This is a genomic window from Rhodococcus sp. Z13_19A (genome assembly GCF_058133575.1).
In genome coordinates this window covers 279755-337425 of sequence record NZ_JBYUNN010000001.1, presented here as the reverse complement: position 1 = coordinate 337425, position 57671 = coordinate 279755, and the positions used below count along the sequence as shown (strand labels likewise).

Sequence of the window (57671 nt, the reverse complement as noted above, 5' to 3'; positions counted from 1 at the left end):
CAAGCCGGCGATCGAGGTGGACTTCGAGATCGGCGAGTCCGTCACCGTGATGGACGGCCCGTTCGCGACGCTGCCTGCCACGATCAGCGAGGTCAACGCCGAGCAGCAGAAGCTGAAGGTGCTGGTCTCGATCTTCGGGCGCGAGACCCCGGTCGAGCTGTCGTTCACCCAGGTTTCCAAGATCTGATCCGGGACTAGTCTCGGAGAGGGGTGCGCGCAGCGCGACTGCTCGGCTGCGCCACCACATCACCAAGTCCACACCAGTGGCGACCGGCGAACCCGGCTGCCCCGCAACGCAGGAAGTACAGGATGCCCCCCAAGAAGAAGAAGCTCGCCGGGCTCATCAAGCTCCAGATCCAGGCCGGCGCTGCCACTCCCGCTCCGCCGGTCGGCCCCGCGCTGGGTCAGCACGGCGTCAACATCATGGAGTTCTGCAAGGCGTACAACGCCGCCACGGAGGCCCAGCGTGGCAACGTGGTGCCCGTGGAGATCTCCGTCTACGAGGACCGCTCCTTCAGCTTCAAGCTGAAGACCCCGCCGGCGGCCCGACTGCTGCTCAAGGCGGCCGGTGTGCCCAAGGGCTCGGGCGAGCCGCACAAGACCAAGGTCGCCAAGGTCACCATGGCGCAGGTCCAGGAGATCGCCCAGACGAAGATGGAAGACCTCAACGCCGGCGACCTCGATGCCGCCACCAAGATCATCGCCGGCACCGCCCGGTCGATGGGCATCACCGTCGAGGGCTGAGCGAGCCACTCCGGCTCCCCGAACGGGTGGGAGGGCCAGCGCCGGCCCGCAACCACCACTGACCACAGAAGAAGGACAGCACCATGAAGCGCAGCAAGGCCTACCTCCAGGCCGCCGAGAAGGTCGACGCCGACAACCTCTACACGCCGCTCCAGGCTGCAGGGCTTGCCAAGGAGACCTCCAGCAAGAAGATGGACGCCACCGTCGAGGTGGCCCTGCGACTGGGCATCGACCCCCGCAAGGCCGACCAGATGGTGCGTGGCACGGTCAACCTGCCGCACGGCACCGGCAAGACCGCCCGCGTCATCGTGTTCGCCGCCGGCGAGAAGGCCGCCGAGGCTGAGGCCGCCGGTGCCGACGCCGTGGGCGCCGAGGACCTCATCGAGCGGATCCAGGGCGGGTGGCTGGACTTCGACGCCGCCATCGCCACTCCCGACCAGATGGCCAAGGTTGGTCGCATCGCCCGCGTGCTCGGTCCGCGTGGGCTCATGCCCAACCCGAAGACCGGCACCGTGACCAACGACGTCACCAAGGCAGTCGCCGACATCAAGGGCGGCAAGGTCAACTTCCGCGTCGACAAGCAGGCCAACCTGCACCTGGTCATCGGCAAGGCGTCCTTCCCGGTCGAGCAGCTGGTGGAGAACTACGCCGCGGCCCTCGACGAGATCCTGCGGGCCAAGCCGGCCGCGGCCAAGGGTCGCTACCTCAAGAAGGTCACCGTCAGCACGACCACCGGACCGGGCATCCCGGTGGACCCGGCGCTGACGCGCAACCTCCTCGCCGACGACACCGCGGCGACCGCCACCGCCTGATTCAGGCGGCGCGGGAGCGCACAGCAGCACCAGGAGGGGCAGGCCGACGGCCTGCCCCTCCTGTGCGTCTCGGGCAGGTGTGCGCGGGGTGGTCGTTCGCCCCGGAAACGTCAGGTAGGATTCACCCAGTTCCACCGAAGACCGCAGGTCACCGCGCTCACCAGGAGTGCGGCGAAGGTTCCGGAGTGCACCGGACGGCCCGCGCAGGAGGACGAGGTGCGACAGCTTCGGCTGTCGAGTTACGCCCCGTGCGCCCTGCGCCCGGGGCGTTTGTCATGTCTGCGCCGGTTTCCCGGCGACCTGCGGACCTGAGATCCACAGAGAGGAGGCAAGGCATGGCAAAGTCCGAGAAGGTCACCGCGGTCGCGGAGATCGCCGAGAACTTCCGCGGCAGCAGCGCTGCCGTGATCACCGAGTACCGCGGTCTGTCGGTCGGCCAGCTCACCAAGCTGCGGCAGGCGCTGGGCGAGGGCTCCACCTACTCCGTCGCCAAGAACACCCTGGTTCGTCGTGCAGCCGCCGAGGCTGGTGTCGAGGGTCTCGACGACCTGTTCGTCGGCCCGACCGCCATCGCGTTCGTCACCGGCGAGCCCGTTGACGCAGCCAAGGCACTGAAGACCTTCGCCAAGGAGAACAAGGCGCTGGTCATCAAGGGCGGCTACATGGACGGCCGCGCGCTGTCGACCGACGAGGTCGACCGCATCGCGGACCTGGAGTCCCGCGAGGTGCTGCTGGCCAAGCTGGCCGGCGCGATGAAGGGCAACATGAGCAAGGCCGCGAGCGTGTTCAACGCCCCGGTCTCGCAGATGGCCCGCCTGGCTGCCGCCCTGCAGGACAAGAAGTCCGCCGAGACCGGTGCCGACGCACCGGCCGACGCCTGACGGCTCGCACCACCCGCTCTGCACACACCGCACGATCCCCAGCAGAACTGACTAGGAAGGACCGCCACCATGGCGAAGCTCAGCAACGACGAGCTGCTCGACGTTTTCAAGGAAATGACCCTCCTGGAGCTCTCCGACTTCGTGAAGAAGTTCGAGGAGACCTTCGAGGTCACCGCCGCTGCCCCCGTGGCCGTGGCCGCCGCCGGTGGCGCTGCCCCCGTCGAGGCCGCTGAGGAGCAGGACGAGTTCGACGTCGTCCTCGAGGGCGCTGGCGAGAAGAAGATCCAGGTCATCAAGGTCGTCCGTGAGGTCGTCTCCGGCCTGGGCCTGAAGGAGGCCAAGGACCTCGTGGAGAGCGCCCCCAAGGCCATCCTGGAGAAGGTCAGCAAGGAGGCCGCCGAGGCGGCCAAGGAGAAGCTCGAGGGCGCGGGCGCATCCGTCTCCGTCAAGTGATTCTCCGCCCCTCGCCCGCGTCCTGCTGACGCGGAGAGGGGCACCCGGGCGAGAGCCCGACCTGCCGGCGAGAGCGGCCTCCACCTGTGGAGGCCGCTCTCGCCGCTTCTGTCAGCGGGCAACGAGGAACCACTTGTGAACCCGTCAGTAACTACTGTGCCGTCCCGTCGTTGGGCTTGGTGACTCGGGCAACTTGCCCCGGGATCAGTGGTGCCCCGCGGGGGTTGACCTTGGAGGTGCGATGGGCGTCGAGGTGTCCGTCGAGGGACTGACGAAGTCCTTCGGCAGTCAGAAGATCTGGCAGGACGTCACGCTCACGCTGCCTGCGGGCGAGGTGAGTGCGCTGCTGGGACCCTCGGGTACCGGCAAGTCCGTGTTCCTCAAGTCGATCATTGGTCTGCTGCGCCCGGAGACGGGCAGCATCGTCATCGACGGCACCGACATCCTGCAGTGCAAGGAGAAGGAGCTCTACGACATCCGCAAGATGTTCGGGGTGCTCTTCCAGGACGGTGCGCTGTTCGGGTCGATGACGATCTTCGACAACGTGGCGTTCCCGCTGCGCGAGCACACCAAGAAGAACGAGTCCGACATCCGCAACGTCGTGATGGAGAAGCTCGAGCTGGTCGGCCTCAGTGGCGCCGAGGAGAAGCTGCCCGGCGAGATCTCCGGCGGCATGAAGAAGCGCGCCGGCCTGGCCCGCGCCCTCGTGCTGGACCCCGAGATCATCCTCTGCGACGAGCCCGACTCCGGTCTCGACCCGGTGCGCACCGCCTACCTGAGCCAGACCCTGATCGACATCAACGCCCAGATCGACGCCACGATCCTCATCGTCACGCACAACATCAACGTGGCCCGCACCGTCCCGGACAACCTCGGGATGCTCTTCCGCCGCCACCTGGTCATGTTCGGTCCGCGCGAGGTGCTGCTGACCAGCGAGGAGCCGGTCGTCGAGCAGTTCCTCAACGGTCGCCGCATCGGCCCCATCGGCATGAGCGAGGAGAAGGACGAGTCGCAGATGGCCGAGGAGCAGGCCATGGCCGACGCCGGTCACCACGACGGCTCGGGCGAGGACGTGCGCGGCATCGTCCCGCAGATCGAGGCCACTCCCGGCAGCCCGGACCGGCAGGCGGTGCACCGCCGCCGCGAGCGCGTGATGGGGATGCTGCACACCCTGCCCGAGCAGGCCCAGCGCGGGATCCTGGACTCGTTCTCCGACGAGGACCGTGCGGTGTACGAGCGCCGCCAGGCCGGCAACGGCCAGGGCTACTCCCAGGACCAGTACTCCCAGAACCAGGGGTACAGCCAGGACCAGGGCTACAACCAGGACCAGTACCCGCAGGACCAGGGCTACAGCCAGGACTACCAGGGTGATGGCGCGGAGGGTGCGGACGAGCGCAACGGCGGCCGGCACAGCGCCGGCTCTGCCGACCCGGACTCCACCGTCCGTCTTCCCGCCGCGACCGGGGGCGCCTCCGACGGGTCCGCCCGCCGCTCGTACCAGCGGGATGACGAGTGACGTCGCAGACCTCCAAGCCACTGCCGGGGACCAACGCGCTGCGGCAGATCGGGCAGGTCGCCGAGCTCACCGCAGCCATCGCGCGCGGGCTCTTCCGGCGGCCGTTCCAGTTCCGCGAGTTCATCCAGCAGTCGTGGTTCATCGCCAGCGTCACCATCTTGCCCACCGCGCTGGTGGCGATTCCGTTCGGCGCGGTCATCGCGCTGCAGCTCGGCTCGCTGACCCGCCAGCTCGGTGCGCAGTCGTTCACCGGCGCCGCCAGCGTGCTGGCGATCATCCAGCAGGCGAGTCCGATCGTCACTGCGCTGCTGGTGGCCGGTGCCGGCGGATCGGCGATCTGCGCCGACCTCGGCTCACGGACCATCCGCGAGGAGATCGACGCGATGAAGGTGCTCGGAGTCGATCCGATCGCCCGGTTGGTGGTTCCTCGCGTGCTGGCTGCGATGCTGGTCGCGGTGCTGCTCAACGGCATGGTCAGCGTGGTCGGCGTCGTCGGCGGCTACTTCTTCAACGTCGTCATGCAAGGCGGCACGCCGGGGGCGTACCTCTCGTCCTTCTCAGCGCTGGCGCAGCTGCCCGACCTCTACATCAGTGAGATCAAGGCGCTGCTGTTCGGACTGATCGCCGCCGTCATCGCGGCCTACAAGGGGCTCAGCCCCTCCGGCGGGCCCAAGGGCGTCGGCGACGCGGTCAACCAGTCGGTCGTCATCACCTTCCTGCTGTTGTTCTTCGTCAACTTCGTGCTGACGACGATCTACCTGCAGGTAGTTCCGGCAAAGGGGTCCTAGGCACCGTGACCGCACCAACCAACTTCACCTACCGCGTCAAGCGGGCGGTCGATCGACCGCGGGGCGCGCTGGAGGACCTGGGCGACCAGTTCTCCTTCTACGTGCGTGCGCTCCTGTGGATCCCGCAGACGCTGCGCAAGTACTCCAAGGAGGTGCTGCGCCTGCTGGCCGAGGTCAGCTTCGGCAGCGGCGCGCTCGCGGTGATCGGCGGCACGGTGGGCGTGATCGCCGCGCTGTCGGTCTTCACCGGGACGGTGGTCGGTCTGCAGGGCTTCGCCGCGCTCAACCAGATCGGCAGCGCGGTCTTCACCGGCTTCATCTCCGCCTACTTCAACACCCGGGAGATCGCCCCGCTGGTGGCTGGTCTCGCGCTGTCGGCCACGGTCGGCTGCGGCTTCACCGCGCAGCTGGGCGCCATGAAGATCTCCGAGGAGATCGACGCCCTCGAGGTCATGGCCGTGCCCAGCCTGCCGTTCCTGGTCACCAGCCGGATCATCGCCGGGTTCGTGGCGGTCGTGCCGCTCTACGTCATCGGCCTGCTGATGTCCTACCTGGCGTCCCGGACGGTCACGACGTTGTTCTACGGACAGTCGACGGGTAGCTACGACCACTACTTCAACTTGTTCCTGCCACCGATAGACGTGCTCTGGTCGTTCGGAAAAGTGCTGGTCTTCGCGGTCGTCATCATCCTGGTGCACTGCTACTACGGCTACAACGCCAGCGGCGGTCCCGCCGGCGTGGGTGTGGCCGTGGGCCGGGCGGTGCGCACGGCGATCGTGGCCATCTCGGTCCTGGACTTCTTCCTGAGCCTGGCCATCTGGGGCACCACCACGTCGGTGAGGATCGCGGGATGAGGACCGGTACGTCCTGGGGACGTCAGCTGCTGGGCCTGCTGTTCGTGCTGCTCATCGTGGGTGGGCTGGTGCTCACGGTGCTCATCTACCAGAAGAAGTTCGTCTCCGTGGTGCGCGTGACCATGACCGCCGACAGCGTGGGCAACCAGCTGCTGCCCGAGGCCGACGTCAAGCTCAACGGGCTGATCGTGGGCGAGGTCCGGGAGATCACCACCGCTGACGGCCGCGCCGAGCTGACCCTGGCGCTGCAGCCGGACAAGGCTGAGCTCATCCCCAACAACGTCACGGCGCGCTTCCTGCCCAAGACGCTGTTCGGGGACAAGTACGTGTCCCTGGTGATGCCCGCAGCCCAGGCCGAGCCGATCAGCGGTGGTGACGTGATCCGCCAGGACACCACCCAGGAGACCGTGGAGATCCAGCGCGTGCTGGACGGCCTGCTCCCCGTGCTGCGGGCCGTGCCGCCGGCTGAGCTCAACTCCACGCTGGGCGCAGTGGCCCAGGCGCTCGACGGTCGTGGCCAGCAGCTCGGCCAGAACCTGTCGCAGCTGAACACCCTGGTCACCTCGCTCAACCGGGAGCTGCCGGCCCTGCAGGCCGACATCAGCGGACTCGCCGACTTCGCCGACACCTACACCGCTGCGGCGCCGGACCTGCTGCAGGCGCTGGCCAACCTGACCACCACCACCAACACGGTGGTGGACCAGCGCAACAACCTCGACCTGCTGTACTCCACGGTCACGGCCACCTCGGCCAACCTCACCGGCTTCCTCAACGCCAACGGCGCGAACATCATCCGGCTGAGCAACGACTCCGTGGAGACCTTGGAGCTGCTGGCGCGCTTCTCGCCCCAGTACCCCTGCGTGTTCGACCAGTTCGCCCGGCTGGTGCCCAACATCGACGGCACCCTGGGCAAGGGGAGTGCCCGGCCGGGGCTGAACCTGAAGCTGGAGATCACCAAGAGTCGAGGCAAGTACGTGCCCGGACGAGACGAGCCCAACATCACCGACGACCGCGGCCCGGCCTGCTACCCGGTCGTGGATCCGGCCGTGGGCAACTTCCCGCAGTACCCCGGCGGTCCGGTCCAGGACGGCGCCTACAAGCCACCGTCCAGCAACGCCGACTTCCAGGCGTCCTCGCTGCCGACGGACACCGCCGGGCTGGGTGTGGCCGGCTCGGTGTCGGAGCAGGAGCTGCTCGCCACGATCTTCGCCCAGGCCAACGGAACGGATCCCGCCGAGGTGCCCGGGTGGAGCGCGCTCGTCGGTGCACCGGCGCTCCGGGGCAACGAGGTGACGATCAAGTGAAGAGTCTCGTGCCACCCCTGCTCAAGCTGGGGGCGTTCATCCTGATCACCCTGCTGGCCACTGGTCTGCTCGCTGCCACCATCTCCAACAGCGGCTCCGGCGGCGGACCGGCGGTCAAGGCCGTCTTCACCGACGTGACCGGGCTCAACGTCGGTGACGACGTGCGCATCTCCGGCGTGAAGGTCGGTCGCGTCAGCAAGATCAAGATCAAGGACAAGCGGCTCGCCGAGGTCAACATGGACCTGGAGAAGAACCGCACCATCCCCGCCGACGCCACGGCCACGCTGCGCTACCGCAACATCGTCGGCCAGCGCTACATCGCTGTGGGCCAGGGCGACAGCGCCAGCAGCGGCAGCATGGCCGACGGCGGGGTGATCCCGGTCGAGCAGACCGAGCCCGCGGTGGACCTCACGGTGCTGTTCGGCGGCTTCAAGCCGCTGTTCCAGGCCCTCGAGCCGGCCCAGGTCAACCAGCTCTCCTACGAGATCATCCAGGTCCTGCAGGGGGAGGGCGGCACGGTGAACAGCCTGGTGGCCAACACCGCCACGCTCACCAACAGCATCGCCGACAAGGACCGCGTCATCGGCGAGCTGATCGGCAACCTGAACACCGTGCTGGACACGGTCAACCAGCGCTCGGACAAGGTGAGCTCGCTGGTGGTCTCGCTGCAGCAGCTGGTCTCCGGGCTCTCCCAGGACCGCGAGGCCATCACGTCCTCGATCTCCTCGCTGTCCCAGCTGGCTGACGCCACCACCGCGCTGCTCAGGCCGGCGCGGTCGCCGCTGCAGAGCAGCATCGCTGCCCTCGGCGACGTCTCGGCCAACCTCAACCGCAACGAGGCCCGGGTGAACACCTTCCTGGTCAACCTGCCGACCAAGCTCGACGGCGTGAACCGCACCGCCAGCTACGGGTCCTGGTTCAACCAGTACCTGTGCAGCGCCGACATCTCCTTCGGTCTGGGCGGCAGCGTCCCGCCGCTGGCTCTGCCCACGGGCATCGCGAGCACGCAGCTGCCGATCTACACGAACACCGCTCCGCGGTGCTACAAGCAGGGGCAGTGATGGCTGGACAACGCAAGCGCAACCCCGCGGTGAGCGGGGTCATCGCCCTGGTGGTGATGGCCCTGATCCTGGCTGCGGTGATCTTCCGCGACAACCTCCCCATCGTGGGTGGCGGCACCGTCTACACCGCAGACTTCAGCGAGGCGGCGGGTCTGAAGACCGGTGACGAGGTGCGGGTGGCCGGTGTGCGGTCGGGCTCGGTCAAGGACATCAAGCTCGACGGTGACCACGTGGTGGTCAGCTTCCAGGTCAAGGACGCCTGGCTGGGCAACGAGACCACCGCGGCCATCAAGATCAAGACCATCCTGGGCCAGAAGTACCTGGCGCTGGACCCGCTGGGCGCTGAGAACGCGGACCCCAACGCGTCCATCCCCCGGGACCGCACGGTCGCGCCCTACGACGTGGTCGAGGCGTTCTCCGGCCTGGGCAACACCCTCGGCGACATCGACACCAACCAGCTGGCGCAGAGCTTCCAGGCGCTCACCCAGGCGTTCGAGGGCACCCCGGAGAACATCCGCTCGGCCCTGGACGGAGTCACCCGGCTGTCCCAGACGGTGTCCAGCCGGGACAAGGAGCTGACCACCCTGCTGGGTGCCACCAAGCAGACCAGCCAGATCCTGGCCGACCGCAACGCCCAGTTCGCCGCCCTGCTCAACGACGGCAGCACGCTGCTGGCCGCGCTGAACGAGCGTCGGGACGCCATCTCGGCCCTGCTGACCAACACCCAGTCGCTGTCGCAGCAGCTGGTCGGCCTGGTCAACGACAACCGGGCGCAGCTCGGGCCGGTGCTCGGCCAGCTGCAGGGGGTGGTCAACATCCTCACCGCCAACCTCGGCAACCTCGACACTGGCCTCGCGCTGCTCGCTCCGTACTACCGGCTGTTCGGCAACGCCCTCGGCAACGGCCGCTGGTTCGACTCGATCGTGCCGAACCTGCTGCTGCCGGAGATCACTCAGCTCGCCGGCGGACAGAGCGCTCCGCCCTCGGTCAACACCGGCACCATTCCTTCCACCGAGTCAGGGGGTAACTGACGTGCGTGGTCGTGGACTGGTCCGGCCCGTCGTGCTGGGTCTCGTCGTCGTGCTGGTGGTCGCCACCGCTGTCTGGTGGGCGTTCCTGCGTCCGGCCTCCACCAAGGTGACTGCCTACTTCGGCACCACGGTGGGCATCTACCCGGGCAGCGAGGTGCGGGTGCTCGGCGTGAAGATGGGCAAGGTGGACTCGGTCGAGCCGGAGGGCGACCAGGTGAAGGTCGTGCTCAGCCTCGACCCGGACGTGCCACTGCCCGCCAACGCCAGGGCGGCTGCCGTGGCGCCGACGGTCGTCGCCGACCGATACATCCAGATGCTGCCCACCTACACCAGCGGGCCCAAGCTGGCCGACAACGACGTCATCCCCCGGGACCGCACGGCCACTCCGGTGGAGCTGGACGAGCTTTCGGCCAGCCTGGAGAAGACGGCCACTGCGCTCGGGCCCAACGGGGCCAACGCCGACGGCGCCCTCACCAACCTGCTCAACACCGGTGCGGCGAACCTGGAGGGCAACGGTGAGGCGCTGGGTGCGACGTTCGACCAGCTCTCCCAGGCGGTGAGCACGCTGGCCAACTCCCGTGGCGACCTGTTCTCCACGGTCACCAACCTGCAGACGTTCGTGACCACGCTGGCCGCCAACGACGCCCAGGTGCAGCAGTTCGCGCAGCAGCTGGCCTCCTTCTCCGGCTTCCTCGCCAACGAGCGCACCGACCTGGGCCTGGCGCTGCAGCAGCTGTCGCTGGCACTGGGCGACGTGGCCACCTTCGTGCGGGACAACCGGCAGTCGTTGAGCAGCAACCTCGACGGGCTGTCGGCGATCACCGGGGTGCTGGCCAAGCAGCGGGGAGCGCTGGCGGAGGTGCTCGACACCGCGCCGATCGCCGCCACCAACCTGATCAGTGCCTACAACGCGGGATCGGGCACGCTGGACACCCGGCTGAACTTCAACGAGCTGTCCAACCCCGGCCTGCTGATCTGCAACCTGATCCAGCCGGGCCGGCTCGCGCCCGGCAACCCGATCTACGACTCGCTGGGGGGCAACGTCGGGCCCATCACCGACTACTGCAAGACGATCGCCGACGGGCAGGGCGGGAAGCTGGTCATTCCGACGCCGCACTTCCTGGAGGTCGACGGAGCCGCAGGGCCGCCCGCCGCGCCGGCGCTACCGCTCGTGGGAGGGCAGTGATGCGCATCAGCACGAAGGCACGCACCAGCGCCGCAGCCGCGGTCTCGGCGGTGCTGCTCAGCACCGGCTGTGGGTTCAGCGGCCTGTACGGCGTGCCCCTGCCCGGTGGCGCGGACCTCGGCGCCAACCCCTACGAGGTGACGGTCGACTTCACCGACGTCCTCGACCTGGTGCCGCAGTCCAACGTCAAGGTCAACGACGTCAACGTGGGCCGCGTGGACAGCATCGACCTGGCCCCGGACGGGGTGACGGCCCAGGTCAAGCTCAAGCTCAACGGAGACGTCGACCTGCCGGCCAACGCCATCGGCTCGATCGACCAGACCAGCCTGCTGGGGGAGAAGTACGTGACCCTCTCGCCCCCGCAGGGCGAGCAGGCCACGGGCAAGCTCGGCAACGGTGCCACCATCCCGCTCGCGAGCACCACGCGTGGAACTGAGCTGGAGGAGGTGTTCGGCGCGCTGTCCCTGCTGCTCAACGGCGGCGGCGTCGCCCAGCTGCAGACCATCACGCGCGAGCTCAACTCCGCCCTCAGCGGACGCGAGGGGGAGGTGCGCTCGCTGCTGGAGCAGACCAACATCCTCATCGGCGGCCTCAACACCCAGCGCGGGGAGATCAACCGGGCGCTGGACGGCCTGAACACCCTCTCCAAGACGGTGGACAGCCAGCGGGTCAACCTGACCACCGCGCTGGACCAGCTGCCCGCCGGAGTGCAGACGCTGGACGAGCAGCGGCCGCAGCTGACGCTGCTCCTGCGTCAGCTGGACCAGCTGGGCGTGGTGGCGACCAACGTCGTGAACCGGAGCAGGGACAGCCTGGTGGCCGACCTCAACGCGCTCTCCCCGACGCTGCGGTCCCTGGCCGACTCCGGGGACAACCTGGCCAAGTCCCTGGAGATCCTGCTGACCTTCCCGTTCACCGACGCCGCGATCGACACGGTCGCGGGCAACTTCGTCAACCTCAACCTCACCGCGGACCTCAACCTCGGCACGATCATCAGCAACGGCGTGCTCGACCCGACCCTGCTGGGTCTGCCGGCGCTGCCCCTGCCCCAAGCCACCGTCGCCCAGGGGGCACCATGAGAAGCAAGCTGGTGAGGTGGCAGCTCGTCGCCTTCCTGGTCATCACCATCCTCGGCATCACCTTCACCGGGGTGCGCTACGTGGGGCTGGACAAGTACCTGTGGTCCTCGGGCTACTCCGTCCAGATGGAGCTGCAGAACTCCGGCGGGATCTTCGAGAACGCCGAGGTCACCTATCGTGGCGTGGCCATCGGGACGGTCGGGCCGCTCACGCTCACCGACCGCGGTGTGTCGGTGGAGCTGCTGATCAACGACAACACCCCGGACATCCCCACCGACCTCAAGGCCGTGGTGGCCAACCGGTCCGCGGTGGGCGAGCAGTACGTCGACCTGCAGCCCAACACCAACGAGGGGCCATTCCTCAGCTCGGGCTCAGTGATCCCGATGGATCGCACCGCGGTCCCGGTCACCACCGAGAAGCTGCTCAGCAGCGTGGACCAGCTGGTGCGGTCGGTGCCGGTGGAGTCCCTGCGCACGGTCGTCTCCGAGCTGGGCACCGCCTTCAACGGCCTCGGCCCGTCGCTGCAGCGCCTGCTCGACCAGGGCAACCTGCTCACCACCACCGCGATCGACAACCAGCCGCAGACGCTGCGGCTGATCAGCGACGCCCAGACCGTGCTGGACACCCAGCGCTCCGAGGGCTCCTCCATCATCGGCTTCAGCCGGGACCTGCAGCTGGTCACCCAGCAGCTGCAGGCCAGCGACCCCGACCTGCGCCGGCTGATCACCACCGGGCAGTCCGCGGGCAGCGAGGTGGGGGCCCTGCTGGACAGCAGCTCCGCGTCGCTGGCCAACACGGTGGCCAACCTCGGCACGGTCACCACCGTGACCTCGGCCCGCACCGATGGCCTCCGAGCGCTCAACCAGCTGCTGCCCGCCGTGGCGGCCGCCGGGTTCACCAGCGCACCGGGCGACGGCTTCGCCCACTTCGGCCTGGTGCTCAACGTGAACGACCCGTTCCCGTGCACCGCCGGCTACGAGGGCACGTACCAGGAGCTGGAGCGGCAGCGCGCGGCCAACCCCGCGTTCAACGACTACTACGACAAGGCCCCGCTGAACACCAACGCCTACTGCGCAGAGCCCAACGGCAGCCCCATCTCGGTCCGTGGCACCCAGCACGCGGTCGCCCAGCCCGGCAGCCCGGTGCTGCCGCCGGTGCAGTCCGGTGGTGCCGGCTACAACAGCGGCGCGCTGAGCCAGGACTCCGGGGTGCTGGTGAACCAGCTCTCCGGCCTGCTCAACCGGTTGATCTTCGGGTCGTGAGATCCTCTCGGGGTGGCGCCGGACTGCTCACCCTGGCGCTGTCCGCAGCGCACTGATCGAAGAACGGAGCATGTCGGAGAAGTCCGGCACTATGTATGGCAATGGATGAATCACGCCTCGACGCTGACGGCGTCGACGACAGCAACCACGGCCGCCGCCAGGACGGCGGGGCCCCCACCGACGACACGGGAGCCGCACAGGGGGAGCCAGCTGCTCCTGACCTGAGCAAGAAGTCCGGCGACGTGACCGGCACCGCCGCCCGCAGTGCCGGCACCGCCACGGAGGCCGAGGACGGTGCGGGCGACGACGGCCGGGGCACCGGGGATCGCCAGCCCGGACGAACCAAGGTCGCCACGGCAGCAGCCGCGGTCGTGGTCGCGGCTGCCCTGCTGGGCGGAGCGATCTGGTACACCGTGGACAGCTTCAGCGAGTCCGGCCCCACGTCGGTGACCGCCGACCGCGACGCCGCCGTGGAAGCCGCCCGCAGCGTCGGGGCCACCATGACCACGGTGAACGGCGGAGACCCGCAGGGCACCCTGCAGGCGTGGCGCAACGCCATCACCGGGGAGCTGGCCGAGCAGTACGCCCAGCAGGAGGCGCAGCTCACCCAGCGGATCGCGCAGACCAAGGGCTCCGTCACCTCGACGGTCACCAACGCCGCGCTCACCGAGCTCGACTCCGGCGCCGGCACGGCCAGCGCGCTGGTCTTCGTGGACACCACCTTCACCAGTGCCACGCCAGCTCCCGCCCCGAGCCCGACCCCAGCGCCGGCCCCCGGCGGCTCGACCGATCCCAGCGCCGCACCTGCGCCCAGCAGCCCGGCCGCCGCGCCCGGTGGCTCGGAGCAGGCCGGCGGAACGGGCCAGAAGCAGCGTCTGGCGCTGACCCTGGCCATGGTCCGCACCGCAGATGGCTGGAAGGTCTCCAACCTGCAGCCCAACGAGCCGACGCAGGCCGGACAGTGACCGGCACCCGCCGCCACCACCGTCCGAGCAGCTGCGAGAGGAGCACGTACCGATGCCACCGGTGAACCGCAAGGGCCCGGGACCCCGTCCCACCCCCCGGCGCCGCCCGGCGGTGGCTGGCACCCGTGCCCGTCCCACCACGCAGGACCCGCAGCCGCACGCTTCGGCGACGGCAGCTCCCAGCTCCGCGGACACTGGCCGGCCGGACCCCAGCAGCACCACCACGGAGAGCCCAGCGGCCTCGGCAGGCTCCGCGCAGCCGGCCAGTGCTCGCCCGCGGCAGCGGCGGAACCGACCGTCCCGCACCTCGCTGAGCAACCCGCGGTGGATCGCGGTGTCCGCCCTGGTGGCGCTCATGCTGGTCGCGGCGGTCGTGCTCGCCGTCACCTCGGTGATCCACAACAGCTCCGGCGACGGTGGTGACACCGCCAACACCGCGCTGGTGGACCAGCCGGCCACCCAGGAGGTCAACGCTGCGGCGGCCAACGTGCTGAAGACCGCCTACACCTACAGCCACACCACGCTGGACGCCGACTTCGACGCCGCGGTGAAGCTGATGACGCCGGAGATGGCCAACCAGTACAACTCCAACCGGGACAACATCCGCAAGGTGGCCACCCAGGCCAAGACCACCACCAGCGCGACCGTGGTCTCCAACGGGGTCCGGCTGCTCAGCGGCGACCGCGCCGAGGTGATCGCCTTCGTGGTGATCAACGCCGACAACAACGGTCAGGCCCTGCAGGCCAGCGGCTACCGATTCACGGCAAACCTGTTGCGGGACAACGGGCAGTGGTTGCTGTCCGGGCTCACCGAGGCCTGATCACGTCGCGTCGCCCGGGCCCGCCCCGGTCCCGGGTCGTCGCCGGGACCCGACACGCCGCGCGTGGCACCCTTGACGCACCGGCAGGTGGCGTCCACGCTTGTGCCTGCGCGCGCAGCTTGACTGCGTGGGATCGAGGCTGCCCGACTCGACAACGGCCGAAACAGGGGCTAAACTCCAACGTTGCGCTGGTCTCCTGCTGTCCGCACCCCAAAATCAGCTACACCCGGGGTCGAGAGCAGGCCGCCCGCAACAGAGTCTGGACGAGGGATCTGCCCATGGTAGAGCCGTCGTTCAGTGTCGACAAAGCAGCGGCCGTCCGAGCAGCGACGGCCCGCATGAGGTGCTGGAAGGATGCATCTTGGCAGTCTCCCGCCAGACCAAGACCACTCCCGAGAAGACCGGTCCTGCTGACCAGTCAAAGCTTGTAGGCATCCCTGGTGCCCCCAAGAGGGTTTCGTTCGCAAAGATCAAAGAGCCCTTGGAGGTGCCAGACCTACTCGACCTGCAGACCGACTCCTTTGAGTGGCTGATCGGTTCGCCGGTGTGGCGCGAGCGGGCGCTCTCCCGGGGCGACAACGCCGAGTCCGGTGGCCTCGAGGACATCCTCACGGAGCTGTCCCCGATCGAGGACTTCTCCGGCTCGATGTCGCTGTCCTTCTCCGACCCGCGCTTCGACGAGGTCAAGGCCTCCGTCGAGGAGTGCAAGGACAAGGACATGACGTACGCGGCGCCCCTGTTCGTCACCGCGGAGTTCATCAACAACAACACCGGCGAGATCAAGAGCCAGACGGTGTTCATGGGTGACTTCCCGATGATGACCGACAAGGGCACGTTCGTCATCAACGGCACCGAGCGTGTCGTCGTCTCCCAGCTGGTGCGCTCCCCGGGCGTCTACTTCGACCACGCGGTCGACAAGGCCACCGACAAGGACGTGCACAGCGTCAAGGTGATCCCCGGCCGCGGTGCGTGGCTGGAGTTCGACGTCGACAAGCGCGACACCGTGGGTGTGCGCATCGACCGCAAGCGCCGCCAGCCGGTCACCGTGCTGCTGAAGGCGCTGGGCTGGACCACCGAGCAGATCACCGAGCGCTTCGGCTTCAGCGAGATCCTGATGGCGACGCTGGAGAAGGACAACACCGCGGGCACCGACGAGGCCCTGCTGGACATCTACCGCAAGCTGCGTCCGGGCGAGCCCCCCACGCGGGAGAGCGCGCAGACCCTGCTGGAGAACCTGTTCTTCAAGGACAAGCGCTACGACCTGGCCAAGGTCGGCCGCTACAAGATCAACAAGAAGCTCGGCCTCAACGCGGGCCAGCCGGTCACCAGCAGCACGCTGACCGAGGAAGACGTCGTCGCCACCATCGAGTACCTGGTGCGTCTGCACGCGGGCGAGACCACGATGACCGCCCCCGGCGGCGTCGAGGTCCCGGTCGAGGTGGATGACATCGACCACTTCGGCAACCGGCGCCTGCGCACCGTCGGCGAGCTCATCCAGAACCAGATCCGCGTGGGTCTGTCCCGGATGGAGCGCGTGGTGCGCGAGCGGATGACGACCCAGGACGTCGAGGCGATCACGCCCCAGACCCTGATCAACATCCGTCCCGTCGTGGCGGCCATCAAGGAGTTCTTCGGAACCTCCCAGCTGAGCCAGTTCATGGACCAGACCAACCCCCTGTCCGGACTGACGCACAAGCGTCGCCTGTCCGCGCTGGGCCCGGGTGGTCTGTCTCGTGAGCGCGCCGGCTTCGAGGTCCGCGACGTGCACCCCAGCCACTACGGCCGCATGTGCCCGATCGAGACCCCTGAGGGCCCGAACATCGGCCTGATCGGCTCGCTGTCGTCCTACGCGCGGGTGAACCCCTTCGGGTTCATCGAGACGCCGTACCGCAAGGTCGTCGACGGACACGTCACCGACCAGCTGGACTACCTCACCGCTGACGAGGAGGACCGCTTCGTCGTGGCGCAGGCCAACTCGACGCTCGACGCCGAGGGCAACCTCGCCGACGAGCGCGTGCTGGTCCGCCGCAAGGGTGGCGAGGTCGACTACATCGACCCGCACGGCGTCGACTACATCGACGTCTCCCCGCGCCAGATGGTGTCGGTCGCCACGGCGATGATCCCGTTCCTGGAGCACGACGACGCCAACCGCGCGCTGATGGGCGCCAACATGCAGCGCCAGGCGGTCCCGCTGGTGCGCAGCGAGGCACCGCTGGTCGGCACCGGCATGGAGCTGCGGGCCGCGGTGGACGCCGGTGACGTCATCGTCACCAGCAAGTCCGGCGTCATCGAGGAGGTCTCGGCCGACTACGTCACCGTGATGGCCGACGACGGCACCCGCCAGACCTACCGCATGCGCAAGTTCGCCCGCTCCAACCAGGGCACCTGCACCAACCAGCGCCCCATCGTGGACGAGGGTCAGCGGGTGGAGTCCGGCCAGGTCCTGGCCGACGGTCCCTGCACCGAGAACGGCGAGATGGCCCTGGGCAAGAACCTGCTCGTGGCGATCATGCCGTGGGAGGGTCACAACTACGAGGACGCGATCATCCTCAGCCAGCGGCTGATCCAGGACGACACCCTCACCTCGATCCACATCGAGGAGCACGAGATCGACGCCCGCGACACCAAGCTTGGTGCCGAGGAGATCACCCGGGACATCCCGAACGTCTCCGAGGAGGTGCTGGCCGACCTCGACGACCGCGGCATCATCCGCATCGGCGCCGAGGTCCAGCCTGGTGACGTGCTGGTCGGCAAGGTCACGCCCAAGGGCGAGACCGAGCTCACCCCGGAGGAGCGGCTGCTGCGCGCGATCTTCGGCGAGAAGGCCCGCGAGGTGCGCGACACCAGCCTCAAGGTGCCCCACGGCGAGACCGGCAAGGTCATCGGCATCCGGGTGTTCTCCCGCGACGACGACGACGACCTGCCCCCCGGCGTGAACGAGCTGGTCCGCGTCTACGTGGCCCAGAAGCGCAAGATCCAGGACGGCGACAAGCTCGCCGGCCGGCACGGCAACAAGGGCGTCATCGGCAAGATCCTGCCCGCCGAGGACATGCCCTTCCTGCCCGACGGCACGCCGATCGACATCATCCTGAACACCCACGGTGTTCCGCGACGGATGAACCTGGGCCAGATCCTGGAGGTCCACCTCGGGTGGATCGCCAAGACCGGCTGGCAGATCAACGGCGACCCGGACTGGGCCAGCAAGCTGCCCGAGGAGCTCTACTCCGCGGAGCCGGGCACCCGCACGGCCACCCCGGTGTTCGACGGTGCCCGGGAGAACGAGATCACCGGGCTGCTCGGGTCCACGCTGCCCAACCGGGACGGCGAGATGATGGTCAAGGGCGACGGCAAGGCCACCCTGTTCGACGGTCGCTCCGGTGAGCCGTACCCGTACCCGGTGGCAGTCGGCTACATGTACATCATCAAGCTGCACCACCTGGTGGACGACAAGATCCACGCCCGCTCCACCGGCCCGTACTCGATGATCACGCAGCAGCCGCTGGGTGGTAAGGCGCAGTTCGGTGGCCAGCGCTTCGGTGAGATGGAGTGCTGGGCGATGCAGGCCTACGGCGCGGCGTACACGCTGCAGGAGCTGCTCACGATCAAGTCGGACGACGTCCTTGGTCGTGTGAAGGTCTACGAGGCCATCGTCAAGGGCGAGAACATCCCCGAGCCGGGCATCCCGGAGTCGTTCAAGGTGCTCCTCAAGGAGCTGCAGTCGCTGTGCCTCAACGTCGAGGTGCTCTCCAGTGACGGCGCGGCGATCGAGATGGGCGGGGGTGACGACGAGGACCTGGAGCGTGCTGCTGCCAACCTCGGCATCAACCTCTCCCGCAACGAGTCGGTGACCGTCGAAGACGTCGTGAACTGAGGCGGCGAACCGCCTCAGCAGGTTTGGCTCACCCGGTGAGCCGACCACTTTCCTCCGGTGCAGCCCCACGCGGGCTGCACCGGAGGAGGGACAAGTCCACACCCCTAGGCCGCTCGCACCATGAGCGCCACTACCCCCAAGGGAGAAGGAAGCGACGTGCTCGACGTCAACTTCTTCGATGAGCTACGCATCGGACTGGCCACGGCAGACGACATCCGCCACTGGTCCTTCGGCGAGGTCAAGAAGCCCGAGACCATCAACTACCGCACGCTCAAGCCTGAGAAGGACGGCTTGTTCTGCGAGAAGATCTTCGGTCCCACCCGGGACTGGGAGTGCTACTGCGGCAAGTACAAGCGTGTCCGCTTCAAGGGCATCATCTGTGAGCGCTGCGGCGTCGAGGTGACGCGTGCCAAGGTGCGCCGCGAGCGGATGGGCCACATCGAGCTCGCCGCCCCGGTCACCCACATCTGGTACTTCAAGGGCGTTCCGTCCCGGTTGGGCTACCTGCTCGACCTGGCCCCCAAGGACCTCGAGAAGATCATCTACTTCGCCGCCTACGTCATCGTCGGCGTCGACACCGAGCTGCGCCACAACGAGCTCTCCACCCTCGAGGCCGAGATGGTCAGCGAGCGCAAGACCGTGGAGAACCAGCGTGACGCCGACCTGGAGGCCCGGGCCCAGAAGCTCGAGGCCGACCTGGCCGAGCTCGAGGCCGAGGGCGCCAAGAGCGACGTCCGCCGCAAGGTCAAGGACAGCGGCGAGCGCGAGATGCGCCAGATCCGCGACCGCGCCGGTCGTGAGCTGGACCGTCTCGACGAGATCTGGACCACCTTCACCAAGCTGTCGGTCAAGCAGCTCGTCATCGACGAGATGCTGCACCGCGAGCTGGTCGACCGCTACGGCGAGTACTTCACCTCGGCCATGGGTGCGGAGTCCATCCAGAAGCTGATGGAGGTCTTCGACATCGACGCGGAGGCCGAGCTGCTGCGCGAGACCATCCGCAGCGGCAAGGGCCAGAAGAAGCTGCGCGCGCTCAAGCGACTCAAGGTCGTCGCGGCGTTCCAGCAGACCCGCAACAACCCGCAGGGCATGGTCCTGGACTGTGTCCCGGTGATCCCGCCGGACCTGCGTCCCATGGTCCAGCTCGACGGTGGCCGGTTCGCGACCTCCGACCTGAACGACCTGTACCGCCGCGTGATCAACCGCAACAACCGCCTCAAGCGACTGATCGACCTCGGCGCGCCCGAGATCATCGTCAACAACGAGAAGCGGATGCTGCAGGAGTCCGTCGACGCCCTGTTCGACAACGGTCGTCGCGGTCGTCCGGTCACTGGTCCGGGCAACCGGCCCCTGAAGTCCCTGAGCGACCTGCTCAAGGGCAAGCAGGGTCGGTTCCGCCAGAACCTGCTGGGCAAGCGCGTGGACTACTCCGGCCGTTCGGTGATCGTCGTCGGTCCGCAGCTGAAGCTGCACCAGTGCGGTCTGCCCAAGCTGATGGCGCTGGAGCTCTTCAAGCCCTTCGTGATGAAGCGGCTGGTGGACCTCAACCACGCGCAGAACATCAAGTCGGCCAAGCGGATGGTCGAGCGTCGTCGCGCCCAGGTGTGGGACGTGCTCGAGGAGGTCATCTCCGAGCACCCCGTGCTGCTCAACCGCGCGCCGACCCTGCACCGTCTGGGCATCCAGGCCTTCGAGCCCCAGCTGGTCGAGGGCAAGGCCATCCAGCTGCACCCGCTGGTGTGCGAGGCGTTCAACGCCGACTTCGACGGTGACCAGATGGCGGTGCACCTGCCGCTGAGTGCCGAGGCCCAGGCCGAGGCGCGCATCCTGATGCTGTCGTCGAACAACATCCTCTCGCCGGCATCGGGTCGCCCGCTGGCCATGCCGCGTCTGGACATGGTCACCGGCCTCTACCACCTCACCCGGATCGTCGACGGTGCTCCGGGTGAGCGCCTCGCCGGCGCCGACGTGGCCGAGGGCGGCGTGTTCTCCACGCCGGCCGAGGCGATCATGGCGATGGACCGTGGCGTGCTGTCGGTGCAGGCGATGACCCGCATCCGGGTCAGCGACCTGCGCCCGTCCAAGGCCGACGAGCCGCGGATGCTGGAGGAGGGCTGGAAGCCGGGTGAGCCGTGGGTGGCGGAGACGTCGCTCGGTCGGGTGATCTTCAACCAGCTCCTGCCGGCGGACTACCCGTTCGTCAACGAGGCGATGCCGAAGAAGCGTCAGGCGGCGATCGTCAACGACCTCGCCGAGCGCTACCCGATGGTGGTCGTGGCCCAGACGCTGGACAAGCTGAAGGACTGCGGCTTCTACTGGGCCACCCGCTCGGGTGTCACCGTGGCCATCTCCGACGTCCTGGTGCCGCCGAACAAGCAGCAGATCCTGGACGGCTACGAGCTGCAGGCCGACGAGATCGAGAAGAAGTTCGCCCGGGGCAAGATCGCCGCTCCCGAGCGGCAGAGCGACCTCGAGAAGATCTGGACCGCAGCCAAGGAGGAGGTGGCCGCCGCGATGGAGGCCAACTTCCCCGACGACAACCCGATCCCGATGATCGTGAAGTCGGGTGCGGCCGGAAACATGAACCAGGTCGTGCAGCTCGCCGGCATGCGAGGGATGGTGGCCAACACCAAGGGCGAGAACATCGTCCGTCCCATCAAGGCGAACTTCCGCGAGGGTCTGTCCGTGCTGGAGTACTTCATCTCCACCCACGGCGCCCGCAAGGGTCTGGCCGACACCGCGCTGCGCACCGCCGACTCCGGGTACCTCACCCGCCGTCTGGTGGACGTGTCGCAGGACGTCATCGTCCGCGAGGTCGACTGCGCCACCGAGCGCGGCATCATGATGACCATCGCGGAGCGCCAGCCCGACGGCACCCTGGTGCGCGACGCCCACGTGGAGACCAGCACCTACGCACGGACGCTGGCCTCCGACGCGGTGGACGTCGACGGCAACGTCGTCGTGCCCGCGGGCTCGGACCTGGGCGACCCCGCACTGGAGACGCTGCTCAACGGCGGTGTCACCGAGGTGCGGGTGCGCAGCGTGCTCACCTGCGAGTCGGCCACCGGCGTGTGCGCGACCTGCTACGGCCGCTCCATGGCCACCGGCAAGCTGGTGGACGTGGGCGAGGCCGTCGGCATCGTCGCGGCACAGTCCATCGGTGAGCCCGGCACGCAGCTGACCATGCGCACCTTCCACACCGGTGGCGTCGGCGGTGACGACATCACCGGTGGTCTGCCGCGTGTGCAGGAGCTGTTCGAGGCGCGGGTGCCCAAGGGCAAGACCCCGATCGCCGACGTCAGCGGGCGCATCCGGCTGGAGGACAACGACCGCTTCTACAAGATCACCATCGTTCCCGACGACGGGGGCGAGGAGGTCGTGTACGAGAAGCTGTCCAAGCGTTCGCGCCTGAAGACCATCGCGGTCGACGGCACCGAGCGCGTGCTCCAGGACGGTGACCACGTGGAGGTGGGCGACCAGCTCCTCGAGGGCGCGTCCGACCCGCACGAGGTGCTGCGCGTGATGGGCCCCCGCGAGGTGCAGATGCACCTGGTGGACGAGGTCCAGAAGGTCTACCGCAGCCAGGGTGTGTCGATCCACGACAAGCACATCGAGGTGATCGTGCGGCAGATGCTGCGTCGCGTGACCATCATCGACTCCGGTGCCACCGAGTTCCTGCCCGGTTCACTCACCGAGCGCAGCGAGTTCGAGGCGTCCAACCGGCGCGTCGTGGCCGAGGGCAACGAGCCGGCCGCCGGCCGTCCGGTGCTCATGGGCATCACCAAGGCGTCGCTGGCCACCGAGTCGTGGCTGTCGGCGGCCTCCTTCCAGGAGACCACCCGCGTGCTCACCGATGCCGCCATCAACGGCAAGCGGGACAAGCTGGTGGGCCTGAAGGAGAACGTGATCATCGGAAAGCTGATCCCGGCGGGTACCGGCATCAACCGGTACCGCAACATCCAGGTGCAGCCGACCGAGGAGGCCCGCGCGGCCGCCTACGCCATGCCGTCCTTCGACGACGGGTACTACTCGCCCGACGCCTTCGGAACCGGCACGGGCGCTGCGGTCCCGCTGGACGACTACGGGTTCGGCGGCAGCGACTACCGCTGACCTCCGAGCTGGTGCCACCCCGTGGGCCCCAGGCACTCTGCCTGGGGCCCACGGTGGCGCCGACAGGGAGCGCGGAGCGGGGTCATTTTGACCTCACCGCAACTGAAAAGGTATCGTTGGCGGTCGTGCCCGGCCTCGGTCGGGATTGCAGTGTGCCCGTCCATTCCGGGAGACCGTGAGCACGAGGTCTCCGCGCAGGATGTTGCTGTTGGGGAGTCCGACACGCCCGACCGCGGGGACAAGGCTGCACGAGCACCAACGACGTCACGTACAGAGAAGCCACGATCGCACCGATCGCATCAATACGAGAAAGCCGGTCTATGCCCACCATCCAGCAGCTGGTCCGCAAGGGTCGCCAGGACAAGGTCGCCAAGCTCAAGACGGCGGCGTTGAAGGGGAGTCCCCAGCGTCGTGGCGTGTGCACTCGCGTGTACACCACCACCCCGAAGAAGCCGAACTCCGCTCTGCGCAAGGTGGCTCGTGTCCGGCTGACCAGCCAGGTCGAGGTCACCGCGTACATCCCCGGTGAGGGCCACAACCTGCAGGAGCACTCCATGGTGCTCGTGCGAGGCGGTCGCGTGAAGGACCTCCCTGGTGTGCGTTACAAGATCATTCGCGGCTCCCTTGACACCCAGGGCGTCAAGGGTCGCAAGCAGGGCCGCAGCAAGTACGGCGCGAAGAAGGAGAAGAGCTAATGCCTCGCAAGGGCCCCGCACCGAAGCGCCCGCTGGTCAACGACCCGGTCTACGGATCCCCGGTCGTCACCCAGCTGGTCAACAAGATCCTGCTCGACGGCAAGAAGTCGATCGCGGAGTCGATCGTCTACGGTGCGCTGGAGGGCTGCCGCGAGAAGACCGGCACCGACCCCGTGCTGACCCTGAAGAAGGCGCTGGAGAACGTGAAGCCGGCCCTCGAGGTGAAGAGCCGCCGCGTCGGTGGCGCCACCTACCAGGTCCCGATCGAGGTCAAGCCCGGCCGTGCGAACACCCTCGCGCTGCGCTGGCTCGTCACCTTCTCTCGCGCCCGTCGCGAGAAGACCATGGTGGAGCGCCTCGCCAACGAGCTGCTCGACGCCAGCAACGGCCTCGGTGCGGCGGTCAAGCGTCGCGAGGACACCCACAAGATGGCCGAGTCGAACAAGGCCTTCGCGCACTACCGCTGGTGAGCCGGTCCGGGGCCCAGGCCCCGGGCAGCTCCACCACCTTCTCGACCAGAACGTGCTGCACAAGAAGATCGACCACCACCAGGGTCTGTGTGTGATCACCTCACCGCTGACCCACCGATGAACGTAAGCGGGGACCACACTCGTGGCACAGGAAGTGCTGACCGACCTCAACAAGGTCCGCAACATCGGCATCATGGCGCACATCGATGCCGGTAAGACCACCACTACCGAGCGCATCCTCTTCTACACCGGTGTGAACTACAAGATCGGTGAGACCCACGACGGTGCCTCGACGACTGACTGGATGGAGCAGGAGCAGGAGCGCGGCATCACGATCACCTCTGCCGCGGTGACCTGCTTCTGGAACAACAACCAGATCAACATCATCGACACCCCGGGTCACGTCGACTTCACCGTGGAGGTGGAGCGCTCCCTGCGCGTGCTGGACGGCGCGGTGGCGGTCTTCGACGGCAAGGAGGGCGTCGAGCCCCAGTCGGAGCAGGTCTGGCGCCAGGCCGACAAGTACGACGTCCCGCGCATCTGCTTCGTCAACAAGATGGACAAGCTCGGCGCGGACTTCTACTACACGGTCGACACCATCAAGGACCGCCTGGGCGCCAAGCCGCTGGTCATCCAGCTGCCGATCGGTGCCGAGGACCAGTTCGAGGGCATCGTCGACCTGGTCGAGATGAACGCCAAGGTCTGGACCGGCGAGACGAAGCTGGGCGAGAAGTACGAGGTCAAGGAGATCCCGGCGGACCTCGCCGAGCGCGCCGAGCAGTACCGCCAGGAGCTGCTCGAGACCGTCGCGGAGTCCGACGAGGCCCTGCTGGAGAAGTTCTTCGGTGGCGAGGACCTCACGGTCGAGGAGGTCAAGGGGGCGATTCGCAAGCTCACCGTGGCCAGCGAGCTGTACCCGGTGCTGTGTGGCTCGGCGTTCAAGAACAAGGGCGTGCAGCCCATGCTCGACGCCGTGGTCGACTACCTGCCGTCCCCGCTGGACGTCGAGTCGGTGCAGGGCCACGCGCCCGGCAACGAGGAGGAGCTCCTCGTCCGCAAGCCGGCCGCTGACGAGCCGTTCGCGGCTCTGGCGTTCAAGATCGCGGTGCACCCCTTCTTCGGCAAGCTGACCTACGTCCGGGTGTACTCCGGGCGGGTCGACTCCGGTGCCCAGGTGGTCAACTCCACCAAGGGCAAGAAGGAGCGTCTGGGCAAGATCTTCCAGATGCACTCCAACAAGGAGAACCCGGTCCCCAACGCGAGCGTCGGTCACATCTACGCCGTGATCGGTCTGAAGGACACCACGACCGGTGACACGCTGTGCGACCCGCAGCACCAGGTCATCCTCGAGTCGATGACGTTCCCGGACCCGGTCATCGAGGTGGCGATCGAGCCGAAGACGAAGTCCGACCAGGAGAAGCTGGGCATCGCGATCCAGAAGCTCGCCGAGGAGGACCCGACCTTCAAGGTGCACCTGGACCAGGACTCCGGCCAGACCGTGATCGGCGGCATGGGCGAGCTCCACCTGGACATCCTGGTGGACCGCATGCGTCGCGAGTTCAAGGTCGAGGCCAACGTCGGCAAGCCGCAGGTGGCGTACCGCGAGACCATCCGCAAGACGGTCGAGAAGTACGACTACACGCACAAGAAGCAGACCGGTGGCTCCGGCCAGTTCGCCAAGGTGATCATCAAGCTCGAGCCGTTCACCTCGGAGGACGGCGCGCTCTACGAGTTCGAGAACAAGGTCACCGGTGGCCGCGTCCCCCGCGAGTACATCCCGTCGGTCGACGCCGGTGCGCAGGACGCCATGCAGTACGGCATCCTGGCCGGCTACCCGCTGGTCAACATCAAGCTGACCCTGCTCGACGGTGCCTACCACGAGGTCGACTCCTCCGAGATGGCCTTCAAGGTCGCCGGTTCCATGGCGCTCAAGGAGGCTGCTCGTCAGGCCGGCCCGGTCATCCTCGAGCCGCTGATGGCGGTCGAGGTGATCACGCCCGAGGACTACATGGGCGACGTGATCGGCGACCTCAACTCCCGCCGTGGCCAGATCCAGGCCATGGAGGAACGAAGTGGTGCGCGCATCGTCAAGGCGCTCGTGCCGCTGTCGGAGATGTTCGGCTACGTCGGTGACCTCCGGTCCCGCACGCAGGGCCGGGCAAACTACTCGATGGTGTTCGACTCCTACGCCGAGGTCCCGGCCAACGTGGCCAAGGAGATCATCGCCAAGGCGACGGGGGAGTAACCCATCGGGGACGATAGTCTGCAAGCAGTGATTGCTACTGCGCGCAGGCGCTAGCACGAGCACGACGAACACCAGCACTACACGATTCAGACAACCAGACCTGCTGTGCCACAAGGCGCAGCGCGCAAGTCCAGGAGGACATTCAGTGGCGAAGGCGAAGTTCGAGCGGACGAAGCCGCACGTGAACATCGGCACCATCGGTCACGTCGACCACGGCAAGACCACGCTGACGGCTGCCATCACCAAGGTGTTGCACGACAAGTTCCCCGACCTGAACGAGGCCTCGGCCTTCGATCAGATCGACAAGGCGCCGGAAGAGCGTCAGCGCGGCATCACGATCAACATCTCCCACGTGGAGTACCAGACCGAGAAGCGTCACTACGCGCACGTCGACGCCCCCGGTCACGCTGACTACATCAAGAACATGATCACCGGTGCGGCCCAGATGGACGGCGCGATCCTGGTGGTTGCGGCGACCGACGGCCCCATGCCCCAGACGCGTGAGCACGTGCTGCTCGCCCGTCAGGTCGGCGTCCCCTACATCCTGGTGGCGCTGAACAAGTCGGACATGGTCGACGACGAGGAGATCCTCGAGCTCGTCGAGATGGAGGTCCGTGAGCTGCTCAGCGACCAGGAGTTCGACGGCGACAACGCCCCGATCGTCCGCGTCTCTGCGCTCAAGGCCCTCGAGGGCGACCCGGAGTGGTCCGAGAAGATCGTCGAGCTCATGGACGCCGTGGACGAGAGCGTGCCGGACCCCGTCCGCGACACCGAGCGTCCGTTCCTGATGCCCGTCGAGGACGTCTTCACCATCACCGGCCGCGGCACCGTGGTCACCGGCCGCATCGAGCGTGGCGAGCTGAAGGTGAACGAGGAGGTCGAGCTGGTGGGCATCCGCGAGAAGTCCACCAAGACCACCGTTACCGGCATCGAGATGTTCCGCAAGCTGCTCGACAGCGGCCAGGCGGGCGACAACGTCGGCCTGCTGGTCCGCGGCATCAAGCGCGAGGACGTCGAGCGCGGCATGGTCGTGGTCAAGCCCGGCACCACCACTCCGCACACGGAGTTCGAGGGCAACGTCTACATCCTGTCGAAGGACGAGGGCGGGCGGCACACGCCGTTCTTCAACAACTACCGCCCCCAGTTCTACTTCCGGACCACGGACGTCACGGGCGTCGTCACGCTGCCCGAGGGCACCGAGATGGTCATGCCCGGCGACAACACCGAGATGAGCGTCAAGCTCATCCAGCCGATCGCCATGGACGAGGGTCTGCGGTTCGCCATCCGTGAGGGTGGTCGTACCGTCGGCGCCGGCCGAGTCACCAAGATTACCAAGTAACACCAAGCGGCTGGTCTCCAGCTGCAGCGCCGAGGGGCGCCTCCGTCATCGACGGGGGCGCCCCTTTGCGTGTTTCGGTCACAGGTCTGCAACTGTGTGGCTGATCGTGGCTTTGCGGGTGCGACGCCCGCCGAACGCCTCTACTCTCGGGACGGCGATGCAGTCGTGATCTGACCAGACCGTGCGGGACCTGTTGTTCGGCGCCAGCGGCATTCGCTCCACGGACCAGGGTGTAACGGGGCGACCGACCCAGTCGATAGACATCCGTCCGTCCATGCACGACAAATAGGCCCTCCGACGTTCAGTGGCGCAAGTGCCCACAAGAGGTCGGATGACCTACTTTGCAGATAGTACTCAAGGCGTCGCTCCTTGTACAGGGGGGGAGGGCCGCGTGATGACCCATGACGTCAGGCTAGGGGGCACTGAATGGGTGGGGAGCTTCCCGCGCATGACACGACCATCGAGACGATCGGCCCGTCCGTCCTGCCGCTGTCATCGGCGCAGCGAGGCATCTGGCTCATGCAGCAGATGGATCCCGCCACTCCGGTGGTCATCGCCCAGTACGTCGAGATCTATGGGCAGCTAGATCCGCAGCTGCTGCTGGCGGCCCACGCCCGTGCCGCCCTGGAGCAGCAGTCGATGGTGGTTCGGGTGAGCCTGGTCGACGGGGTGCCGCACCAGCACGTGCAGCCCATCGACGGGGACGTTTTTCCCTGCGTGGTGCTGGACCTGCGCGCCGAGGACGACCCCGTGGCGGCGGCGCACCGCTGGATGCGCGCCGACCAGGAGCAGCCGGTGCAGCTGGTGGGGGCGCCGCTGGTGCAGGTGGCGGTGCTGCGCGTGGGCGAGCGACACCACCTCTGGTACACCCGGGTGCACCACCTCGCCTTCGACGGGTTCGCCTCGATGCGGATGCTGACCCGCATCGCGGAGGTCTACACCGAGCTGGCCGCACGGGTGCAGGGCAGGCAGGAGCCCCCGACCGACCTGTCCACGCTGCTGGGGATCGACCAGGCCTACCAGGGCTCCGCGCGGCAGCAGCGCGACCGCGAGTACTGGCGCTCACAGACCGAGGGCCTGGGCGACCCGCTCACCCTGTCCCGCCGCCGCGCACCGGCCAGCGCCCGCCGGCGCAACGTCATCGGTCCGGTGCCGGCCCCGACCACCGAGGGCCTGCGCCGACACGCGCGGAACCTGGGCGTGTCGGTGTCGCCGGTGCTGGTGGCCGCGGTCGCGCTCTACCTGGGCCGGATGAGCGGCCGCGACGACGTGGTGCTCAGCCTGCCGGTGTCTGGCCGCACCACTGCGGTGCTGCGGCGGGGTGGCGGCATGGTGTCGAACATCGTCCCGGTGCGGGTGCGCCTGGACGAGGAGCAGACGCTCGAGGAGCTGTTCAGCTCGGTGCAGCAGAGCCTGGGTGGAGCGCTGCGCCACCAGCGGCACCGGGCGGAGGACATCCTCCGGGACGCCGGGGTGCAGGGCAGCGAGCGCGGGTACTTCGGACCGATGGTCAACCTGATGCTGTTCCAGCGGGAGCTGGTGCTGGGCACGGCACAGGGCCGGCTGCACATCCTCTCCACCGGGCCGGTGGAGGACCTCAACGTCAACGTCTACCCCGCGGCGGACAAGACCAGCCTCAACCTGGACCTGGAGGCCAACCCGGACCGGTACACGGAGGCGGAGCTGCAGCGCCACCGCGACCGGTTCCTGGGCCTGCTGGCCGACCTGGTGGGCGGCGACAGCGGGCGCACCCTGCGGTCGGTGGGGCTGCTCCGCGCCGGCGAGCGACGCACCCTGGCGGCCCGCAACGACACCACCAGCGGGGTGGGCGCTGACGACCTGCTGGCCCCGGTGCGCGCCCAGGTGGCCCGTGCCCCCGAGCGCACCGCGCTGCTGCTGGCCGACGGCGCCACCATGTCCTACGGCGAGCTCGACCGACGGTCCACCCAGCTGGCCCGCCACCTGATCGGGCTCGGGGTGGGCCCGGAGGCGCGAGTAGGTGTGGCGATGCGTCGGTCCGCCGAGCTCGTGGTGGCCATCCACGCGGTCCTCAAGGCCGGCGGTGCCTACGTGCCCCTGGACCCGGACCACCCGGCGGAGCGCACCGCGCACGTGCTGCGCTCGGCCGGGCCGGTCTGCGTGCTCACCCGGGCCGCTGACGCGGCAGCGCTGCCACCGGGCACCACCGCGGTGGAGGTGGACCGGCTGGCCCTGGACGACCTGCCGACGCGGGCGATCGAGGACGCCGACCGGAGCGCACCGCTGCGCAGGGAGAACACCGCCTACGTCATCTACACCTCCGGATCCACCGGGCTGCCCAAGGGGGTGGCCGTCTCGCACCGGGCCATCACCAACCAGCTGTGCTGGTTCGCCCAGGAGCACCGCCTCGGCCCGGAGGACGTGGTGCTGCTCAAGACGCCGGCAGGTTTCGACGTCTCGCTGTGGGAGCTGTTCGTCCCGCTCTACACCGGAGGACGGCTGGTGGTGGCCGCGCCGGACGGGCACCGCGACCCCGAGTACCTGGCGCGCACCATCGAGCGGCACGGGGTGACGGCCACGTCCTTCGTGCCGACCATGCTGGCTGCCTTCCTGGACCACGCCGGTGCAGCGGACACCACGTCGCTCACCCGGGTGTTTGCCGCCGGCGAGGCTCTCTCGCCCGCGCTCGCCCGACGGTTCACCCAGCGCAGCGGTGCCCGGTTGCACAACCTCTACGGGCCGACCGAGGCAGCGGTGCACGCCACGCACACCGTGGTCGATCCCGCGCGCAGCTGGGCCGACGGTGAGGCGGTGCCGATCGGCAGGCCCGTCGCCAACACCCGCTGCCACGTCCTGGACACCAGCCTGCGTCCGGTGCCGGACGAGGTGGCCGGGGAGCTCTACCTGGCCGGTGACCAGCTGGCGCACGGCTACCTGGGCCGGCCCGACCTGTCCGCCGAGCGCTTCGTGGCCGACCCGTTCGGCCCTGCCGGCAGCCGGATGTACCGCACCGGCGACCTGGTCCGCTGGAGCGCCGAGGGCGAGCTCGTGTACCTGGGCCGCACCGACGACCAGGTGAAGCTGCGGGGCTACCGCATCGAGCTCGGCGAGGTGGAGTCGGTGCTCGCCGCTGACCCGGGCGTGGGGCAGGCCGTGGTCGCCGTCCGCGAGACCCCGCTGGGTCCGCGGCTGGTGGGCTACGTCGTGGGCCGCGGCAGCGTGCAGCCCGACGTGGGGCACCTGCTGTCGGCGGCCCGCGCCGTGCTGCCGGAGTACATGGTCCCGGAAGAGCTGGTGGTGCTCGACGAGCTCCCGGTCAACCCCAACGGCAAGGTGGACCGCCGCGCGCTGCCCGATCCCTCCGCCCCCCGCAGCGACGCGGGCTACCGCCCCCCGGTCGGACCGGTGCAGACCACGCTGGCCGAGCTGTTCGCCACGGTGCTCGGTGTGCCGCGGGTGGGCGTGGACGACAGCTTCTTCAGCCTCGGTGGCGACAGCATCGTGGCCATGCAGCTCTCCGCCCGGGCCCGCGAGGCCGGGCTGGCGGTGAGCGCCCGTGAGGTCTTCTCGCTGCGCACGGTGGCTCGCCTCGCCGAGGTCGCCCAGCTCGTGGAGCCCGCGGCCACCGAGCTCGCGGAGCTGCCGGGCGGCGCCGCCGGCGAGGTCGCGCTGACGCCGCTGGCGCTGCGCACCCTGGGAGCTGGACCGGTGGAGGCGCTGCGCAGCTACAGCCAGGCCGTCACCGTGACCCTGCCCGACCACGTCGACGAGCCGCTGCTGCGCACCGTGCTGGCGGAGGTGCTCCGCCAGCACGACGCGCTGCGGGCCCGGCTGGTGCTGGGGGCGACCCCGCACCTGGTGGTGCCCGAGCCGACCGGTCCGGTCACGCCTGTGCTGCTGCGGACGGCGCCGACGGACGCCGACTTCACCGGGTCGGCGTGGGCGGACCGGCACGCCCACGAGCTCGCCGCCGCCGCCGACCGGCTCGACCCGGTGGCCGGGGCGATGGTGGCGGCGGTGTGGTTCCCGGGGGTGGACGGCCTGGGGGGCCGGCTGCTGCTGGTGGCCCACCACCTGGTCGTCGACGGGGTGTCCTGGCGGGTGCTCGTGGCCGACCTCGCGGCCGCCGCAGCTGCGGTGGCTGCGGGACAGCCGCCCACCGTGCCCACGGAGCGGACCTCTCTCCGCCGCTGGGGCGCCGCGCTGGTGGAGCAGGCGGGCTCTGACCGGGTCCGCGACGCGGTGGACGGCTGGGTCCACACGCTGCAGCCGGGCGGCCCGGGACTGGGCTCCCGGGCGCTGGATCCCGTGCTGGACACCGTCGCCACGGCCGGGCGCAGCACGGTCCAGCTGTCCGCGCAGACCACCGCGACCCTGCTCGCCGTGCTGCCCCAGGCCTACGGGGCCGGGGTGGAGGTGGCGCTGCTGAGCGCGCTCGGGCAGGCCGTCGCGCAGCTGCAGCGCGGGCGCGGAGCGGACGTCGCTCCGGTGGCGGTCACCCTGGAGGGCCACGGCCGCGAGGAGTGGCTTGCCCCAGGCGCCGACCTGAGCCGCACCGTCGGCTGGTTCACCTCCACCTACCCCCTGCGGCTGGACCTCACCGGGGTGGACCTGGACGAGGCACTCGCCGGGGGACCCGCGGCCGGCGGCGCGGTGAAGGCGGTGAAGGAGCAGCTGCTCGCGGTGCCCGACCACGGCATCGGCTTCGGCCTGTCCGCCCAGCACGACCCGGTGGCCGCCGGACGCCTGGCGGGGCTGCCCACCCCGGAGGTGATCGTCAACTACCTGGGGCGGACGGACTGGGCCGAGCGCGGAGACGGCGGCTGGCAGCCCGACCCCGAGCTCGATGGCATGAGCGCCGTGCGCGGCGACGCCATGCCGCTCGCCGCGGTGCTGGAGGTCAACGCCCTCACCCGCAGCACCCCCGAGGGGGCGCGCATCGTGGCCACCCTCGACCACGCTCGCGGCGTGCTGCCGGACGAGGACGCCCGCATGGTGGCCCGGCTCTGGGAGCAGGCGCTGGACGCACTCGCCGAGCACCTGCGCACCGATGGCGCCGGCGGGCTCACCCCGTCGGACACCCCGCTGGTGGACGTGACCCAGGCGGAGCTGGAGGAGTGGGAGCAGCGACTGCCCGGGCTGCAGGACGTCTGGCCGCTCGCCCCGCTACAGCGTGGGCTGCACTTCCACGCCGCGCTGGCCGGCACCGACTCCGACGGCTACACCGCGCAGATCCTGCTGCGCCTGCGCGGCGACGTCGACCCGGCTAGGTTGCACGCTGCCGGACAGTCCCTCCTCGACCGGCACGCCGCGCTGCGGGGCGGGTTCGTCAGCCGCTCCGACGGCACCGTGGTGCAGCTGGTGGCCGGCACCGTCACGCTGCCGTGGTCAGAGCACGACGTCACGGGGGTGGCAGACCCGGCGGCAGAGCTCGACCGGCTGCTCGCCACCGAGCGGCGGCGCCCCTTCGACGTCACCACCCCGCCGCTGCTGCGGATGACTGCGGTGCGCGCCGGTGCCACCGACTGGACGCTGGCGCTGACCGCCCACCACCTGGTCATCGACGGGTGGTCCATCCCGCTGGTGCTCGAGGAGCTGCTGGCCGGCTACACCGGCACCGCGGCCACCGAGCCGGCGCCCTCCTACCGCGACCACCTGGCCCGGCTGGCCGAGCAGGACCGCGCCCCTTCGCTGCAGCAGTGGGTGCAGGTGCTCACCGGCGTCGGCGACCCCACCCTGCTCGCTCCCTCAGCTGATCCGCGCGCCGGTGCCGAGGCGCCGGTGGACCACGACGTGATGCTGCCCGCTGCGCTCCGCGCGCGGCTCGGTGAGCTCGCCGGCTCTGCCGGCGTCACCCTGAACACGGTGGTCCAGACGGCCTGGGCGCTGCTGCTGTCCCGGCTCACCGGACGCCAGGACGTGGTGTTCGGCTCCACCGTGGCCGGCCGACCGCCTGAGCTGCCCGGCGTGGAGAAGATGGTGGGGCTGTTCATCAACACGCTGCCCGTCCGCGCCCAGCTGCAGCCCGCGGAGACCGTCGAGGCGCTGCTGCGCCGGCTGCAGGAGGAGGGTGCCGCCCTGCTCGACCACCAGGCGGTCGGGCTGGCGGAGATCCAGCAGGCGGCCGGCACCCCGGCGCTGTTCGACACCCTCACCGTGCTGGAGTCCTACCCGGTGGACCGGGACGGGCTGACCGCCCGCACCGCCGGCAGCGGCCTGGCTGTCGAGGACGTGCAGGTGCACGACGCCACCCACTACCCGGTGGCCCTGGTGACGCTGCTGGACCCCGAGCTGCACTTCCGGTTGAAGGTGGCGCCGTCGGTGTTCGACGACGCCAAGGTGGACCAGCTGGTCGCTCGCTTCCTGCAGGTGCTGACCACGATGACGGAGCACCCGCAGCGCCGGGTGGGCGAGGTGGAGGTGCTCACCGACGCCGAGCTGGCCCACCTGGTGGACGTGCGCGGAGCGGAGCCGCTGCCGCCCAGGACCCTGGCGGAGATCTTCGCCGCGGCCGCCGCCCGCGACCCTGGTGCCGTGGCTGTGGTGGACGGCGACCGGTCGGTGGACTACCGCGAGCTGGACGAGCGCTCCACCCACCTGGCCCGCGCGCTGGTGGCCCGCGGCGTCGGGCCGGAGGTCTTCGTCGCGCTCGGCCTGCCGCGGTCGCTGGAGCTGGTGGTGGCGATCTGGGCGGTGGCCAAGGCCGGCGGTGCCTACGTGCCGGTGGACCCGGGCTACCCGGCCGGGCGCATCGAGCACATGCTCGGCGACAGCGGAGCGGTGCTCGGGCTGACCCTGGCCGAGCACCGCAGCCGGCTGCCCGAGCTGGTCACCTGGTGGGAGGTGGACGAGCTCAGCCGTGCCGGCGCCGAGCAGCCGTCGGCACCAGCCGCGCCGCCCGGCCCGGTGCGGCCGGGCAACGCCGCCTACGTCATCTACACCTCCGGCACCACCGGCAGGCCCAAGGGCGTGGTGGTCACCCACGAGGGACTGGCCAGCCTCTGCCAGAGCGAGCGGGAGGCCTTCGACCTCACCCCCGCCGCGCGAGCGCTGCACGTGGCCTCGCCGTCCTTCGACGCCTCGGTGCTGGAGCTGCTGCTCGCCCTCGGGGCGGGCGCCACCCTGGTGATCGCCCCTCCCGACGTCTACGCCGGCGCCGAGCTGGCTGACTTCATCCGCACCTCCGGGGTGACCCACGGCTTCCTCACCCCGGCCGTGCTCCGCTCCATGGACCCGGCGGCCGTGGGCGAGAGCCTGGCCCACGTGGTGGTCGGCGGAGAGACGGTGCCCGCCGAGCTGGTGGCGTCATGGGCGCCCGGGCTTCACCTGCACAACGCCTACGGCCCCACCGAGACGACCGTGCTGGCCACCGCCTCCGCGCCGATGCGGGCAGGCGCGCCGGTGACCATCGGAGCACCGCTGCGCGGGGTGCACCTGCTGGTGCTCGACCAGCGCCTGCGGCCCGTGCCGGTGGGGGTGGAGGGCCACCTCTACGTCGCTGGTCCCGGAGTCACCCGCGGCTACCACGCCGCGCCGGGGCTGACCGCCCGTCGGTACGTGGCCAACCCGTACGGACCTGCCGGCAGCCGGATGTACGACACCGGCGACCTGGTGCGCTGGACGCCGGGCACGGGTGGGCTGGAGCTCAGCCACGTCGGCCGCAGCGACTCCCAGGTGAAGATCCGCGGCCAGCGCATCGAGCCGGGCGAGGTCGACGGCGTCCTGAGCACCCACCCCGCCGTGCGCTTCGCGGTCACGGTCGGGCACCGGCTCGGCTCGGGCAGCACGGCACTGGTGTCCTACGTCCTGCCCGTCAACGGCGACGGCGTGGACTCTGCGGCGCTCTCCGCGCACGTGGCCGCGCTGCTGCCCAGCGCGATGGTGCCCGCGGCCTTCGTGGAGATCGACCAGGTGCCGGTGACGCCGGTGGGCAAGCTCGACCGGAGCGCGCTGCCGGCGCCCGACCTGGCCGGTGCCAACGGCGAGCACGTGCCGCCCCGCACCGCCCAGGAGCAGCTGGTGGCGTCGGTGTTCGCCGAGGTCGTCGGGCTCGAGCAGGTGGGCGCCACGGACTCCTTCTTCGACCTCGGGGGTGACTCGCTCACCGCCACCAAGGTGGTGGCCCGGCTGGGCTCCGCGTGCGGGGTGCACGTGGGGGTGCGCGCGTTGTTCGAGCACCCCACCGTGGCGGCGCTGGCCCAGTTCCTGCCCGCGGCGACGGCCGAGGGCGCCAGCACGCCCGGGGTGGGCGCGGCGCTGGCGGCAGCTCCCCGCCCGGCCCACGTCCCGCTGGCCCCGGCCCAGCAGCGGCTCTGGGTGGTCAACCAGTACGACCCCGACTCCGCGGTCTACAACGTGCCGATGGGGCTGCGCCTGCGCGGCACGCTGGACACCGAGGCACTCGCACGGGCGTGGGCAGACGTGCTCGAGCGCCACGAGTCGCTGCGCACGGTGTACCCCGACGGTGAGCTGGCGCCCGAGCAGCAGGTGCTGTCCACCGCGGCGGCCAGCGCAGACGTCGACCTCGCTCCGGCGCCCGTCGAGGCCACGGACCTGACGGCGCGGGTGGCGGAGCTCACCCGGCGCGGCTTCGACGTCACCACCGACGCCCCGGTGCGCGCCCGGCTGTTCACCACCAACCCAGCCGAGCACCTGCTCGTGGTGGTGGTGCACCACATCGCCGCGGACGGGGCGTCCCTGGGCCCGCTGGCCCGCGACCTCGGCGCTGCCTACGACGCGCGGGTGCAGGGCCGCGCGCCCACGTGGTCGCCGCTGCCCGTGCAGTACGCCGACTACGCCCTGTGGCAGCGCGGCCTGCTCGGGGAGCCCGCCGAACCGACTGCCACCGCCACCGCGCAGCTGGCCTTCTGGCGGGAGCGCCTGGCCGGCCTGCCCGGCCTGCTCGAGCTGCCCACCGACCGCCCACGGCCGGCGGTGCCGGACCCCCGGGGTGCCACCGTCCGGCTGGGTGTCGACCGCGAGCTGGCCGCCAGCCTGGTCGCCCGGGCGCACGAGCAGGGCGCCACGGTGTTCATGGTGGTGCACGCGGCGCTGTCCGTGCTGCTGTCCCGGCTCTCGGGCAGCGGTGACGTCGCCGTCGGCACCCCGGTCGCCGGCCGCGGGGACCCCGCGCTCGAGGACCTGGTGGGCATGCTCGTGAACACCCTGGTGCTGCGCACCGACCTGCGGGCACCGACCACGTTCACCGAGCTGCTCGCCCAGGTCCGCGCGGGTGACCTGGACGCCTTCGAGCACGCCGAGGTGCCCTTCGACTGGGTGGTCGACGAGGTGGGCGCCACTCGTTCCCCGGCGTGGAACCCGCTGTTCCAGGTGCTGCTGTCGCACCAGCACTTCACCACCACCGAGGTGGAGCTGGCGGGGCTGCGCACCGAGACCGTGGACCTCTCCGGCCACGACGCCAAGCTCGACCTCGCGATCGAGGTCGCTGATCGGATCGATGACGACGCCGCACTGGCGGGTCTGGACCTGGCGATCACCTACGCCACCGCGTTGTTCGACGAGGAGACCATGCGCACCTTCGGCCACCGCCTTGTCCACCTGCTGGAGCAGGTCAGCGAGAACCCGGAGGTACCGCTGGCCGAGCTCACCGTGGACACCCCGGCAGCGGACACCCCGGCAGCCGTCCCGGCTCCGGCGGTGCAGCCGGAGGTCCCCGCTGCGGTTCCTCCCGCGCCGCGGGACGAGCCCGGCGACCTCGCTGCCCTGCTGTCCGTCGCCGCCGAGCGCCACCCGGGCGGACCGGCCTGCGTGCTGGGCGAGCGGGCGGTGGACCTGGGCACCCTGCACGAGCGCTACCGCCAGCTGGTGGAGATGATGGCGGGCGCGGCGATGGGCAGCGAGGCGCTGCTCACCCTGACCCTCAACGCGCTGATCACCGAGCTGGCGCCGACCCAGCTGGGCACTCTGCTGCCGCGCATGCCCCAGCTTCTCGCGGAGGTCCGGGCCGCGGCCGAGTCGGCCGCCGGCGAGGGGCCCGTGGTGGTGGCCGGGGCACCGGGTGCGAGCAGCCGGGACCGCGGCGAGCCGGACGGGGCCGGGTCCACCCTGGCGGGGCTCTTCGAGCAGCAGGTGCGCGCGCGCCCGGACTCACCCGCGCTGACCTGCGACGGTGCCACCCTCACCTTCGCCGAGCTGGACGTCCGCGCCAACCGGCTGGCCCGCATGCTGGTCCGGCTCGGTGTGGGTCCGGACGTGCTGGTCGGCGTGGTCACGCCCCGCTCCGTCGAGGTGGTCGTGGCCATGCTGGCGGTGGTCAAGGCCGGTGGCGGCTACGTCCCCATCGACCACAGCCAGCCTGACGTCCGCAACGCCCACGTGGTGGAGACGGCGGCGCCGCTGTGCCTGCTCACCCCGGGCACCGCGGTGGGCTTCGCCGCGGGACGCCCGGTGATCGACCTGACCGGGCTTGACCTGCACGAGCTGTCTGGTGAGCCGCTGACCGACGCCGAGCGCCGGGCGCCGCACCCCGACAGCCTGGCCTACGTCACCTTCACCTCCGGCTCCACCGGGCGGCCCAAGGGTGCGGCGATCAGCCACCGGGCCATTGCCAGCCGACTGCGCTGGATGGACTGCGCCTACCGGCTCGCCGAGCACGTGGTGGTGCACAAGGCGCCGTTCGCCTTCGACATGTCGGTGCTGGAGATCTGGGGGCCGCTCACCGGTGGCGGTCGGCTGGTGCTCGCCCGGCCGGACGGGCACCTCGATCCGGCCTACCTGCACTCGCTGCTCGACACCGAGCGAGTCACCCTGGCCATCTTCGTGCCCGCGCTGCTGGCCGCGTTCGTCGAGCACGCCGAGGACGGAGCGGGCGTGCCGCCGTCGCTGCGGACGGTCATCTGCGGTGGTGAGGCACTGCCGACCGGGCTCGTCGCCCGGGTGGCCGGGCTGTCAGCGGCGCAGGTGCACAACGAGTACGGCCCCACCGAGGCCGCGGTCGGGGTGACCCACCACCAGACCCGGAACGGGGCGGACCACGACTCGGCCGTGCCGATCGGGGTGCCGGTCAGCCACACCGAGGTCCACGTCCTGGACGAGCGGCTGCGGCCGGTCCCGCAGGGCAGCACCGGCGAGCTGTACCTGGCCGGTGTCCAGCTGGCCCGGGGCTATGCCGGCCGGGCGGACCTGACCGCCGACCGCTTCGTGGCCAACCCCTTCGCCGGGGACGGGCAGCGGATGTACCGCACCGGCGACCTGGTCCGCGCCAACCGGCAGGGCGAGCTGGTCTTCGTGGGCCGCAGCGACTTCCAGGTGAAGCTCCGGGGTGTGCGGATCGAGCTGGGGGACGTCGAGGCCGCGCTGGCCGCGCACCCCGCGGTGGGAGCCGCGGTGGCGGCGGTGTGGGACGGGCCGGCAGGGGAGCGGCTGGTCGGCTACGTCACCCGCGCCAGCAGCCAGCAACCGGACGTCGCCGAGGTGGCCGGCTTCCTCCGGGAGCGGCTGCCGGAGTACATGGTCCCGCACACGCTCGTCGTGCTCGACGCCCTGCCGCTGAACGCCACCGGCAAGGTGGACCGCCGCGCCCTGCCGGAGCCGGCCCTGGAGGCCGACGATCGTCCGCAGGTCGCGCCGCGGACCCCCGCCGAGCGCGCCGTGGCCGAGGTGCTCGCCCGCCTGCTGGGTACGGAGCAGGTCGGGGTCACCGACAACCTCTTCGACCTGGGCGGCAACTCCCTGCTCGCCACCCGGCTGGTCAGCCGGGTGAACGCCGCCCTGGGGTGCTCGATCCGGGTGCGCGACGTCTTCGAGCGGCCCACGGTGGAGGCGATCGCTCGCCTGGCCGAGGACTCCGGAGCGAGCGACCGGCCACCCCTCGTGGCCCAGCCACGCAGCGAGCGACCGCCGCTGTCGCTGGCCCAGCAGCGCATCTGGTTCCTCAACCGGTTCGACCCGGAGTCGTCCCTCTACAACATGCCGGTCGTGGTGCGGCTGGTGGGCGAGCTGGTTCCGGAGGCGCTGGGCCAGGCGCTGGCCGACGTCGTGGCCAGGCACGAGTCCCTGCGCACGGTGTTTCCGGAGGACGACGCTGGTCCCTACCAGCGGGTGGTGCCAGCCCAGGAGGTGGCGCTGCAGCTGGACACCGCCGAGGTGGTCGACCCGGCGGACGTGGCCGAGCGCGTGGCCGAGCTGGCCGGAGCTGCCTTCGACGTGCGCACCGACGTGCCGCTGCGGGCCCGGCTGCTGCGCCTCGCCAGTGCTGGACCGGCCACTGCTGGACCGGCCACTGCTGGACCGGCCACTGCTGGACCGGCCACTGCTGGACCGGCCACTGCTGGACCGGTCGAGCACCTGCTGGTGCTGGTGGTGCACCACATCGCCGCGGACGGGTTCAGCCTCGCCCCGCTGGCCCGCGACCTCGGCGCCGCCTATGCCGCGCGCAGCCAGGGCACTGATCCACAGTGGACCCCGCTGGCCGTGCAGCACGCCGACTTCGCGCAGTGGCAGCGGACGGTGCTGGGCACCGACGGCGACCCGGGCTCGCTGCTCAACCAGCAGCTGACCTACTGGCGCAGCGCCCTGGGCGAGCTGCCCGAGGTGCTGGACCTGCCGCTGGACCGACCCCGTCCGGCGGTGCGGTCCATGCGCGGAGACCACCGCACGGCGCGGCTGGACGCGGACCTGCATGCAGCCGTCGAGCGGCTCGCGCACGAGCAGGGGGCCAGCCCGTTCATGGTGGTGCACGCTGCGCTGTCGGTGCTGCTGGCCAAGCTCTGCGGCACCACCGACGTACCGGTGGGCACCGCGGTCGCCGGCCGGGGCGAGGCGGCGCTGGACGACCTCGTGGGGATGTTCGTCAACACGGTGGTGCTGCGCGCCCAGGTCGACCAGCAGGAGAGCTTCCGCAGCCTGCTGCACCGGGTCCGGGACACCGACCTGCAGGCGTTCGAGCACACCGACGTGCCCTTCGAGCGGCTCGTGGACGAGCTGCAGCCGGCCCGCTCCACCGCCCACTCCCCACTGTTCCAGGTGATGCTGGGGTACCAGAACAACGCCGCTGCCCGGCTCGAGCTGCCCGGCGTGCGGGTCGAGGTGGACCCGGTGGACCTGGGCGGCGCCAAGTTCGACCTGGCGCTGGACCTCGCCGAGACCTGGGACGCCGACGGTCGTCCGGCCGGCATCGACGTGGACCTCGGCTACGCCACCGACGTGTTCGAGCCGGACACCGCCGAGCGGCTCCTGGCCCAGCTGCACCGGGTCCTGGCCGCGGTGGTCGCGGCGCCGGAGCGCACGGTCGGCAGCGTCGACCTGCTCAGTGCCGCGGAGCGGGCCGAGCTGCTCGGGGTGCGGGGCGCCGCGGTGGTCCCACCCGGATCGGCGCAGGATGCTCTCGCGCCGACCCTGCCCGAGCTGCTGGCGCGGGCCGCCGCCCAGGACCCGTCCCGGGTCGCCGTGGTGGACGGCGCGCGGTCCATCACCTACGGCGAGATCGACGAGCGGTCCAACCAGCTGGCGCGGGCGCTGGTGGCACGCGGAGTCGGCCCGGAGACCGTCGTCGCGCTCGGCATCACCCGCTCGATCGAGTCGGTGCTGGGCATCTGGGCGGTGAGCAAGTCCGGGGGTGCCTACCTGCCGGTGGACCCCGGCTACCCCGCCGGCCGGATCGAGCACATGCTCACCGACTCCGGGGCTCCGCTCGGGATCACCTGCGCCGCGGACGCCTCGGCGTTCACCGGGCTGACCGCGGACTGCTCCTGGCTGGCGCTGGACTCCGGCGAGCTGGCCGCGGAGGCCGCCGCGCTGCCAGGGCACGCACTCTCCGCAGCCGAGCGGCGGGCGCCGTTGCGGCCGGAGAACACCGCCTACGTCATCTACACCTCGGGGACCACCGGCCAGCCCAAGGGCGTGGTGGTGCCGCACACCGGCCTGGCGCCCTTCGCCGAGGAGATGCGCGTCCGGTTCGCCACCACCGGCAGCTCGCGGACGCTGCACTTCGCCTCACCGTCCTTCGACGCCTCCGTGCTCGAGCTGCTGATGGCGTTCGGGGCGGGGGCGACGATGGTCATCGCCGCGCCGACCGTCTACGGCGGCGCCGACCTGGCACGGGTGCTGCGGGAGCACCGGGTCAGCCACGCCTTCGCCACCCCGGCCGCGGTGGCCTCGCTCGACCCGGAGCAGGTGGGCGAGGCCCTGGAGTGCCTGATGGTCGGCGGGGAGGCCTGCTCGCCGGAGCTGCTGGCTCGGTGGGCACCCGGTCGCCGCTTCGTCAACGCCTACGGGCCGACCGAGACGACGATCGTGACCACGCTGTCCGAGCAGCTGCAGGCGGGTGACCGCATCACCATCGGCGGGCCGGTCCGCGGCACCACGGCGCTGGTGCTCGACGACCAGCTGCAGCCCGCCGCGGTGGGCGCCACGGGTGAGCTCTACCTCGCGGGCCTGGGCGTCACCCGCGGCTACCACGACCGGCGGGGCATGACCGCGTCGCGCTTCGTCGCCAACCCGCACGGCGGGCCGGGCGAGCGGATGTACCGCACCGGCGACGTGGTGCGCTGGGTGCGCGGCACGCACGGCCTGGAGATCGACTACCTGGGCCGCAAGGACCAGCAGGTGAAGGTGCGGGGCTTCCGCATCGAGCTGGGCGAGGTGGAGAGCGCGCTGCTGCGTCACCCCGACGTGGAGGCGGCCACTGCCGGCACGGTCACCGCGCCGTCGGGGGAGCCGATCCTGGTGGCCTGGGTGACGGCGCGGGAGGCGGCCACGCTCGAGCCGCGCGACGTCGCGGCGCAGGCCGGCGCCCTGCTGCCCGCCCACATGGTGCCCTCCGCCGTGGTGCCGGTGGAGGCGATGCCGCTGACCCCCTCGGGCAAGATCGACCGACGGGCGCTGCCCGCGCCGCGGTGGTTCACCAACGAGGTCTCCTACCGTGCTCCCCGGACGCTGGCCGAGCGGACGGTCGCCACCGAGCTGGCCGAGGTGGTCGGGGCCGAGCGAGCCGGGCTGGACGACGACTTCTTCGCGATGGGCGGCAACTCGCTGCTGGCAACGCGGGTGATCAGTCGGCTCAACGCCCGTCTCGGGGTGAACGCCGGGGTCCGCGCGCTGTTCGAGTCACCCACGGTGGAGGGCCTCGCCGCCCGGATGGACGAGATCGCCGGTGCGGGCGGGGCGCGTCCGGCGCTGCTCGCCCGAACCCGGCCGCCGGTGGTGCCGCTGTCGCTGGCCCAGCAGCGCCTGTGGTTCCTCAACCGGCTCGACCCCGAGGCCGCCGCCTACAACATCCCGCTCGCGCTGCGCCTGCGTGGGCGCCTGGACGAGGCCGCGGTGCAGGCCGCGGTGCGTGACGTGGTGGAGCGGCACGAGTCGCTGCGCACGGTGTACCCGGTGGTCGGCGACGAGCCCAGCCAGCGCGTGCTGGCGCCGCAGGAGGTGTCGGTCGAGCTGCCCGTGGAACCGGTCAGCCCGGAGCAGCTGGGCGAGCGGGTGCGCGATCTTGCCGGCCGCGGCTTCGACGTGCGCAGCGACCCGCCGAGCCGGTTCGCGCTGCTGCGGCCGGCCGAGGACGAGCACGTGCTGGTGATGGTGGTGCACCACATCAGCGCCGACGGGGCCTCGATGGCACCGCTGGCCCGGGACTTCACGGTGGCCTACGCGGCGCGGGCGCAGGGCGAGGCACCGGGCTGGGCGCCACTGCCGCTGCAGTACGCCGACTTCGCCCTGTGGCAGCGCGAGGTGCTGGGCGACCCGCGGGAGGAGGACTCCCTCGCCGCCGAGCAGCTGGCCTACTGGCGTGCGGCGCTGGACGGGTTGCCCGAGGTGCTGGAGCTGCCGCTGGACCGCCCCCGCCCGGCCCGGCGCTCCGGCGCCGGCGCGATGGTGGACTTCCAGGTGCCCGCCGAGACGGTGAGCGCGCTGGAGGAGCTGGCCCGGCTGCACCAGGTCACGCCGTTCATGGTGGTGCACGCGGCCCTCGCCGTGCTGCTGTCCCAGCTCACCGGCGAGCGCGACGTCGCCGTCACCACACCGGTCGCCGGCCGCGGCGACGCGGCGCTGGACGAGCTGGTGGGCATGTTCGTCAACACCATCGTGCTGCGCGCCGACGTGGACCCCGACCAGCCCTTCACCGAGCTGCTGGCTCGCCTGCGCGAGGACGACCTGGCCGCGTTCGGCAACGCAGAGGTGCCCTTCGAGCTGGTGGTCAACGAGCTCTCGCCCACCCGCTCCAGCTCGTTCGCCCCGTTCGCGCAGGTGATGCTCAGCTTCCAGAACCTCGACCGGCCGGTGGTCGAGCTCGCCGGGCTCACCATCGAGGTGCTGGCGACCGACGAGGTGGAGGCCCAGGCCGACCTCGGCTTCACCCTGATCGGCACACCGGGCGGAGCGGGCGACTCCGCGGGGATGGCCGGGCACCTGGACTACCCGACGGACATCTTCGACCGGGACACCATCGTTCCGCTGGGGGAGCGCCTGGTCCGGGTGCTCAGCGAGGTCGTCGCGGAGCCCACGCGGGCCGTCGGCGACATCGACATCCGCACCGCCGAGGAGCGCGCCGCGACGCAGGCTCGCGGCGGGTCACGCCCCGGCGCAGCTCCCGTGACCGCAGCGCCCGTTCCCGCAGCGCCCTCCCTGGCGGCCGCCCCGGTGGGGGACTCGCTGCTGGCCCGCTCGCTGCCCGAGCTGCTCGACGTCGCCGCACAGGTCGACCCGGAGGGCGTGGTGCTCTCCCACGAGGGCGCGGACATCACCCACCGCCAGCTGCACCAGCGCTCGGCCGAGCTCGCCGAGAGCTTCGCGGTGATGGGGCTCGGCGCCGATGCTGCCGTCACCGCCGCACTGACCCAGCTGGCCCCGGGGCGCCTGGGCGGAGCGGACGGTCTCGCCTTCGCCCAGCAGCTGGCCCAGCAGCTGGCCGGGGTGGTCAGCGCCGCCGACGTCTGCGGTGACCAGGACGGCCCTGACGCCCCTGACGCCCCGATGGCCGCCTTCAGCGCTGCCGCTGCGGCGAGCCCGGACGCGGTGGCGCTGGTGCACGAGGGCATCGAGGTCACCTACCGCGAGCTGGCCGAGCGCGCCAACCGACTGGCTCGGCACCTCATCAGCGCCGGGGTGGGGCCGGAGGACCGCGTGGCGGTGGCGCTGCCCCGCTCGGTCGAGGCGATGGTGGCCATCCACGCCGTCCTCACGACCGGGGCCGCCTACGTCCCGGTGGACGTGGAGCACCCGGAGGAGCGCATCCGGCTGGTGCTCGACTCTGCGCGACCGGTGTGCCTGCTGACCACCACCGAGGCGCGCACCCAGCTGCCCGCGGACCTCGACGAGCTGGACCCCGCCCACGGCGTGCTGAAGCTCGACGAGCTCGACGTGTCGGGGCTCTCCGGCGACCCGGTGGGCGACGCCGAGCGCACCGCACCGCTGCGCGGCGACAACGTCGCCTACGTCATCTTCACCTCCGGCTCCACCGGCCGGCCCAAGGGCGTGGCCTGCACCTACGCAGGCCTGGCCAACCACATGCACTGGACCATCGAGCAGTACCGGCTGGACGCGAGCTCCCGGGTGCTGCAGAAGGCCCCGTACACCTTCGACGTCTCGATGTGGGAGTGCCTGGCTCCGCTGATGGTGGGCGGCGCCGTGGTCCTGGCGCGCCACGGCGGGCACCGCGAGCCCGACTACCTCGCTCGGCTCATCACCGAGCAGCAGGTGACCGTGCTCGAGTTCGTCCCGTCCATGCTGGAGGTGCTGCTCACCGCGGACTTCGGCGACGTCTTCGCCTCCGCGGTCGAGGTGGTGGCCGGCGGCGAGGTGCTCACCCTGGCGCAGGTCCGCCGGTTCCGGGAGGTCAGCACCGCCCGGCTGTGCAACACCTACGGGCCCACCGAGTTCACCGTCGGCGCCACCTACTCACCGCTGGAGCACCCCATCAGGTCGGTGGTGCCCATCGGCTCGCCGATCCGGCAGACCGACGCCTACGTGCTCGACCGCCGCCTGCGCCCGGTGGCCACCGGGGTGGGCGGTGAGCTCTACCTCGCCGGCGCCCAGCTGGCCCGTGGCTACCTCGGGCGGCCTGACCTGACCGCCGACCGCTTCGTCAGCGACCCCTTCGGTCCCGCGGGCAGCCGGATGTACCGCACCGGCGACGTCGTGCGGTGGAACAAGCACGGCGAGCTGGAGTTCATCGGCCGCACCGACGACCAGGTCAAGCTTCGTGGTCTGCGCATCGAGCTCGGCGAGGTCGAGGCTGTGCTGGCCGGGCACCCCACGGTGGCCGGCTCGGCCGCCGCGGTGCGCATGGCCGGCTCCACCGAGCTGCTGGTCGGCTACGTGGTGGCCGTCCCCGGCCACCAGCCGGACCCCGACGAGCTGCGCCTCGCCTGCGAGGCTGCGCTGCCCGACTACATGGTTCCCGGCGTCGTGGTCGTGCTGGCCGCCATGCCGCTGAACAGCAACGGCAAGCTCGACCGCAACGAGCTGCCCACCCCGGACCTGGACTCCCTGCGCCGGGACCACGTGCCGCCGGCCACCGAGCTGGAGCGGCTGCTCGCCAGCATCTTCGAGGCCGTCATCGGGACCTCCGCGGTGGGCGTGCACGACGACTTCTTCGACCTGGGTGGCAACTCGCTGTCCGCCACCCGGGTGGTGGCCCGGGTGAACACCGCGCTGGACGCGGACATGTCCGTGCGCGACCTGTTCGAGCACCGCACGGTCGATCGCCTGGCCGGGTACCTGCAGGACCGCGTCGGGGTCTCCGCCACGGCGGCGCCGCTGGTGCCGGTGGACCGCGCCGAGCCGCTGCCGCTGTCGATGGCGCAGCAACGCATGTGGTTCCTCAACCAGTACGACACCGCCTCACCCGCCTACAACCTGCCGCTCACGGTGCGCCTGGCCGGTGACCTCGACCAGGCTGCGCTGCAGGCCGCGGTGGTGGACGTGCTGGACCGGCACGAGGCGCTGCGCACCCGGTTCCCCGCCGGTGAAGTCGAGCCCCACCAGGTGGTGGTCCCGGCGGAGGAGCTGGCCGAGCGCATCACGCTGGTCGACCTGCGCACCGAGCAGGACCCGCCGGCGGCCGCGACCGGCCAGCTGCGGCTGATGGCTGGCAGCGGATTCGACGTGGCCGTGGACGTGCCGCTGCGCATGGCCCTGCTGCGCACTGCCGACGACGAGCACCTGCTGGCCATGGTCACCCACCACATCAGCGCCGACGGCGCCTCGCTGGCCCCGCTGCTGCGCGACCTGCTGCTCGCCTACGACGCCCGCCGGGCGGGGGAGCGGCCGGGCTGGGACCCGCTGCCGGTGCAGTACGGCGACTACGCGGCCTGGCAGCGCCGGGTGCTCGGCGAGGAGGACGACCCGCAGTCCCTGGTGGCGCGCCAGGTGCAGTTCTGGGCGGAGCGGCTGCGCGGGGTGCCGGAGACCCTCGACCTGCCCACCGACCGGCCCCGCCCCGCCACGCCGTCGCTGCACGGAGCCACCCTCGGGTTCCGGCTGGACGCCGAGGTGCACCGTGGCCTGCGGGACCTGGCCGCCCGCACCGGCAGCAGCCTGTTCATGGTGCTGCACGCCACGCTGGCGGTGCTGCTCAACCGGCTCAGCGCCGAGCCCGACATCTGCATCGGCACCCCGGTGGCCGGGCGCGGTCGCCCCGAGCTCGACGACCTGGTCGGGATGTTCGTGAACACCCTGGTGCTGCGGACCGCGGTCGACCCCGACGCGTCCTTCAGCCACCTGCTGGACACGGTGCGGGACTTCGACCTGGACGCGTTCGGCCACGCCGACGTGCCGTTCGAGCGCCTGGTCGACGCGCTCGAGGTGCCCCGGTCGGGGTCCGGGCAGCCGCTGTTCCAGGTGGCGCTGTCGCTGGACAACAACCTGGCCCCGGTGTTCGAGGCGAGCGGGCTGCGGGTGTCGGAGGTGGACGCCGGGCTGGAGGTGGCCAAGTTCGACCTGCAGCTGAGCGTGGTGGAGCAGCTGGACGACGCCGGTGCGCCGGCGGGGCTGGACGCGGCGCTGAGCTACGCCACCGACCTGTTCGACCCCGAGACGGTTGCCGCCCTCGCGCGGCGGCTGGGCCGGGTCGCGGCCGCGGTGGTCGCCGACCCGGACGTGGTGATCGGCGACGTGGACCTGCTCGACGAGCAGGAGCGCAGCGCGTTCCGCGGCGTCGGCGAGCCGGCACATCAGCAGGCCCGCACCCTGCCCGAGCTGTTCACCGCTGTGGCCACCCGGGTGCCGGACGCTCCCGCGGTGCGCGACGGCGGACACACCCTCACCTACCGCCAGCTCGACGAGCAGTCCAACCGGCTGGCTCGGGTGCTCCTCGCCCACGGTGCAGGGCCGGAGCGGCTGGTGGCCGTGGCACTGCCCAGGAGTGCACCCGCCGTGCTCGCGGCGTGGGCGGTGGCCAAGACCGGGGCAGCAGTGCTCGCGCTGGACCCGGAGGCCGAGCTCGAGGGCCTGGCGGACCTGACGACCCGGCCGGACCTGGTCGTGGGCGTGACCGCCAGCCAGCACCGGACCGCGCTGCCCGAGACCCTGGGCTGGCCCGAGACCCTGGACTGGGTGGTGCTGGACTCCCGTGAGGTGGTGGCCGCCGTCGAGGCGAGCTCCAGCGTCCCGCTGACCGACGCCGAGCGGCGGGCACCGCTGCACCCGGACAGCGCCGCGCACGTGGTGCTCGGTTCCCCCAGCAGCCACGAGTCCACTCCTGCGGCGCGGCTGACGGTGCTCACCCACCGCGGCCTGGACCAGCTCGCCACCGAGCTGGCCGAGCGCACCGGAGCCGGACCAGGTTCCCGGGTGCTGCTCACCGCGGCCCCCGGGACCGAGGCCGCGCTGGTGGAGCAGCTGAGCGCCCTCACGGCCGGCGCCACCCTGGTGGTGGCTCCGGCGGCGACACCCCTGGGGGCGCAGCTCGCCGAGCTGGTGCGGCAGGAGGGCATCACCCACCTGGTGGCGGTCCCCGCCGTGGTGCGCAGCACCGACCCCGGCGAGCTGACGGCGGTGGAGTCGGTGCTCGTCCTGGGGGAGCAGTGGGCCGCCGACCTGCTCACCCGTTGGCTGCCCGATGCCGCCCAGCCGGACGGCAGGCAGCTGCGCACCGCCTTCGGCGTGGCCGAGACCGGGGTGGTCGCCGCGATCACCGCTGCGCTGCACGGCGACGAGGCCGCAGCGGCCACCAGCGTCGGTGCACCGCTGCGCGGGGTCCGGCTGATGGTGCTGGACCGGCGACTGCGCCCGGTGCCCGTGGGCGTCGCGGGCGAGCTGTACGTCGCCGGGCCCGCGCTGGCCCGCGGCTACCACCACGCGCCCGCCGCCACCGCCGCGCGCTTCGTGGCCGACCCCTACGGGCAGCCGGGGGAGCGGATGGTCAACACCGGTGCCGTGGTCCGCCGCACCCGGGCCGGGACGGTCGAGCGCGTCGGGCGCAGCGAGCCGCGAGTGAAGGTCCGTGGCTTCTGGGTGCGTCCCGGTGAGGTGGACGCCGTGCTGGGCGAGGCCGCCGAGGTCGCTGTCTCGGCCACCGTGGGTGTGCTCGACGCTGCGGGCCACACGGCGCTGGTGTCCTACGTCCAGCCGGTGCCCGGCGCTGCCGTCGACGTGCCGGCGCTGCAGGCCCTCGTCGCCGCCCGGCTGCCCGGCTACCTGGTCCCCAGCGCAGTGGTGGCGGTGGACGAGCTGCCGCTGACGCCGAGCGGTTCCCTCGACCGCAGCCGGCTGGACCCCGCGCTGCCGCTGGGCGTGGACAGCGACGCCGACCGCGAGCCGGCGACGGCGATGGAGCGGCTGGTGGCGGAGGTCTTCGCCGAGGTGCTCGGGGTGCAGCGAATCGGGGCCCACGACAGCTTCTTCGACCTGGGCGGCAACTCCCTGGTGGCGACCAGGGTCAGCGCCCGGCTCGGGGAGCTGCTGGACGTCCCGGTGGGGGTGCGCACCCTGTTCGAGGCGCCCACGGTGGCTGAGCTTGCGCTCGCCGTGGCGGCGCTGGCCGAGGACGGCGCAGCGAGCGGGCCGGTGCTGGGCAGCATCGAGCGCCCCGATCGCCTGCCGCTGTCGCTGGCCCAGCAGCGGATGTGGTTCATCAACCAGCTCGACCCGCACACCGCGGCCTACAACGTGCCGATCGCGGTGCGGCTGCGTGGCGCGCTGGACCTGGACGTGCTGCGCGCCGCGCTGCGTGACGTGCTGCTGCGCCACGAGACGCTGCGCACCGTCTACCCCGGCGACGGCGACGGCCCGTACCAGCAGGTCTTGCCCGCCGACCTGGTGCCCACCGAGCTCACCCCGGTCGGCGTCACCGAGGCGCAGCTGCGCGAGCACGCCCTGCGGCTGGCCGCCGCCGGCTTCGACGTGACGCGGACCGTGCCGCTGCGCACCGGGCTGCTGCGGCTGGCCGAGGACGAGCACGTGCTGGTGCTGGTGATCCACCACGTCGCGACGGACGGCACGTCGGCGGTCCCGCTGGCGGTGGACGTGATGACCGCCTACACCGCCCGCCGCGAGGGCACTGCTCCACGGTGGACTCCGCTGGAGGTGCAGTACGCCGACTACGCGCTCTGGCAGCGGGCCGCGCTCGGCGACCCGGACGACCCCGAGTCCCCGGCGGCCGCGCAGATCGGGTGGTGGTCGCAGAACCTGGCCGGCCTGCCGGACCTGCTCGAGCTGCCCACCGACCACCCGCGTCCGGCGGTGCAGTCCACCGACGGCGGCTCGGTGCGCTGCACCCTGCCCGCTGCCGCCCACCAGGGGCTGGTGCAGCTGGCCCGCCGCCACGGTGCCACCACCTTCATGGCCACCCACGCCGCGTTCGCGGCGCTGCTGGCCCGACTCAGCGGCAGCACCGACGTCGCCGTGGCCACCCCCGTCGCGGGCCGGGGAGCGCCCGCGCTGGAGCCGCTGGTCGGGATGTTCGTCAACACCCTGGTGCTGCGGTCGCCGGTGGACCTGGACCGTGGCCTCGCCGACCTGCTGGCCACGGTCCGCAGCGGCGACCTGGATGCCTTCTCCCACGCCGACGTGCCCTTCGAGCAGCTGGTCAGCGCGCTGAACCCCGCCCGCACCCAGGCCTACGCCCCGCTGGCACAGGTGGGCTTCTCCTTCCAGAACCTGCAGCGCGCGGAGCTGGCGCTGCCCGGCCTGGACGTCTCGGCGATGGAGCTGGAGACCGACAACACCCAGTACGACCTGCACCTGATCGTCAGCGAGCGGTTCACCGCCGACGGTGCGCCGGACGGGCTGGACGCGGTGTTCACCTATGCCCGGGCGCTGTTCCAGCCGGAGACCGTGCAGGGCATCGCCGAGCGCTTCACCCGGCTGGTGGAGGAGGCACTGGCCCAGCCGCAGCGCCCGCTGGGCGACCTGGAGCTGCTCTCCGCGGCCGAGCGGCGCGCCTTGGTCCACGCCAACGACACCACGCGCGACCTCGGTCCGGCGGAGACCACGCTGGCCGGGCTGGTGGCGGCGCAGGCGCTGGCCACGCCGGACGCGGTGGCCCTGCGCTGGGCCGACGAGCAGGCCTGGACCTACGGCGAGCTCGCCGCCCGGGTCAACGGGTTGGCCCGGCTGCTGGTGCAGGCCGGGGTGGGGCCGGAGACCACGGTGGGCCTGGCGCTGCGCCGCTCACCCGAGCTGGTGCTGGCGATGCAGGCGGTGGTCGCCGCCGGTGGCGCCTACCTGCCGCTGGATCCCGACCACCCGCACGAGCGCACCAGCTACGTGCTGGACAGCGCACGGCCGGTGGTGGTGCTGTGTGGTTCCGCCGAGCTGGCTGAGCTGGCCGAGGTCCTCACCGGGCAGCAGGTGCTGGTGCTGGACGAGCCGACGGTGCAGCAGGCGCTGCGGGAGGCCGCCCCGCACCCGATCACCGACGCCGACCGCCGGGCGCCGCTGCGCGCCGAGCACCCCGCCTACGTCATCTACACCTCCGGCTCCACCGGCCGGCCCAAGGGCGTCACCGTGCCGCACGCCGCCGTGGTCAACCAGCTGCGCTGGAAGCAGCTGCGCTTCCCGCTGGACACCCACGACGTGCTGGTGCAGAAGACCCCCGCCACCTTCGACCTCTCCGTCTGGGAGCTGTGGTGGCCGCTGACCGCCGGTGCCTGCCTGGTGCTCGCCCGCCCGGACGGTCACCGCGACCCGGCGCACCTGGCCGAGCTGATGGCCCGCCACCGTGCCACCGTGGCCCACTTCGTGCCGTCCCTGCTCGACGCCTTCCTGGACACGGTGACCGACGCCGAGGGAGCCCTGCCGCTGCCGGACCTGCGCGCGGTGCTGTGCATCGGTGAGGCCCTCTCCGCCGGCACCGTCGCCCGGCTGCAGGCCGCCACCGCCGCGGCCGGGACCGAGGTGCACAACCTCTACGGCCCCACCGAGGCTGCGGTGAGCGTGACCTGGCACCACTGCGGGCCGGACGAGGCGGGCGCGGTGCCCATCGGCGTCCCCGAGGCCAACGTGCGTCGCCACGTGCTCGACGGGCGCCTGCACCCGGTGCCGCCCGGCAGCACCGGTGAGCTGTACCTGGCCGGGGTGCAGCTGGCCCGGGGCTACCACCACCGGCCGGAGCTGACGGCCGACCGCTTCGTCGCCGACCCGTACGGCGCTCCCGGCGAGCGGATGTACCGCACCGGCGACCTGGTCCGCTCCACCCCGACTGGTGAGCTGGAGTACGTCGGGCGCAGCGACTTCCAGGTGAAGGTGCACGGCTTCCGGATCGAGCTGGGCGAGATCGAGTCGGCCCTGCTGGCGATCGAGGGCGTCGGTGCCGCGGTGGCGGTGGTGCACAGCCACGAGCGGCTCGGTGAGCAGCTCGCCGCCTATGTCGCTCCCGCGGCCGGGGTGGCCGAGCACCACCTCGACCCGGTGGCGGTCACCGAGCAGCTGGCCGAGCGGCTGCCCTCCTACATGGTGCCCTCGGTGGTCACCGTCCTGCCGCGGATGCCGTTGAGCGCCAACGGAAAGCTCGACCGGTCGGCGCTGCCGGAGCCGCAGCTGCTCGCGGCCTCCACCGCCGACGTGGCCCCCCGTGACCCGGTCGAGGAAGTCGTCGCCGGGGTGTTCGCCGAGGTGCTGGGGGTGGACCGGGTGGGGGTGACCACCGGGTTCTTCGACCTCGGTGGCAGCTCCCTGTCGGCCACCCGGGTGATCGCCCGGGTCAACGACGCGATGGACTGCGCCCTGGGCGTCCGCGACCTCTTCGAGGCACCCAGCGTGGCCGAGCTCGCCCGCCGGGTGCAGCGTGAGCTCACCGACGCTGCGGGTGGGCACGCCCGGCCCAAGCTGGTGGCCGGTTCTCGCCCTGCGCAGGTCCCGCTGTCCTCCGCACAGCTGCGCATGTGGTTCCTCAACCAGTTCGACACCACCTCGCCCGCCTACAACATCCCCCTGGCGGTGCGCCTGACCGGCGCCGTGGACCCCGACGCGATGCGGGCTGCGCTGGGCGACCTGGTGCAGCGGCACGAGACGCTGCGCACCTGCTACCCCAGCGACGGGCCCACCCCGCACCAGCTGGTGCTCAGCGCCGAGGACGCCGGGGTGCAGCTGCACGTGCAGGAGGTCGCCGCCGACGGCCTGGATCGCCGGGTGGCCGAGCTGATGGCCGAGGGCTTCGACGTGGCGGCCCGGCCCCCGCTGCGCGCCGCGCTGCTGGCGGTGGGTGGCTCCACCGAGCACGTGCTGGTCCTCGTGCTGCACCACATCGCCGCCGACGGCTCCTCGCTGGCCCCGCTGACCCGCGACCTGATGCTGGCCTACGCCGCCCGCACGGCCGGGCAGCCGCCGGCCTGGCTGCCGCTGCCCGTGCAGTACCCCGACTACGCGCTGTGGCAGCGGGACGTGCTGGGCGAGGAGTCCGACCCGGACTCGGCGGTGGCCCGGCAGCTGGCGTTCTGGCAGCAGACGCTGGCCGGGCTGCCGGAGACCCTCGACCTGCCGATGGACCGGCCCCGCCCGGCGGTGCAGTCCCTCGCCGGTGCCACGCACACCTTCCGGGTGGACACCGAGCTCTACCGGCAGCTGCGGGCCACGGCTCGCCGCCGCGGCGTCACCACCTTCATGCTCGCCCACGCCGCCCTGGCCACCCTGCTGGCCCGGCTGAGCGGGACCACCGACGTGGTCATCGGCACGCCCATCGCCGGCCGCGGGCAGCGGGTGCTCGACGACGTGGTGGGCATGTTCGTCAACACCCTGGCCCTGCGGGTGCAGGTGGCACCGACGACCACGGTGCACGAGCTGCTCGGCCAGGTCCGCGCGGCCGACCTGGCGGCGTTCACGCACACCGAGGTGCCGTTCGAGAAGCTGGTGGACACCCTCGCGCCGCACCGCAGCACCGCCCACCCGCCGCTGTTCCAGGTGGCGCTGTCGGTGGTGGAGGACGAGGTGCCGGAGCTGGAGGTGGCGGGCCTGCGGGCGGAGCCCTTCCCCGGTGAGCTCGACGTCGCCAAGTTTGAGCTGCAGCTGACCTTGGGTGAGGTCACCGACGACACCGGGGACCCCACCGCGCTGGAGGCGTCGTTCACCTACGCCACCGCACTCTTCGACGCCGCCACCGTGGAGCAGCTCAGCGCGCGCTTCCTGCGGGTGGTGGAGGCCTTCGCCACCCAGCCCGACCTCACCGTGGGCGACATCGACCTGCTCGACCCGCGGGAGACCGAACAGCTGGTGCCGGTGTCCGGGGCGCCGGGGGAGCAGACCCGCACGCTGCCCGAGCTGATGGCCACCGCCGTTGCCACCAACCCCGACGGTCCTGCCCTGGTGGACGGCGACCGGGTGCTCACCTATCGCGAGCTCGACGAGCAGTCCAACCGGCTCGCCCGGCTGCTGATCGACCGTGGGGTGGGACCGGAGGACGTGGTGGCCCTGGGGATCGCCCGATCGGTGGAGTCGGTGCTGGCGGTGTGGGCGGTGGCCAAGACCGGCGCCGCGTTCGTGCCGGTGGACCCGACCTACCCCAGCGAGCGGGTGGCGCACATGCTCACCGACTCCGGCGCCCGGCTCGGGGTCACCACCACCCAGCACGCCGACGCGCTGCCCACCCTGCTGCCCTGGGTGCTGCTGGACTCCGCGGAGTGCGCGCACGAGCAGGCCCAGCGCTCCGCGCGGCCGGTGACCGACGCCGACCGACGCCGCCCCCTGCGCGCGCGCAACCTCGCCTACGTCATCTACACCTCCGGCACCACCGGGGTGCCCAAGGGCGTGCTGGTCACCCACACCGGGCTGGCCGACCTCACCGCCAGCCAGCGCGAGCGCTACGGCACGACGGCGAGCTCGCGCACCCTGGGCTCGTCCTCACCCAGCTTCGACGCCTCCGTGCTGGAGCTGACCATGGCGATCGGTGCCGCGGCGGCCATGGTGCTGGTGCCCCGGCAGAGCTACGCCGGGGAGGAGCTGACCGAGCTGCTCCGCACGCAGCACGTCACCCACGCCTTCAGCACACCCGCGGCGCTGGCCACCGTCGACCCCACCAGGCTGGACGAGCTGCGCACCGTGGTGGTGGGTGGTGAGGCGGTTCCCGCCGCGCTGGTGGCGCGCTGGGCCCCAGGCCGGCGCTTCCTGGACGCCTACGGGCCCACCGAGACCACGGTGGTGGCCAGCCTCAGCCACCCGCTGCGCCCCGGGGAGCCGGTGGTCATCGGCAGCCCGCTCAGCGGTGGGCACCTGCTGGTGCTCGACGACCGGCTGCGCCCGGTGCCGCTGGGCGTGCCCGGCGAGCTCTACGTCTGCGGCGCGGGGGTGGCCCGCGGGTACCTGCAGCGGCCCTCGCTCACCGCCGGGCGGTTCGTGGCCAACCCCTGCGCCGGCACCGGCCCGATGCCGGCAGGCGGCGTGGCCTACCGCACCGGGGACGTGGTGCGGTGGGTGCTGGGCCCGGCGGGCGAGCCCGAGCTGGAGTACGCCGGCCGGGCCGACCGCCAGGTGCAGATCCGCGGCTTCCGCATCGAGCTGGGGGAGATCGACGCGGTCCTCGCCCAGCGACCGGAGGTGGCCTTCGCCGCCACGGTGGACCGGCCCGGGCCGGCGGGGGCGACCGTGCTCGTGTCCTACGTGAGCCCGGCGCCCGGCGCGGAGCTCGACACCACCGCGCTGAGGGAGCACCTGTCCCGGGTGCTTCCCGGGCACATGGTTCCGGCCGCGGTGGTGCCGGTGCCGACTGTCCCGCTGACGCCGGCGGGCAAGCTCGACGTGCGGGCGCTGCCGGAGCCGGAGCTGGCCGTCACCGACGGCGCAGGCCGGGCCCCGGCGACTGACCTGGAGCTGGCGCTGGAGCGGGTGTTCGCCGAGGTGCTCGGCGTGGCGTCGGTCGGGGTGGACGAGTCCTTCTTCGCCCTGGGCGGTGACTCCATCGTCGCCATCCAGGTGGTCGCGCGGGCCAAGGCGGCCGGGGTCCAGCTGAAGGCCAGCGACCTCTTCCAGCACCGCACCGTGGCCGAGCTCGCCCGGGTGGCCCGGTTCGCCGAGGCCGCCGAGCTGGCCGGGCACCGCGAGCTGCCTGGCGGCGGTGTCGGGCGGCTGCCCACCACCCCGGTGATGCGCTGGGTGCTCGGCCGCGGCGGTGACTTCGACGCCTTCGACATGCCCACGATGCTGTCGCTGCCGGTGGGGGCCGATCGCGACGGTCTGCTGAGCACCGTGCAGGCGGTGCTCGACCGCCACGACGGGCTGCGCGCCCGGCTGCTCTCCGCCGAGGAGCTCGAGGTGGCCCCCGTGGGCGCGGTCCGCGCCGAGGACGTCCTCACCCACGTGCCCACCGAGGCAGAGCCCGGCTCCCCGGCCTTCACCGCCGTGGTGGAGCAGGCCTACGCCCGGGCGCTGGAGCGGCTGGACGTCCGCGCTGGCCGCGTGGTGGAGCTGCTGTGGTTCGACCGCGGCCCGCACCGGTCGGGTCGGCTGTTCGTGGTGGTGCACCACCTGGTGGTCGACACCGTCTCCTGGCGGGTGCTGGTGCCCGACCTCGCCGACGCCTGGTACCAGCAGGCCGGCGGGAGCACGCCGGTGCTGGCCGAGGTGGGCACCTCGCTGCGCACCTGGGCGCACGCCCTGGTCGAGCAGGCCAGCTCGGCGGAGCGCGTCGCTGAGCTGGAGTACTGGCGGACGATGCTGGCCGAGCCGGAGGCCCCGCTGGGCCGGCGGGCGCTGGACCCCGAGGTGGACACCAGCGCCGACGTCGCCGAGCACCAGGTCGAGCTCAGCCCGCAGGCCACCCACGCCCTGCTCAACGTGCTCCCGGACCGCTTCGGCAGCGGCGTCGACGACGGGCTGCTCACCGCGCTGGCGCTGGCCGTCGCCCGGTGGCGCAGCGAGCGCGGAGAGCACTCGACGTCCACGCTGGTGCGGCTGGAGGGCCACGGCCGCCAGGACGAGCTGCTGCCCGGCGCTGACCTCTCCCGCACCGTCGGGTGGTTCACCGCGGTGCACCCGGTGCGCCTGGACGTCGCGGGGGTCGACCTGGACGCGGTGTTCGCCGCCCGTGCCGATGCCGCTGAGGCCGGGCGCGCGGTCAAGGCGGTCAAGGAGCAGCTGGCTGCGGTCCCGGACAAGGGAGTCGGGCACGGCCTGCTGCGCCACCTCAACCCCGCCACCGCAGGCGAGCTCGACGGCCTGGCAGAGCCGCAGATCACCTTCAACTACCTCGGCCGCTTCGGCGGGGAGGCCGACGACAGCGTCACCGACCACGGCTGGATGCCCACCGCGGACGCCGTCGGCGCACACCGTCCGCCGCTGCGGGCGATGGCCGCCGCGGCGGCGCTGGAGGCCAACCTCTCCGTGGAGGTCCGCGACGGGCAGGAGCGGTTGGCGGTGCACCTGGGCTACGCCACCGGCCTGCTCGACGAAGCTGCAGTCGGTCGCTTCGCCCAGCTCTGGGAGCAGGCCAGCGAGGCGGTGGCCGCGGCTGCCCTGGCCGGGCAGCACCGGGAGCTGACCCCCTCGGACCTGCAGCTGGTCACGGCCACGCAGGCCGACGTGGACGGGTGGGAGCAGCGCCACGGCACGCTCAGCGACGTGCTGCCGCTGACTCCGCTGCAGGCCGGGATGCTCTTCCACGCGATGATCGCGGAGGGATCGGTCGACCTCTACACCGCCCAGGTGGTGCTGGAGCTGTCCGGGCGGGTCGACGCCGACCGGCTGCGGCGCGCCGCGCACGCCCTGCTGCAGCGCTACCCCAACCTGCGGGTGGCCTTCGACGCCACCTCCGCCGGCCCGCCGGTGCAGGTCGTGGTGGCCGACGTGGCCGTGCCGTTCGAGGTGGTCGACCTCACCGGCCT

The 57671-nt window shown here is 71.4% G+C and carries 23 protein-coding genes (2 of these 23 running past the window's edge); all 23 read left to right on the top strand.

Features of this window, described 5'->3' with window-relative positions; translation table 11 throughout:
* A protein-coding gene (gene nusG, locus AC3YNX_RS01480) for a transcription termination/antitermination protein NusG (protein ID WP_489994389.1) crosses the window boundary here: on the top strand, positions 1-187 show its 3' end. It extends 680 nt beyond the left edge of the window; only the last 187 of its 867 coding nucleotides appear in the window; its start codon lies beyond the left edge, outside the window; it ends in the stop codon at positions 185-187.
* A gap of 122 nt (positions 188-309) precedes the next feature.
* On the top strand, positions 310-744 hold the full coding sequence (rplK, locus tag AC3YNX_RS01475; protein ID WP_127784012.1) for a 50S ribosomal protein L11: 435 nt from the start codon (positions 310-312) through the stop codon (positions 742-744).
* A gap of 83 nt (positions 745-827) precedes the next feature.
* Positions 828-1556 carry a 50S ribosomal protein L1 gene (gene rplA / locus AC3YNX_RS01470; protein WP_127784011.1) on the top strand — a complete coding sequence of 243 codons (729 nt, stop codon included), beginning with the start codon at positions 828-830 and terminating at the stop codon, positions 1554-1556.
* Positions 1557-1891: 335 nt separating this feature from the next.
* The gene (rplJ, locus tag AC3YNX_RS01465) at positions 1892-2437 is read left to right on the top strand and encodes a 50S ribosomal protein L10 (RefSeq protein ID WP_489994388.1); all 546 of its coding nucleotides are present in this window, start codon (positions 1892-1894) and stop codon (positions 2435-2437) included.
* Between the two features lie 69 nt (positions 2438-2506).
* Positions 2507-2890 carry a 50S ribosomal protein L7/L12 gene (rplL, locus tag AC3YNX_RS01460; RefSeq protein ID WP_127784009.1) on the top strand — a complete coding sequence of 128 codons (384 nt, stop codon included), beginning with the start codon at positions 2507-2509 and terminating at the stop codon, positions 2888-2890.
* Between the two features lie 241 nt (positions 2891-3131).
* Positions 3132-4406 (top strand): ABC transporter ATP-binding protein, encoded by a 1275-nt coding sequence (locus tag AC3YNX_RS01455; protein ID WP_127784008.1) that lies wholly within the window; start codon positions 3132-3134, stop codon positions 4404-4406.
* On the top strand, positions 4403-5194 hold the full coding sequence (locus AC3YNX_RS01450) for an MlaE family ABC transporter permease (RefSeq protein WP_127784007.1): 792 nt from the start codon (positions 4403-4405) through the stop codon (positions 5192-5194). Before AC3YNX_RS01455 ends, AC3YNX_RS01450 begins: the two co-directional genes overlap by 4 nt.
* Before the next feature lie 68 nt (positions 5195-5262).
* A complete protein-coding gene (locus AC3YNX_RS01445; RefSeq protein ID WP_241249931.1) occupies positions 5263-6048 on the top strand; it encodes an MlaE family ABC transporter permease in 786 nt (261 codons plus the stop codon).
* Positions 6045-7352, top strand: coding sequence for an MCE family protein (locus AC3YNX_RS01440; protein ID WP_489994387.1), 1308 nt, complete (start codon positions 6045-6047; stop codon positions 7350-7352). The genes AC3YNX_RS01445 and AC3YNX_RS01440 overlap by 4 nt, the downstream gene beginning before the upstream one ends.
* Positions 7349-8413 (top strand): MCE family protein, encoded by a 1065-nt coding sequence (locus AC3YNX_RS01435; RefSeq protein WP_127784004.1) that lies wholly within the window; start codon positions 7349-7351, stop codon positions 8411-8413. The genes AC3YNX_RS01440 and AC3YNX_RS01435 overlap by 4 nt, the downstream gene beginning before the upstream one ends.
* Positions 8413-9444: an MCE family protein gene (locus AC3YNX_RS01430; RefSeq protein WP_127784003.1), complete on the top strand. Its 1032-nt coding sequence runs from the start codon at positions 8413-8415 to the stop codon at positions 9442-9444. Before AC3YNX_RS01435 ends, AC3YNX_RS01430 begins: the two co-directional genes overlap by 1 nt.
* A 1-nt stretch (position 9445) precedes the next feature.
* Entirely contained in the window at positions 9446-10630 is a 1185-nt protein-coding gene (locus tag AC3YNX_RS01425) for an MCE family protein (protein WP_489994386.1), read from the top strand.
* Positions 10630-11709, top strand: coding sequence for an MCE family protein (locus AC3YNX_RS01420; protein ID WP_127784001.1), 1080 nt, complete (start codon positions 10630-10632; stop codon positions 11707-11709). The genes AC3YNX_RS01425 and AC3YNX_RS01420 overlap by 1 nt, the downstream gene beginning before the upstream one ends.
* Positions 11706-12971 (top strand): MCE family protein, encoded by a 1266-nt coding sequence (locus AC3YNX_RS01415; protein ID WP_489994385.1) that lies wholly within the window; start codon positions 11706-11708, stop codon positions 12969-12971. The genes AC3YNX_RS01420 and AC3YNX_RS01415 overlap by 4 nt, the downstream gene beginning before the upstream one ends.
* A 101-nt stretch (positions 12972-13072) precedes the next feature.
* Positions 13073-13936: a hypothetical protein gene (locus AC3YNX_RS01410; RefSeq protein ID WP_489994384.1), complete on the top strand. Its 864-nt coding sequence runs from the start codon at positions 13073-13075 to the stop codon at positions 13934-13936.
* Between the two features lie 334 nt (positions 13937-14270).
* Complete coding sequence (locus AC3YNX_RS01405; protein ID WP_127783998.1) at positions 14271-14756, top strand: hypothetical protein; 486 nt, start codon at positions 14271-14273, stop codon at positions 14754-14756.
* 343 nt (positions 14757-15099) lie between these two features.
* The gene (gene rpoB / locus AC3YNX_RS01400; protein WP_127783997.1) at positions 15100-18627 is read left to right on the top strand and encodes a DNA-directed RNA polymerase subunit beta; all 3528 of its coding nucleotides are present in this window, start codon (positions 15100-15102) and stop codon (positions 18625-18627) included.
* Between the two features lie 156 nt (positions 18628-18783).
* Complete coding sequence (locus tag AC3YNX_RS01395; protein WP_489994963.1) at positions 18784-22737, top strand: DNA-directed RNA polymerase subunit beta'; 3954 nt, start codon at positions 18784-18786, stop codon at positions 22735-22737.
* Between the two features lie 320 nt (positions 22738-23057).
* Positions 23058-23432: a 30S ribosomal protein S12 gene (gene rpsL, locus AC3YNX_RS01390; protein WP_127783996.1), complete on the top strand. Its 375-nt coding sequence runs from the start codon at positions 23058-23060 to the stop codon at positions 23430-23432.
* The gene (gene rpsG / locus AC3YNX_RS01385) at positions 23432-23902 is read left to right on the top strand and encodes a 30S ribosomal protein S7 (protein WP_127783995.1); all 471 of its coding nucleotides are present in this window, start codon (positions 23432-23434) and stop codon (positions 23900-23902) included. The genes rpsL and rpsG overlap by 1 nt, the downstream gene beginning before the upstream one ends.
* 142 nt (positions 23903-24044) lie before the next feature.
* Complete coding sequence (gene fusA / locus AC3YNX_RS01380; RefSeq protein WP_127783994.1) at positions 24045-26147, top strand: elongation factor G; 2103 nt, start codon at positions 24045-24047, stop codon at positions 26145-26147.
* A 145-nt stretch (positions 26148-26292) separates the two neighbouring features.
* Positions 26293-27486: an elongation factor Tu gene (gene tuf / locus AC3YNX_RS01375; protein WP_127783993.1), complete on the top strand. Its 1194-nt coding sequence runs from the start codon at positions 26293-26295 to the stop codon at positions 27484-27486.
* A 426-nt stretch (positions 27487-27912) separates the two neighbouring features.
* Positions 27913-57671, top strand: the 5' portion of a protein-coding gene (locus tag AC3YNX_RS01370; protein ID WP_489994383.1) for a non-ribosomal peptide synthase/polyketide synthase. Its footprint extends 4360 nt past the window's final position; 29759 of the gene's 34119 nt are visible here — the first part of the coding sequence; it begins with the start codon at positions 27913-27915; its stop codon lies beyond the right edge, outside the window.

Excerpts from the sequence above, each read along its gene's own strand:
- rplJ (WP_489994388.1), top strand. The coding sequence starts at position 1,892 with ATGGCAAAGTCCGAGAAGGTCACCGCGGTCGCGGAGATCGCCGAGAAC.
- AC3YNX_RS01420 (WP_127784001.1), top strand. The coding sequence starts at position 10,630 with ATGCGCATCAGCACGAAGGCACGCACCAGCGCCGCAGCCGCGGTCTCG.
- rpsL (WP_127783996.1), top strand. The coding sequence starts at position 23,058 with ATGCCCACCATCCAGCAGCTGGTCCGCAAGGGTCGCCAGGACAAGGTC.
- rplK (WP_127784012.1), top strand. The coding sequence starts at position 310 with ATGCCCCCCAAGAAGAAGAAGCTCGCCGGGCTCATCAAGCTCCAGATC.
- rplA (WP_127784011.1), top strand. The coding sequence starts at position 828 with ATGAAGCGCAGCAAGGCCTACCTCCAGGCCGCCGAGAAGGTCGACGCC.
- AC3YNX_RS01440 (WP_489994387.1), top strand. The coding sequence starts at position 6,045 with ATGAGGACCGGTACGTCCTGGGGACGTCAGCTGCTGGGCCTGCTGTTC.
- AC3YNX_RS01410 (WP_489994384.1), top strand. The coding sequence starts at position 13,073 with ATGGATGAATCACGCCTCGACGCTGACGGCGTCGACGACAGCAACCAC.
- AC3YNX_RS01415 (WP_489994385.1), top strand. The coding sequence starts at position 11,706 with ATGAGAAGCAAGCTGGTGAGGTGGCAGCTCGTCGCCTTCCTGGTCATC.
- rplL (WP_127784009.1), top strand. The coding sequence starts at position 2,507 with ATGGCGAAGCTCAGCAACGACGAGCTGCTCGACGTTTTCAAGGAAATG.
- rpsG (WP_127783995.1), top strand. The coding sequence starts at position 23,432 with ATGCCTCGCAAGGGCCCCGCACCGAAGCGCCCGCTGGTCAACGACCCG.
- AC3YNX_RS01430 (WP_127784003.1), top strand. The coding sequence starts at position 8,413 with ATGGCTGGACAACGCAAGCGCAACCCCGCGGTGAGCGGGGTCATCGCC.
- AC3YNX_RS01455 (WP_127784008.1), top strand. The coding sequence starts at position 3,132 with ATGGGCGTCGAGGTGTCCGTCGAGGGACTGACGAAGTCCTTCGGCAGT.